Origin of the sequence: Glycocaulis sp. (assembly GCF_050485565.1) — a bacterium.
Classification (GTDB): domain Bacteria; phylum Pseudomonadota; class Alphaproteobacteria; order Caulobacterales; family Maricaulaceae; genus Glycocaulis.
The window spans coordinates 168,314-225,984 of sequence record NZ_JBJHBQ010000003.1 but is presented as its reverse complement, the minus strand read 5'-3'; the positions used below and the strand labels follow the sequence as shown (position 1 = coordinate 225,984).

The following is a 57,671-nucleotide window of genomic DNA, read 5'->3' as shown; positions in this document are numbered from 1 at the left end:
CCGACAGTGAGGTGGGCTTCTTCTACCGTCAGTCCATCGCCGCCGGTGGCCTCGGCCAGCACGCCTCCTACGCACCGTCCGCCTTCCAGGGCACGGCGGCGCACCCGGAACAGTTTGACCTGGCGGCCATCTATCCGGGCGGCTATGTCCCGATCTTCGGCGGTGAGCAGACCGACTTCTCGACCGTAATCGGCATTCGCCGCGCCGAATCGGAAAGCTTTGGCTGGGATCTGTCCGGACGCTGGGGCCGCAACGAGATCGACTACCGCATCTCTGACACGATCAACGCCTCGATGGGCGTGAATTCGCCGACCAGCTTCCGTCCGGGCAGCCTGGCTCAGCGCGAATACCAGCTCAATGCCGACTTCTACAAGTCGTTCAACGTTGAGGGGCTTGCCAGCGAGCTCTTCTTCTTCGGTGGTCTGAGCTATCGCAACGAGGCGTACACGATCGGTGTGGGCGATCCCGCCTCCTACCGTGCCGGCCCGCTGCAGGATCTCCCCGTTGGTGCCAACGGCTTCCAGGGCTTCAGCCCGGATGCTGCCGGTGAGTTCGAGACCGACTCCTTTGCGGCCTATCTCGAGCTGGAAGCCGACATCACCGACCGCTGGACCTTCTCTGCTGCCTTGCGCTTTGAAGACTATGAGGCGTTCGGCGACAATCTCAGCTACAAGCTGGCGACCCGCTTTGACCTGACCGACAATTTCGCCATTCGCGGCGCGGTCAGCACGGGCTTCCGGGCTCCGGCTGCCGGTCAGCTGTTCGGCCAGAGCCAGACCTCCCAGCTCGACCAGGGCAATTTCGTGCTCGACGCCGTGCTGGTGCCGGGCTCGCCTGAAGCGGCGATCTTCGGCTCCACTCCGCTGGTACCGGAAACCTCCACCAGCATTTCGGGCGGCTTTGTCGTGACGGCCGGCGCGCTGTCAGCCACGCTCGACTTCTACCAGATCGACGTGGATGACCGCCTTCTGCTGAACGACGCCATTGCCACCACGCCGGCCCAGCGCGCGCAGCTTGCCGCGCTTGGCTACCCCAACGGGGCGGGCGTACAGACGGTGCGCTACTTCCAGAACCGTCTGGATACCCGGGTACGCGGCTTTGACCTCGTGACCTCCTATCTGTTCGACTGGAATAACGGCCAGACGACCAATCTGAGCCTGGCTGCCAACTATAACGAGCAGATCCTGCGTTCTGACCCGGCGGGTATCTTCAGCCCGGCCAAGGTGCAGGAGTTTGAACGTGGCACGCCGCGCTGGCGCTCCAATGTCACGCTCACGCACTCCGTGGCTGACTTCGAGCTGATGGGCCGTGCGGTCTATTACGGCACGTGGCGCCGCCTGGATGGCGCGACGAACTTCCTGCCGCGTGACGCTGAAGTGCTCTACGACGCGGAAGTGCGCTATCGCGGCTTTGAAAACGTCACGGTCACGCTGGGCGGACGTAATCTGGGCAACACCTACCCGCCGGGCCGTGGTCCGGGCCTGGATGCCTTCGGCATGATCTATGACAACCACTCCGTATTCGGAACCAGTGGCGGCTACTACTATCTCGGCCTCAGCTACGACTTCTAGAATACGTGCCTGATCAGGGGGGCAGGGCAGGCCGCAAAGCCAGCCCTGCCTTCTGGCAACAGGCCGTTTGTGGCCGGCGTCCATCCCGACGGACCCAAAGCGCCGGTTCACAAACTGCCTGTTCCTGAACTGACCTGTTCCCCTTCGGGTCAAGGCAGAACGGAAAAAGGCCTGCACGGCAACGCGCAGGCCTTTTTCTGTGGCCGGGGAGGGCGCTACACGGCGAAGCGCAAGATCGCGGCCATGTCGCCGCCGCCCGGCAGATCGCTCCTGCGAACCCCCAGAACCCGTGCGCCGCTGGCCAGCGCCCGGCCGGCAATCTCGTCGACAACGCCGTAGGTCTGCGTGCTTGCCTCTTTGGCAAAGCTCACCGCGCCGGTCTCGTCATCAACGGTCCCGGCGACAACGGAATCGATATCGACCAGCAGCGTATCGACAGCGCCGAACGTGGCCGCGCGGGCCGCGTCCGACACATCTGCCGTCGCCCGGCCTTCTCCGGCACGCTTGTCGTAGAGCGCCTTGATGTCCTTGATGTTGCGTGCGTATTCGGCGTCCAGAACGCTGCGCGCCGACTGGGCAAGCTCGCCGTCATTGATGCGGTCAGGGCTGTCCTCGATGCCGTCCGGCAGCAGGTGGGGATAGCTGCAGACAGACCGGAATACCGACGCCAGCCGCCCGGTCGCGGCCAGGATCAGCGGCGTTTCCCGCCCCGAGAGGAAGGGGCGCAGCGCCGCATCGACCTTGCGGGCATATTGCTGGAAGCGGACATTCTGGCCTTCAGAGCCATGAATGCGTCCGCTGGCCGAGCGGTCATTGAGCGTGGACTTGCCAGCAGAGCTCGCCGCGTCCTTGGGCAGATTGTCAATTTTGATCGTTGCGGGCGGCAGGTCAGCATGCACCTCCACCAGCCGCACGGCATTCTCCGACAGGGCGAGAATATAGGCCGAATGCGGGAAGGAGACCGCGCGCAGCAGCGGTTTGAGATGAAACCGGTCAGACACCTCCACCATGGAGGTCAGCTGGTTGGCCAGGCGGAAGGTCTGCAGCTGATCGGGCGTGGCCAGAATGGCAAGGCTGTTGGCCTGCAGGCGCCAGAACTCCTCATCGGCCGCCACCGCTTCGATCTGCTCCATCAAAGCCGCCAGACGCCGCTTGTCGAACCCGGCTGCCTCCAGCTGCTCGCGCGCCTTCTTCGCCAGATTGCCAAGCGTGATGAGCGACGCGCCGCTGTCCTGCGTCAGCGGTGTGGTCTCAAGATAGATCGACACGCAGGCATCACTGCGAACGGCGTTGAGCCTGGCGATGTCGGCGCGGGTGGGGATATCGACGTGGAGCATTCAGCATTTTCCTTGCATTGGTTCGCGGGGGAATGGTCTTCACCCATGTGTATAGCGCGTCACCGCGCCGCAAGGCGGGGCAAAGAGACTTATGCGCTGACAAAACGCCGCGGGGCGGGGGTGGAGGGGGAACTTCCGGAAAATGGCGGGGAGTGGCGGAGGGCTGAACACTGATCCCGTGGTTATTCCATTCCTCTCCACGGGAGCCTAGCCAATCGCGTTTGTGTCCCTCCAAGGGCGATTGGTTGCCCCGGCCCTCGTGGCCGGGGCTTCATTTTTAAGCTTCAAGGCATCCTTCTAATTGAACCAACCTTCAAGGTCACCACTAATCAAACCATATATAATTGTAGCAATTAAAGTTCCAATCGCTGCTGACAATATTGACAGCAAGCTGGCCCCCCCACTTATCTAACCCTTCTGCATTCTTTTTATTGGGGTCAAATTCAAAATTATATATGAATTTATTATGTATTTGGGCAAATAAGAACAAAATCATTACAACAACAGCTGAGAACCCTACTCTCTGGAAATATGTAGACAGTCCCGGCAGGGCAGAAATTGCACCAACTAATATAAATAGATTCAAGGCTATTCCATATTTGCGGTAATGAGTTAAAGTGAATTGTTCGAATTGCTTCAGATAATTATGTAAATTTGTTGCCTTTCCGGACGCCCATGATTCTTGAACGCTTTGAGTCCGAATTGTATTGATTCCATTCGAAGAAAGTTCAATTGTAACGTTCTTATTTATCCCATAGGCTTCGTGTTCTTGTATGGATATTTTTAGATATTTTAATTTTTGTAAATTATGTATATTGTAAAAATCTTCTGAGTAAACACTCCTTTCGTTTCCATTTTCGTGATAAGTAATGACCGCTTTTTTATGTGTAAAATCCTTGATAATTTGATTTATGAGATTTCTGATGTCATCAGCATACAATCGAATTGCGCCAACTGTTCGGGTTGATGCGTATAATTGCTCAGGGATGTTTTCGGAATTATTCGGGCTTCGTTGTTGGTTGTGGGGGTAAAGCTCAAATGTTCCGCCCGAACCAATCGTGGACGTCCATTCACCGACAATAGAGCCTAGAGGGGTAAGTTCGCCGGTAATCGTGAGCACGCCGAATTCGACGTTATTCTGAGGCTGTCCATAAACCGTGCCTTCGAGTGAAAGCTTGCTTCCGGTGAACGTTCCGGCCAACCGATAGACAACAAGCCCTAGTACCGTGTCGTTGAACCGGGCTACGCCTGTTAAAGCCTCGTTCGAGCCTTCAAGCGAAACTGCCAAGTTCCCGGTATTGGTGCCGTAAAGGCGACCGTTCCAATTTCTGTTGATATTGGCCATATATGCCCCCAATCCGGGACTACCAAACCCCGGACCTGCGCAAAGGTCAACGTCAAGCAGACCCCGGCCCAATGATGGCCGTTATGTTGGTCGGGACGCCAATCATTGCCCTAATTAATTGAAATATATAGATAAATGGCGGAGGGGGTGGGATTCGAACCCACGGTACGGTTTCCCGCACGCCGGTTTTCAAGACCGGTGCCTTAAACCACTCGGCCACCCCTCCGGCGGCGCGCATCGTTTAGCCGCTTAACGCGCCGTCCCGCAAGCGCAATTGCCCGCTGCGCTCCTGCCGCCGCATCTGCCCCGCCGGCGGGCGGCAGGGCAGGGGCGGGCGCGCTAGTCCTCCCAGCCCCAGGGGGCAGGGGGCGCATCCACAGCCTCTGACAGGTCGAACTCCACCCGGAAGGCGCGCTCGGTGCCGAGGCGCTGGACGAAATAGACAAAGCGCTCGCCGGGATGGACCTCCATCATCCACACATTCGGCCAGGAGCCGGGAATGACGGTGTTGCTCTGGTCATCGGCCGGGAAGATGCGCCCGTGCGGCCCGCCTTCGCTGGGCGAGAACCCGCCATACATGGTCACATCATCATCGCTGCCATCATCATGGCGGTGGTCGTGGCGCAGCTCGATACGGCCATCATCGTGGCGCGTCAGCACCCAGGTGCGCGACAGATCATCACCGACCACGAAGGGGATGCGGATGCGGTTTTCCTCGCAGGCGCGCACATGCATGAACAGGGCTTGCCCCTCAAAGCTGGTATCGCCCTCCGGCGCGCGCAGCAGCTCGCCCTCGAACGCCTGTCCGCACAGCGCGTTCAGCCGGTCCCAGAACCCGTCCTCAGCCGCCGCCGGAGCAGCCAGCCCCAGGGTCAGTACCGCCGCCGCCGCGGGCGCGAAAAATCGTGTCATGTCCGGTCCTTTCCATGTCGGAATGCCATCATGGAGGCATTCATGCCGTTCACGCAAACAGCTGGGGTGAAGTGCAACCTTTTGTTTAGCAACCAAGGACTAAGCTCTTGCCGAAGTGTTTTGGAGTGTGGGGCTTTGCCGGAAAACACTGCCGGAGAGAGAAGGCGGCTGGAAGTGCTGCGCGTCCTCGTTGTGGACGACAACACCCATATGGCGTCCATTCTGCGCACCGTCCTCAACAGCTTTGGCATCCGCCATGTGGACGAGGTGCGCGGCGCGGTCGAGGCGCTGGAACTGATCCGTACGCGCTCCTACGATTTCGTCCTGCTCGATTACAACATGCCGATCCTGGACGGGATCGAGCTTACGCGTCTGGTCAGGACCGGGCGTGATCATAGCCAGCAAATGGTCCCGATCATCATGATCACCGGATTTACCGAGCGTTCGCGCGTAATAGCCGCGCGCGATGCGGGCGTCACCGAAGTGTGCGTGAAGCCGGTTACCGCGCGCGATCTGTGGAACCGGATTGCCGAGGTCATCAATGCGCCGCGTCCCTTTGTGCGCTCGAAAAGTTTTACCGGACCAGACCGCCGCCGCCATAAGGATGTCGAATTTACCGGCGACGAAAGACGTCACGCGAAAGAGCAGGCGGCCTGACCGCCACAGCTTCCATTGCCTCTCACCGATTGCCGCTGCGCCCAGCGCCTGCTACTGACAAAGCCTCCGGGCGGGCAGGGCGCAAGGATGGCCGATGAGTTCAAGCCGCATTCCATGGCTATGCGTATGTGCCGCAATGGCTGGCCTTATGGTGGCGGCCTGTTCGCAGACCGGTGAACCGGCCCGCCCCGCCATCGCCGCATCGCTCGCCGCCGGCAGCTCTGCCCATGTCGTCGCGATTGCCGGCAGCACCGCGCCCGATCCGCTGACGCAAACGCCGCGCCGCAGCCAGACGGGTCTTGCCTCCTGGTATGGCGAGCGCTTCCACGGCCGCCTGACCGCCAGCGGCGAGGTGTATGATATGCACGAGTTGACGGCCGCGCATCCGGACCTGCCCATGCGCAGCCTGGCGCGTGTCACCCGGCTGGATACGGGCGCGAGCGTGGTGGTGCGTATCAACGACCGGGGACCGTTTGTGGAAGGGCGGATAGTGGATCTCAGCCGCGCTGCCGCCCAGGTTCTGAACCTTATCGAGGATGGTCTAGCGGAGGTGAGGGTGGAGGCGTTCGGACCCGCCGATCCGCATGACCGCGCCGCCGTATCCGGCTTCCTGCCCCGGCGTCGTACCGCCAGCGCGCGCGGCGCAGCGAACTAGCCTGCCTGCAACCTGTGCGCCCGTCTGGACGAGAGGCGCGGCGCACGGTTTTATGGATTGCCCCTGTTTATCCGCTGATGCTGGAGAGCCAATATGGCCCGTCTTGTTGCCGCACTTGCCGGTCTGTTTCTTGTTTTTGGCGGGCTTGCCGCCGCGCAGGAGCCTGTCTTCCAGACTTCGGCCAGCCACGCCCTGATCATGGACTATGAGACCGGAGAAATCCTGTTCTCCAAGAATGGCGAAGAACCGATGCCGCCATCGTCCATGAGCAAGCTGATGACGGCCCTTATGGTGTTCGAGGCGCTGGAAGCTGGCACTCTGTCGATGGACGATGAGCTGCCTGTCAGCGTGCGTGCCTGGCGCGAGGGCGGGGCGGCGTCGGGTGGCTCCACCATGTTCCTTGAGGTGAATAGCCGCGCGCGGGTGGACGATCTCCTACGTGGTATCATCGTCCAGTCGGGCAACGATGCGTGCATCGTGGTCGCCGAGGCGATTGGCGGCAGCGAGGAAGCCTTTTCCGACATGATGACGCGCCGCGCCCGCGAAATCGGACTGGAAACAGCGAATTTCCGCAATTCCACCGGTCTTCCGGCAGAAGGCCATGTGATCTCGGCGGCCGATCTGGCGCGTCTGGCCGCGCACATCATCCGCAACCACCCTGAATTCTATCAGCTCTATAGCGAGACCACTTTCACCTATAACGGCATCCGCCAGGCCAACCGCAATCCGCTTCTGGGCGTGTTTGACGGGGCTGACGGCCTCAAGACCGGCCACACCAGCGAGGCGGGTTATGGCCTGACTTCCTCGGCCGTGCGTGGCGGGGAGCGGCGCATCGTGGTGTTCAACGGCACGGCGTCCATGCGCGAGCGCGCCAACGAGGCCGAACGCCTGATGCGCGCCGCCTTCTCCGATTTCGTGATGGTGGATCTGGCTGCGGCGGGGGCGGAGATCGGCAGCGCGGACGTCTATATGGGCGCGAGCCGCAGCGTCGCCCTGCGCACCGCCGCGCCGCTGCGCGCCGCCATGCACCGGCGTGAGCGCGACCGGATGCGCGCCGAGATCGTCTATGAAGGGCCGCTGGTTGCGCCGGTTGCCGCAGGGGATGAAGTGGCCCGCCTCGTCATCACCATGCCCGATGGCCGGACGCGCGAATACCCGCTGGAGGCGGCTGAAGATGTGGCGCGCCAGGGCATGGTTTCGCGTGCGATGAGCGCGCTGGTCAATCTGGTCGCTGGCTGACGCCGTCCATGGCTCGCGGACGCTTCATCACGCTGGAAGGCGGGGAAGGGACAGGCAAGTCCACACTCGCCGCCGGACTGGAAGAAGCGCTGGGCCAGCGCAGTATCAGCGTGGAGCGCACGCGCGAACCGGGTGGAACGCCGGGCGCAGAGGAAATCCGCAAGCTGCTGGTCGAAGGCGCCGGAGACCGCTGGACAGCCACCAGTGAGGCCCTCCTGTTTTTTGCCGCCCGCCACGACCATGTGGAGCGCCGCATCAAGCCCGCGCTCGATGCCGGGCGCTGGGTGATCTGCGACCGGTTTTTTGACTCCACAACAGCCTATCAGGGCGCCGCTGGCGGTCTGGACGGCGAGACCCTCGACCAGCTGCGCCGCCTGACGCTGGGTGATTTCACGCCCGATCTCACGCTGATACTCGATCTTGACCCCGAAGCCGGTCTCGTTCGTGCCGGCTCCAGAGGGGGCGGCGAACAGCGCTTTGAAGGCAAGGGGCTGAGCTTCCACCAGCGCCTTCGGCAGGGCTTTCTGGATATTGCTCGCGCAGAGCCGGAACGCTGCGCCGTCATCGATGCAGGCCAGCCGGCCGAACAGGTGCTGGCCTCTGCGCTGGCTGTCATCGAGCAGCGTCTGGGGTGGCCGCAATGAGCGATGACGCCCTGCCAGAAGCCGATGCAGAACCCGGCCTGCCACATCCGCGCCATGTCCACACACTGGTCGGCCACACCGAGGCCGAGGAGGCGGCGGCATCCGCCATCCAGTCTGGCCGTATGCACCACGCCTGGATGATTACCGGCCCCAAGGGCGTCGGCAAGGCGACGCTGGCCTGGCGTATGGCAAGGCGGCTTCTGGGCGTGAAGACCGACCCTTCAGCCCCGCTGGCGCATGCCGGCGCAGACCCGGTAAACCAGCGCATGGAGGCGCTGTCCCACCCCGATCTGTTGCTGGTGCGCCGCCCCTATGACGAACAGCGCAAACGGCTCAAAGGCGAGATCACGATCGAGGAGGCGCGGCGCATCCCGTCCTTCTTCTCGCGCCGTGCGGCAGAGGGCGGCTGGCGGGTCGCCATCATCGATAGTGCTGACGAGATGAACCGCAATGCCGCCAATGGCTTGCTGAAAAGTCTTGAGGAGCCGCCAGAACGTGGAATCCTGATACTGGTCGTCACATCGCCCGGCCGTCTGCCTACGACCGTGCGCTCACGCTGCCGCCGCCTGCATCTGCGCGCACCTGATGAGGCCGCCTGCGCGGAATGGCTGGTAGACACCCACAAGATAGCGCGCGATGAGGCCGCGCTGCTGGCAAAGCTCGCCAAGGGCGCACCGGGCAGGGCGCTCGCCTTTCATACAAGCGGGCTGGCCGATATGCAGCGCGATCTGGCTGCTGCTTTCGGCGCATCAGGCCGGCTGGACCAGAGCGGTATCGAGAAGCTTGTTGGCAAGGCAACCGGCACAGACAGCCATCAGGCGCGCGCCGTCCTGTTCGACATGATGGCTGGAGAGGGCGCACGGCGCGCCAGGGCAGCCGCAAGCGCGGGCGACGCCGCGCAGGCCGGACGCTGGGCGGAGGCATCGCGGCGCATTACCAGCCTCGCGCGTGAAGCCGAAACGCTCTATCTCGACCCCAGGCAGAGCCTTCTGGCCGCGTTTTCCCTGCTGGATGACGCCGCCCGGCAGTCTGCCGCCTGACGCTGAACAGGACTTTCGCCCATGCTCATCGATTCACACGCCAATCTGCATGGCGAAACCTATGACGGCGAGCTGGATGCGGTGCTGGAGCGCGCGCGCGCCGCTGGCGTATCGCCCATCATCGCGATCTGCTGCCGTCTGGGCGAATTTGATGCGGTAAAGGCGATTGCCGAAGCGCAACCCGATGTGTGGTGTACGCTGGGCGCGCACCCGCATCACGCCAAGGACCGGCCGGATATCACCGCTGATGCCTTGCTGACCATGGCGGACAACCACCCCAAACTTGTGGCGATTGGCGAGACGGGCCTTGACCTGCACTATAATTACAGCCCGCTCGACCAGCAGATGGCGAGCCTGCGCGCCCATATCGAGGCGGCACGGCGCACCGGGCTTCCCATCATCCTGCATTGCCGCGAAGCCGACACGCAGATGGCAGACCTGCTGGAAGAAGAAATGGGGAAGGGGGCTTTCAAGGCGCTCCTGCATTGCTACACGGGCGGCGAAGAGCTGGCGCGGCGGGCGAGCGCGCTGGGCCTGTGGTTCTCCGCATCCGGCATCATCACCTTCAAGAAGGCCGACGATGTGCGCGCTGTCTTCCGCGATATCGTGCCGGCCGACCGCGTGATCATCGAAACTGATTGCCCATATCTTGCGCCTGTGCCGCATCGCGGGCAGAGAAACGAGCCGAGCTTTCTGCCGCATGTTGCTGAAAAACTAGCTGAATTGCGCGGCTGGAGCGCGGAGGAAACCGCGCAGCGCACGACCGCGAACTGCTTGGCCCTGTTTGACCGCATCACGGTCACGCCATGAGCGGGCTTTTGCGCCTGACCCTGCTGGGATGCGGTTCGTCGGGCGGTGTGCCACGCATTGACGGTGACTGGGGCGATTGCGACCCTGAAGAGCCGAAGAATTACCGCACCCGCTGCTCGCTGCTGGTCGAGCGGGCGACAAGCCTCTCCGCGTTCGCTGATAACACGCAAATTACACGGCTTGTCATTGATACATCACCGGATTTCCGGTTTCAGATGCTGCGTGAAAGTGTCCGCGATCTCGATGGCGTTGCCTTCACCCACGACCATGCCGACCAGTCCCACGGCATTGATGATCTGCGCGCCATCGTCTATCGCCGCCACGCCAGGATTTTGGCCTATATGGCTGATTTTACATATGAAGCACTGTTTGCGCGTTTTGGCTATGTCTTCGAGACGCCGGCCGGTTCCGGCTATCCGCCGATACTGGAGCCTGTGGTTCTGCCGCAGGATGCGGGCTTTTCGGTTGAGGGGGCAGGCGGGCGTATCGAGGGGCGCTTCTTTACCGTCGATCACGGGTCTGTGCCGTGCAGCGGTGTACGCATCGGTCCGGTGGCATACACGCCGGACGTCAAGGAGATGCCCGATAGCGCCTTTGATGCGATTTCCGGCATAAGCTTATGGATTGCTGATGCTTTGCGTGACAAGCCGCATCCATCCCATTCGCATCTGGACCAGACGCTCGGCTGGGCCAGGCGCGCCGGCGTGGCGCACACCGTGCTCACCAACATGCATATCGATCTTGATTACCGGGCGCTTCTGACGCGCTGTCCGGACGGCGTGCGGCCGGGCTATGACGGGCTGACGCTCGTTATCGCCGAGACTACAGGCGAGATTCTCACCGCAGATCCGGTGTAGAAGCGTCCATAAGGCAGATCACGCCGCTCGTTATTTCTCATAATATTTATTATGCGACAAAGCGGTACTTTCAAAAATGGTGCGTGAGTTTGCGGTTGGCGGCTCCCCTCAAGTGAATCCAATCAGATATATCAACAGCGTAATGCACCTTCGCGGCTTGTGATGCGTGATCCTGGTGCGTAGAGCCTCCCCGCGAAGACAAGATCGCCGGCGGCTATCTCTGCTTTGCCTATCCCGCTTCAATCCGCGTCTGGTTCCGCATTACACCAATAGCTTCCAAGCAAGCGGTCCGGGAAGTTCTCAGACCGAGCAGGATTATTCTCACGCCGCTCAGGCCATACGGAAAGCCCTGCCCTAGCAGCTGATGTCGAACCGCAGGGCCGCACCGCTCGGATGCTGTATCTCACCCACGCCGGGACTATGGTGAGGCGTGAGCCGGACCTCGCCGCTGGCGCGGTTCTCGGTCGATACATCAAGGGTCAGTTGCTCAGCGGAATACCGCTCCAGCACCCGCCAGTTATCGTCCATCAGCTCAAGCGTCACGCCGGCGCTGCTGGTGTCGTACGAACCGTCATCATCGCTCCAGTAGCGCACCTGCACGGTATTGCGGTCCGATGAGGCGGTGATCGTCCACTCATCGCCACCGGGAATGGCGCGGCAGTGCGTGCTCTCAAACGACAGATCACCCTCTGCCCAGCTCGCGGTAGCTGAACCACTGGACGGCGCATCGCCAGGCGCCTCCCCGCCTCCACATGCAACAAGGACAAAACCAAGAATGGCTACGGCGGGGACGGCGTGACGCGGATCGATCATGGGGACCACCTTAAACTGCTGTGATGAGGCCGGATTTTCACCGAAGAGCGGGCCAGCGCGACACCCGTTCGGGTCTGATACTGGTCGCAGCCCGCCGGTCAGGCCGTCTGGCGCGTGGGCGAAGAAGGGTCATGATGGGCAGCAAAGGGTGACATGCCCTGCATGACCAGCGCGACGAGTTCGCTCTGGCGGCGCGCGCCGGTCTTTTCGAATATCCTTTTGAGATAGCCCTTGCCGGTGTTTTGCGAAATGCCCCGCTCGCGGCAGGCTGCGGCCAGCCCCACCCCACGCACAAGGCTCTCAGCCAGCCCGGCCTCGGCCGGCGTCAGGCTGTAGAGGCTTGCCAGGCTGTCAGCATCCGGCCAGACCGTTTCCGGCTGACGGATGATCACGGCCGCGCGCGGAGGCACGCCGTTTTGCAGATCCATGCTGGCGGCCAGTATTTCAAGGGCACCGCCACCGGCCACATCCTCGATCCGTAGCAGGCTGCGTTCGCCAGCTAGCGCGCTTTCGAGGCTCTCATTGAGCGCCTGCATGTCGCCAGAGCGGCGCGCGCCGAGCGCGCCAGCCTTGCAGATCAGCCCACGGCCCGCACCAGACAGCATCGTCGTCCAGGTCTGATTGGACATCAGAACCTTGCGCCCACGCCCCAGGACCGCAAATCCCAGTCCCAACACATCCATCGCCGAGCAGGCCATGCCGTCAGGCAGAAGCATTGGCGAAAAGCCAGGCGTGATCATGTTCATGGTGCGGTTCCCCTTCTTATTGCACGGCATTTCTGGTGCGGTTCGAACCGCTTTCAATAAGTAGAACGCCAATGCGCGGCCAAAACGGACATGAGGGCCGCTTTTTTCTTGAGTTTTTTGTTCGGACCCGAATACCATTACGGGACTCTTGAGGCGGGGGCGCATCAAGAACAAGGTTTTGAAATATGCTGGATTTTGGTTTCGAACGGCCGCGCGAGGTGAAGGCGGCGGCAGATAGACTTGTCCCTGTGCTATGGGATGACCTGCGTTCGGTAGCCAAACGTGAGCGCCGCCGGGTAAGGGCCGACCACACCCTCCAGACGACGGCCCTGGTAAGCGAGGCTTGGCTCAAACTGCGCAGGCGCGAGAGCTTCCTCGACGACGACCATTTTCTGCGTGCCTCGGCCATCGCCATGCGCTGCGTGCTCATCGATCACGCGCGCAAGCGGCTGACGGCCAAGCGCGGTCAGGGACGCCTTGAACCCCTCACCGACGATATCGCACCCTATTGGGAAAGCGATGAACGTCTTATCGATCTGGACGAGGCGCTGACCCGCCTGGGCAGGTTGAACCCGCGCCTCGCCGAGGTCGTCGAACTGCGCTTTTACGGCGGTTATACCGAAGCGCAGACCGCCAGACTGCTGGCGGTTGCCGAACGCACGGTGCGGCGCGACTGGGTCAAGGCCAAGGCCTGGCTTCATCGCGAAATGTCGTCGCCGCAGCAGAAGCAGGCCTAGGGCCTGTACTCATAAAAGGTTCGGGCCCCGGAGCGAACTTTGGTTCGCTCCGACTCTTTGCTAAGTGAGGCAAGCGGCTTGCAGCCGCTTGCCGGGGCGTAGCGGATTTGGCTCCTGACAAGAAGAGACGGCCGCCGTGGAGCACTCCTCCACAAGGACGGCTCGACGCGGTCAGGGATGAAATCCGCCGCGCCTCGAAGAGGTATGGCGAAAATCGCCCATATCACACTCCAAACCCTTTATGAGGACAGGCCCTAGAGGCCATGGCGCTCGCGTATGCCTTCGATGGCCTGTAATTGCAGGTTTGCCGCAGGGCCAAGAGCGTTCAGGGCCGATTCGGCCTCCTCCAGTAGCGATGCCGCCTGACCGGTATCACCTTCATCGGCCAGGGTGCGCGCCAGCGCAATGGCGACAATCGCGCTTGCCGGGCCGGGTCCGCCGGCGGCCTGCGTGATTTCCTCATAGGCCTGTTCAGCGATGCGCAGCGCCTCTGCGGAGTCCCCGACAAGGGCCTTGGCCTCGCTATGACCTGCAATGGCGGCTGCGTAGGCAAAGCTGGTCAGTCCTGCATGCTCGCGGGCCATGATGGCAGCCTCGCGAAGGTGCGGCAGCGCCTCCTCAGGCCGTCCCAGATTGATCAGCGTCTTGCCATAATTATTGAGCACCGCCGACGTCGTCGCAGACGGGCCGTAAGCAGCACGGCGAATATCCACGATCTCCCGGAACAGGGGTTCAGCAGAGGCATGATCGCCGGACAACACCTGCACGGCAGCCAGGTTGTTCAGCGTGTTGAGCGCGTCGGGGCCGTCATCAAGGCCAATGGCCCGCCAGACCGCGAGCGCCTCGCGCAGTGAAACGGCCGCATCATCCATGCGGCCCGAAGCAAACAACATCACGCCCAGATCATTGTGGAACACGCCGGTCATCCTGTCGGTCTCGCCGCTAAGCGCGATCCGGTCCGGCAAGGTGCGCTCCAGAAGCGTTACCGCCTCAGGCAGCTGTCCCCGGTCGCGCAGAATGCGGGCCTCGACCAGCCGGCTGTCCACAAGCCGCCGGCGCCACTGGCGCGGATCACCAGCCCAGAAAGCCTGCGCCTGGGCGAGAAGCGGCTCGGCCTCGTCCGCGCCGCTGGTGCGCAGCAGGACCTGGGCCAGATCGTAACGCGCTGAAGCCAGCAGCGCCGGGTCGAGATGATCCGCCGCCACCAGCTGACGCAGGAGCGGCCCGGCCGCCTCATAGTCGTTTAGGTAGAAGTAGAGTTCTGCCAGTGCGTGCATCACCTGCCCGCCCCGATCCGGATCAGCAGCAAACATTTCACCGACCTGCGCCGCGGCCGCTTCGAGGATATCGCGTGCACTGGCACCGGTACCGCCCGACACGTCCGCGCCATCGCGCAGCATGAAGAACAGATAGTGCTGCACGGCCTCCAGACGGGCCTGTTCGCTTTGCGCCCAGTCGCGCTCTATCCGCGCCTCGCGCGCCTGCCAGAGAGAGGTGCTGAACCCGCCTGCCAGCGACAGGACAAGGGCAGCAACGGCAGCAGCCTGCCAGCGGTGACGCCGCACATACCTGGCAAACACGTAACCGCGTTCACCGGAGCGTGCCGCCACCGGGCGGCCCTTCAGGGCATTGCGGAGATCTTCGCAGAAGCTGTTTACGGTGGGGTAGCGATCACCGGGATTCTTGGCCATAGCCCGCGCGAGCACATGGTCCAGATCCAGTAGAAGCCGTCTGTCCTGCCGCCGGAATGACGTCAATGGCAGGCGCTCGGGCGGCTCCTCGACAGCGCGGCGCAATGCTACCGGCAGCGGATCATCGGTCAGGCGCAGCGGCGGATAGCCAGCCAGAAGCGCAAACAGGGTAGCCGCCAGCCCATACACATCGCTGGCCGTTGTGGCGGCATGGCCTTCGAGCAGTTCGGGCGCGGCAAAGTCCAGCGACAGAGGCGCAGCCTTGCTTTTGTCCGCGATGGACAGACGGGCCACGCCAAAATCGATCACACGGGCGCGTCCTGACCCATCAACCAGAATATTCGACGGCTTGATATCGCGATGGACGATCAGCTTGTCATGGGCGTAAGCAAGCGCCTCGCCTGCCTGGAGTATTATCTCGACAATCTGGCGCGGAAGCGGTCTGACGGAGACTGCCCAGGCATCCGCCGCGGCACCATCGGCCAACTCCATCACCATCCACGGGCGCCCCTCACCCGTCACTCCGCCATCAAGCAATCGGGCAATATTGGGATGCTCCAGCCGGGCAAGATAGCGCCGCTCACTGTCAAACAAGGCGGTGTCATCAGCCGATCCGGGACGCATGACCTTCAGCGCGGCGGTCTGCTCGTACAGCCCGTCCGCCCGGTCCACCCGGAAGACATCACCCATGCCGCCCCGCCCTACAAGGCTGACAATGCGCCAGGCACCCAGCTCTTCACCGGGAGTCAGAACCGGTGCATCCGGCTCGTCAGCTTCCTCCAGGAAATTTTCCGCGTGCTCTACCGATCCCAGAAGCGCCAGCACTTCTTCTGCGAGTGCAGCATCGGTGGCCTGCGCCCGGACAAAACCGGTGCGCTCGCTCTCGGGCAACTCCAGCGCAGCATCAAGCAGGGCCTCAACCTTCGGCCAGTCAACTCGTTGATCCATATGGAGCTCTCGTGATCCCGATCCAGCGTGAGCAAACGATGCTAAGCCTATGGACCACGATGCGCCAAGCCATAACTTCGCCCTGAGGGTGAAATCCGCACCTCTGGGCCCGTTCAGGTCTATGCTGCGGACGCTAAGCCTGCCTTGAGTTGATTTTTCCTGACTTGAGTTGATTGTTTCTGGACACTGGCAATATCGGAGAACGCCATGATGCATTCCACCTTGATCGCGTCCGTCATCGCTGCGGGCGCGTGTTCTGCGGCCTGGAGCTCCGAGCCGCGCATGCCCCAGTCCGACTTCCGTATGGTCACTCAGATGCATGACCAGAGCAGCGGCACGACCATTGACGCGGAGCTGCGTCATTCTGATGGCCGTTTCCGGATGGAGACCGAGTTTCAGGGGCAGGCTGCGGCGGTGCTGATCGACTCGGCCACCGAGACGGTGACGATCCTCGTGGACATGGGCGGCATGCGTATCGCCATGGATATGACGTCCGAGGAGAGCAGTTTCGATGTCCCGACGGCTGATGACCGTCTGGGCGACCCCATCGGCACTGATGTCGTGGCCGGGGAGCCGTGCACGATCTACCGGTTTGAAGCTGAGGATGCGCCCGGCGGAGAGGCCGAGGGCTGCCTTACGCATGACTATATCGTCCTGCGCGTGAATGTGCCCGATGAGGGTGCCGTGTTTGAAGCGCGTGAGTTCGAGCGCGCGGCACAGGAAGACCGGTGGTTCGTGGTGCCTGACGGCTATCGCCGCATGTCCATGGGCGCGATGGGCGGCGCCTTCCCCCGGTAAGGAACACGCAAAAAAAACGCCGGCGCGGGGCTTTCCCGCGCCGGCGCTGTGTCAGCTTTGCGAAAACTTAGCGAAAGCGGCCGGGAATCATTACCGCGCCCGGGCTCGTCGGCGGATCAAACCGGTCACCAGACGGCACAAAGACGATCACGACAGCGTAGCCGCCGCGTTCAACTTGGCGTCCGGCCGCGCCGACCGCGCGCTGCACGTCCTCGGCACTGGACACCGAAACCTGCCGTCCGAGGAAATGGTCACCGGGAAAGAAGTGATCACCGGGGAAAAAGTGATCACCCGGAAAGAAGCGGTCCCCTGGAAAGAAGTGGTCGCCCGGGAAGCCCTGCGCATACCCGCCATCCCGGCCAATGCGGACATCCTGCGCCGTACGGCCGACAACGCGCCCGGAACTGTCCACCACGAAGGCGAGCACCGTGCCGGCATCGGCGCCGCCAAAGCGGGCATGGCCTGCAAGCCATTCACCCAGCTGGGCAGCCGTGACGCCCCGCTCGCCGGAACTGCGCGCGAAGTGCTGGAAATCGCGTTCGCCAATCTCGATGGAAAGGCCGGTCCCGCGCTGCGCTTCGGCATGGGGCGCCGCCACCAGTCCCGAAAGTCCGAGGGCAATCAGGGCGATCAGGGCGTATACCGGCACAATGGCCCGGCGGCGGGCACTACGTTTCAGTCCAGGCATGGCTGTAGCTCCTTCTTGGTTGCGATCATGCACGTGAAAACAAAGGGGAACGAGGCAGCCGGAACCTTCCGGCGCCTACCTACGAGCAAAACGTGTTGTCGATAACGGCGGTGGTAACCTCAAGGGTGCCGGCGGTGATGCCGTGTAGAATAGCCAGTCCGAGAAGCGCCTGCCCTGCGGACACACCCACATCAGCGGCATAGGCTCCTGCGCCTCTAAGCCCCCTGCCTATTCCTTTACCGACCAAAGCACTTGTGCCCGTTACGACCATACAGCAGGCCCCGGCCGCCTGGTTTTCGCCAAACCTCTCGAGACATTGATAAAGGGCGTGAAGAGTCATCATATCCGAGATCAAGCCGGCAACTATCTTCATCTCCTTTATTGCCCGCTCGAGCGCCACCTGACCTCCCAGCGCGCTGCGGCCGAGCACTTCGCCACCTTCCGCATCCACCCGCCACCAGCGCGGGAAGTCCCTGTCAATCGCCGCCGGTGCAGCGACAACAAAACCTTGCTCAAGATCATGGGCGGCGGCCAGACGCGCGGCCTGCGGCCAGCCTGCCAGACCGGCGGCATCGCGGATGAAGCGGGTCTCCGAATCCAGCAGCAGGCCCAGATAGTCGCCAGCCTCGTCCTCGATCCCGAAGGCAACTTCCACACCGGTATCGAACACGCCCCGCAGAACGGAGCCGCCCGGCCAGGACTCCAGCCCGTCCGTTGCGGCTTTGATCCCCGTCCACGGGTTCATGAGGATATCGATATAGTCAGTTGCCTCACCATCGCTTCCCGCTGTGGCGTGCTGGGAGATGATAAGCGGGCCGTGACGGAACACGGCATGTCCCTGCGGCAGATCCAGCGGCTGGTCGAGCGCTGTCGCCAGCGAAAGCAATAGCGGCGTGTGCGTCCGCGGGAGGCTGCCTGTTTCCGGATCAATCTCGCCCGTAGCGGGATCAAAAGAACGCAAAATGGCGGCGACCTGCTCGAACTGATTGCTCGTAGCGTCCAGCGAACGCCGCATGAGATAGGCGTCCCCCGGACCGGCCGGCGCGATGAAGAACTGGCGGACGAACTGCAGCTGATCCATGGCGTCAGACGGCGTGATGGACAGGTCAAGCCGGGGCGGCCCTGCCGTGTCGCCGCGATTGACAAGCCGGTCCAGAAGCCAGCGCTCCTCAACCCGCTCAGTACCGTCAGGCCGCATCCAGACTACTTTGAGTATCATGCCGGTAAGGGCGCGCACCGGCTGGTCCGCCGGCCCGCCGCTGGCCACCTGCGCCCCTTCCTGGAGCTGGTCGCCCAACGCGGAAAACACGCCCGCCATGCCGTAGCGGTCCATTTCCATCACCCCGGTATCGAGAATCGTACCTGTCAGCGTGACGAGGGAAGCGCCCGGCGCGATCTGCCCATTGAGCACAGGCACAACGGATGCACCGGCTTCATTGCCCGTTCCCGGACGCGATACGCTAAGCCCCAGCGTTACAGGCACATCAAGCAGGGCTGCTACGGGCTGGCGCCACGCGTCCATCACCGGAACGGTCCTCAAGGTGCCGCTCTCAAGCAGCTCCGCATGAAGCTCGATACGGACATAGTGCAGTAGCTCTTCAGGCACGGTGCCAGTGATTGCGCCGTCCGGCGAAAGGCCTTCAGGGGCTGCGTCACCGAGGGCCGGATGTGCCTCAGTCCACGACATGCCGGCGCCCAGCCGGTAGCGCACCCAGTGGTAGGCGCCCGGATTGAAGGGCGCGCCGCCCTCCTCCATGTCCGTCAGGCGCTCGGCGACGGCCCGCACCCGCGCACTTACTGGCTCCGCCGCATCGGACGACAGCGCGTCAATCATCACCGCAAGGTCGGGAAGCTCATGCTGCATGCCGCTTCTAGCGGCAAACTGCTCCACAGCGCTGGCAAAGCGCGACGGATCGGAAAAGGCCGGCGTGCGGCGAGTACCGTGCAGAGCCGCGCTGGCGAGCCGGGCCGTGAGTTCGGCATCTGGCTCGGCGATGTAGAGGATCTGCGCATCGTAGCCGGCATGTTCGAGCATGGCCGTCAGCAGCAGGCTCTGATCGAGCGCGTTGCCGGAACCGCTTGCCAGAACGCCGCCCGCCCCTCTGATCGCGCCCTGATAGGGCGCAAATCCGATCTGCGAGGACACATACTCCGCCAGAGCTTCGCCCATGAAATCATTGGTCTCGACCGCCATCTCGACATCGAGCGGCGTTCCGTCGACCAGGCTGCTCATGGTCTGCAGATGACCGGCGATCGCGACCAGCTCACCTGTATAGCCGTCCAGCATCTCGCAGATCGCCGTCTCTTCGGCCAATGCCGGCGCGGTGATGCCCAGCAGGGCGGCCTGAACAGCAATTGCGAAATTTCGAAAGCGCATCGGGCGGTCCTTTCCGGTCGTGCAGATGGGCCATGATCGGGCGCTGCGCAGGGCGCGTGCAGACCCGTTCGGGGCTAACCTTCCCGGTGGGGCTCTCGATAGTGGTTCGCGCGATTGTGCTGGTGCCATGCGAGGCTTTTCGAGATGTTCATGACCCGTCTGTTCCTGCGTTCCGCAGCCATTCTGTCGGCCGCCGCACTGAGCGTCTCGGCAGCGGGATTCGCGGACGAGGATTACGACGCTTCGGGTTCGGCCCCTCCTCGCCTGTTCGAGCAGGAGCCAAACAACACCCCCGATCAGGCTCGCCACTTTGCCGGTCACGCCGTTCTCATCGGAGAGGTCTCCGGGCGCGATCAGGATGCCTGGATGTGGACGGTGGAGGACGAGGATGCCGACCATCTCTGGTCCATCGAGCTGGCAGCTGCCACAAGCGGCCTGGTCCGCCTCGACATTATCGAACTGTCCTATCACGACCCTGAAGCAGTCGCCTCGGCCGTAGAAGGCGGGCTGGTTGGCGCACTGCCTTCAGGGGACTCAGGCTCTGACCGTCTGATTTCGGGCTCCCAGACCCATCTGAGCCTGCAGACAGCGCGCGGCCGGGCCGTCGTGGGCGAGGACGAACTTCTGCTGCCCCCCGGCGATTATCTGATCGGGATGTCAGCAGCGGGCGCTGGCGGCGATTACGAGGTTCAGCTCCGGCGCGGACGGCGCGCAGCGCTGACCCCGGCAAGCCAGATCGAGCGCAACGCGGACGAGGCCATCATCGTGCCGCCCGGCGACGAGCGCGTGGTGCTGATCGAGGACGGCACCGGCACGTTTGCGCTGGAGGCGCCTGCCGATCAGGAAGACGGTCAGCTATGGCAGGTATCCGTGATTGGCGGGCTGGGCACGCGCATGACCGGTACGCTGAGCGATGCAGATGGTGCCCGGCTGGGCGCACCGGTAACGGCTGGCCCGCTGCGCCAGCACTGGCGCAATGTGGCGCTGGAGCCGGGCGCGCGGCTGGAACTGGAAGCCCAAGGCAGGGACGCGCAGCTGGGTATTGTCGCGGTATCGCTGACCCCGCTGGGTGTGGCTGCTCCGGGCGAAGAACGCGAGCCCAATGACACGCTTGAACAGGCCAACTGGACCAATCTGGCCGAGGACGGTTTCGCCGGTGCTCTCGACGGTTCGCGCGATGATGACTACTTCGCCTTCGCGCTGGATGACACGCACGCTGAAGGCAGCCAGACACTGGTGATCGAGAACCCGGCGGGTGAGGAAATTCTTGCCTGCCTGCAGGACTTCGACCGCCAGCCCATCTGCCGCCGCAGCAGTTCGGAGCGCTTCGCGTTCGGCCCGCTGCAGCTGGGTCCGGGCGATTACGCCATGCGCCTGCGCGCGCCGCGGGCCAGGTCAAGCACTGTCCAGTACGCCGTATCGCTTGAGACCGGCCCTGCGCCGGGCGCCACCTTCGCGCGCCAGCCCAATGATCATGACGACTGGGCAGCGCCCATGGAGCCCCGACGCCCGGTCCGGGCGCAGACCGATATCCGCCGGTCGTTCTGGTTCGAACTTCCTGTCAGCGGACTGCCGCAGCTCTGGCGCATGCAGGTCAATGGCGACGCGGTGCGCGCCATCCATGTGCGGGAGGCCGAGTTTGGCCGCGTTATCGCCTCCAACAGCTCCGGGCGTCCCTCGCCCGGCGGCATGCGCCTTGACCGGCTTACCCTCCTGCCCGGCCGCTATCTGGTCGAGGTGGAGTCCGACGCCGACATCATGTTGCGCGCCATTCCGATGGGCCAGCCCGAACCCGGCTGGGAAGTGGAACCCAATGACGACGCCCTGAGGGCCAATGTGCTGACGCTTGGCGAGCGCATGCAGGGCAATTTCCATAGCGGTGATGTCGACATGTTCACCTTCTCCACGCACGGGTGGAGCCAGGTCAGCGTCCATGTCGACCCGCCCGCCGACGCCGCCGCGCAGGTGCGCCTCATCCATCAGGGGCGGCAGATCGGCGAGAGCGAGTTCATTTCTGGTGAGTCCATCACAATGAGCAGCCTGTTGCCGGCCGGCGATTACCATGTCGCGCTGCGCGGGCGTACGCCGAGCGAGCTGGAATATGCGCTGACGGTGGATATCGGCGCGCCCTGGTCGGCACCGGACGGGGCCATCCTTGCCGACCGCGCACCACTCGCCCAGCCCCTGCCCCATGACGGGCGGGTGGCGCTGCACGCCGAGACGCTGGTCCGGCGCGGCGCATCGCACTGGACCGCCCTTCCGGTCGCGAATGAGGACCGGGAAGTCTCCGCCAGCGTTGATGGCGGGACATTGGTGAATTTCGCGATGCTCGACGCGGATCTCGCCGTGCAATCAGAAGGCGGCGGCAGGGACCCGGCCCCCTTAAGCGCAACCGTTCCCGCCGGCGAAGCCTGGCTGATCCATGCCGCCGGCATTGGAAGCGCGCCCGTCATCATTGTGGACGACCCGGCCTTGAGTGAGCCGGATGACAGCTGGCGGGTATCGCTTTCCGGAGCCAGCACGCTCGCCGCGTGGCGGCCCGAGCGCCAGCGCATGGAAGCGGAGCTGGAAATCGCCAATACCGGTGATGAACCGGCCATGCCCGATATCGAGATCGCCGCCAGCCGGGCCGATGCGCGCCTTGCCTACGACCTGCCTGAAGCCCCGTTGGAGGCTGGCGAGAGCGTCGTGATCGCTGTGGATGTGGACATGCCCGCCTGGCTTCCTGCGGGAGAACCCATCGCGCTGTGGGCGCGCGCGGGCACCGCAAGCGCCGAACTCCGCCTGGCGGCCGATCCGGGTGCCGATCCGGCCGGCCCGCATCATGCCCGCATCGACGAAAACCTTGTCGGACTGGTTAATCTGGCCTGGGATGCGCTCGGCGCGAGATTCACCACAGATACGGCGCCGAGAGAACGAGCTTTCCACCTGATCAACAACACGGTGGGGGGCGATACCGGCATTCGCTGGTATGAACCGCTGGGCGAGACCTTGCCCGTGATCGAGCTGGCAGGCGGCGGCGGAGACATTCACACGCTCGTGTTCGACCAGACCTCATCTCTGTCTGGAGAGCAGCGCTGGCGGCGGGTCCGCGTGGAGACTTCCGCCGATGGCCGGGATTTTCAGCCTCTGATGACTGCAGAGCTGGATGTCGGCGACGGCCAGCAGGTTTTCAGGCTGGATGCGCCCGTCACCGCCACCCACCTGCGCGTGACGCCGCTGAGTGACTGGGGACAGACACAGAGAGCCGGTGAACGCGCCAACAGACCTTCAGGGACAGGCGTCATCATGGCGCTGGGCACGCCGCGAGAGGATCACAAACCCAATCTGCTGGAGCCTGAACTTGGCGGGCACGTGGTCTGGGCCGACGGCGCCCAGCGGCCCGGACGCTCCTTGCTGCACGGTGCCCTTCAGCGCGCGCACGGCTCACCTGCATATCATCAGAGGGAAGCGCAACGACAAATCCGGGCGCGCGATGTCGTGGTGGGCTTCCATCAACAACGGCTGGCGCGGCTGGAAACCCTGGAGTGGCGCACCGGACAGGCGCAAGCGGCCAATGGCCCGCAAAGCGTGTCGGTCAGCGTCTCAGAAACCAGCCCGCTGGGCCCGTGGACCCGGAAAGGTGCGATTGAGCTATCCGGCGGCGAAGGCCGTTTGGCATTCGATGAGCCAGTGCTGGCGCGCTATATCCGCCTCGAGTTTGAGGCCGCAGACCGGCGCTTCACCGTGCCCGAGCACATCGCCGCCTATGAGGCGGATGGTCTTCAGTCGAGCCGGTCCATTCTCGGCCATTGGGGCTGGTACACCCATGACGGCCCGGAAGAACCCGAACCGCAACCCTTCGAAGGCGAGGTGGATACCGCCTCGTCCGCGTCATCGCCCCTGCCGCTGGGCGATGGCCGCCGGGGGCGGCTGGAGGCTGTGGGCGATGTGCGCGCTTACACTGTCACGGTACCCGATGGCGAAAACACGCTTGAGATCGCGCTGAACGAGAATGTGAGTGATCGCGCCGCGGTCCGCCTGATCGGGCCGGAGGGTGAGGCGGAAATCGTGTGGGAACGCGAAGCGGACCACCGCCGCGGCACGGCCATCGGTCTGACGCCCGGTGAATACCGGATCGAGCTGGAAGAGCCGGTGCGGTCCATCTTCATCGTATGGGATGGCTCGGGCAGTCTGATTAACCACCGGCCAGCCATTTTCCGGGCCTTCTCCGAGTTCGCCGACGGCCTGATCCCGGAGCAGGAGGTCGCCAATATCGTCCCGATCGGCTTTCCGCCCCTGATCGATGGCTGGGCCGAGCACGGCGTGCAGCTCAGCCAGGCGCTTGCCGGTGTGGACATTGAATCACGGCGCTTCATGCTCGACGCCGCCACATCCGACGCAGAGACCGGGCTGCTCGTCGCTGCGCGCCGCCTCGATGGACGCGAGGGAGAACGCGCCATCATCCTGATCGCGGATGCCGAGCTGTTCACCCCGCACAGAACCGAGCTTTGGCCCATGCTGGAGCGCGTCCGTCCCCGGATATTCTCCCTCGGCTTGAACCCGGGCGATGCCGCATCGGACACGGCCAAGCTTCTTCATGAGCGCGACCTGATCATGAACTGGGCGATGGCGACGGGCGGCCGCTACAGCTACAGCGCCAGTACCGCCTCGCTGCTGCGCAATCTTGAAGCAGCCATGCACGAGATCCGCCAGCCGACCGAGTTCCTGATCTCGGCCGAAACCGGCTGGACCGACCCGCCCGAGCCGGGCTCGTTGTCAGTCGTCAGCGGCGATGAGCCGGTAGTCGCGGGATCTGTTGTGCACATGATCTTCGACGCGTCAGGCTCCATGCTGCGGCGGATGACCGGCGGGCGGCGCATTGATGTGGCGCGCACGATTGCCCATGAGGTGATTGCGGAACGCATTCCCTCCAGCGTGCCGGTGGCCCTCAGAGCCTTCGGCCACACCGAGCCGGGCAGCTGCGAGACCGAGCTGCTGGTAGCGCCCTCTGCAGGCAATCACGCCAACGTGCTGGCCGCCGTCCAGCGCATCGAGGCCATCAATCTGGCGCGCACACCGCTGGCAGCGTCACTGGCCGCCGTGCCGGACGATCTGGAAGCGTTTGCAGGCCAGCGCCAGCTGGTCGTGATGCTCACCGATGGCGAGGAGACGTGTGATGGCAATGTGGAGGCCGAGCTGGAACGCCTGATGGATTCCGGTGTCGAGATACGGCTCAACATTGTCGGCTTCCATATCGATCAGGCTGGCTTGCGCGACGAGTTCGAGCGGCTCGCCGAGATGGGCGGCGGTGTGTATTTCGACACCCGCGACGGAGATGGCCTGTCGCAGGCCCTGGCCCGTTCGGTAGCCGCCGAATTCACCGTGCGGGACACATCAGGCGCCATGGTCGCGCGCGGACGCGTCGACGAAGACCCGGTGGAGCTGGAGGCTGGCCGCTACACCCTGCAGATCGATGGCCAGGAAGACCGCGAGCTCGTCATCGAGCCCGATTCCGAAACCGTCATAACGCTCTGAGCCGGACACCGCTCACACGGGCCACCGTGCCCCAGATCGCCCAGAACAACCCAATCAGGAGATTTCAGTAGTGGCAAAAAACGTCCTTCAAACCCCGGCTATCAGTGCTGCTGCGCTGGCGCTTTGCATGTTCGCCGGCGCCGCCAGCGCCCAGTCCCAGGGCGTGACCAGAACCGGCTCGGTTACCGGCACGATCGGGGACACGGCCTATGAGGGCAGCATCCCGATGCCCAATCCGCCCAATGCCGACCTGTTCGATGGCGCGCATTACACGGTCGCAATGCAAGGATCGAATCTCGCCTTGCAGATCAAGATTCTGTCCATTGGTCGGAATGAGAGCATCCGCAACAGCCCGACGGGCTATTATGGCGACAACGCCGTCCAGCTGGACCTCGTATTCGAGTTCACCCAGGACGGCCGGGATGCCATATCTGCGGACAATATCGTGCGGTCTTCCGTTACCTTTATTGAAACTTGGCCGAGCCGCGTGCCGTCTCCGGCGCTGCAATACCAGACCATGTCCTCCCAGCCGGCGGTGTCCATCGACACATTCAACTGGAGCGAGGAAGGCATCGAGATTTCAGGCAGCGTGTCCGGTGAGGCGTGCCTCCATGTCTATGACATCGACGAGCGCGGCGATCGCGTGAACTCCCAGGCGCGGGTGATGGGCGAAACCTTCTGCCCGCAGATCAATCTCGATTTCTCGGCCCTCGCGACTGAAGAGCATATGTAGCCGCCAGCCCAATTGCACACCCCAGTCCCGGCCCTTCCAGGGCGGGCTCTTTGCTGAATTCTTCCCGGACAGGAGACCTTGATGAACCACCTGCGCATACAGACGAGCCTGCAAATAAGCGTGATCGCAGCCTGCCTTGTCGCGGGAACAGCGCAGGCCCGCTCGCCCGGCGCAAGCCTTACGCCACAAGCCTTCATCGAGATTAGCTGGGAGAATGTGAACGCCTCCCGCTATGAGGTGCGGGCCGGTTCATCGCGGCTGATGTCGGCCTCCCGGCTGAGCTATCTGCATCTCAGCGACGTCCCGCCGGAAAATTTGACCGTTTATGCCATCCGGTTTGAAGGCGACGGCGATGCCGAGCCGTTCCGCGAAGTACGCGAGCCGATAGACTTCACGGCTGAAACCACCGAGCGCTATGTGATTGACTGGGATCCGGAGGTCTATTCACGGGCCTATATTGGCGTCAGGGCAGGCTATGAGGGGCCGGTTGAAGAGCGCGGCGCACGCGTTCATTTTGCTCAGGAACGTCCGTTCACACTGCCCCAGCCTACCGGCCAGATTTACCAAATCATATTTGGCCAGGGCGTGTCCGGCGAAGACGGGGCGGGCTCGGCGCCGTTTCGGGCAACGAGAGACGGCTTTGAGGCGCACGCGCCTTATATCGACCTGACGCCGGCGGACGCCCCGTCCGGACCCTAGGGCCATACCCAATCAGGATTTGGAGCGTGATATGCGCGAAAATCGTTCAGTATCAGGAGCAGGCCCGATGGAAGGACCGAACCCTTTATGAGGACAGGCCCTAGCCGGGGCAGCGCCCTTCAAAGCGAACTTCCATGGTCTCTTCGCGGATCGGCGGGAACATCGCAACGGTGCCCGAGGCATTGAGTACGCCGTCTTCCACCCAGCGCCGCAATCGGGGCGCATCCTCGCTGTCTTCGGGCCCACGATGCACCCACTGGCCATTGTCGTACACTACGGACAGGGCGTGCATGCCGGGCCAGCGTTGCAGCATCACAGAGACACCCGAACCCTCCTCGCGCCTGACGGTGGCGTTGGCAGTCTCCGAATCCTGACCGCAGCTGGTCACCTCCATCGCATAGGCTTCGCCGTCCAGCCAGAGCGTCCCCGTTCCGGGTTCGGCAGCAGCAGGCGTGGCCATCATCAGCAGGGCAAGGGCGGTAAGAGGCATGAGAGTATCCTTCAGTTGCTCGGTGCCGCCATGCGGCGGACAGGATAAAGAACTACCAGCAATCGCGGCGTTCGAACAAATTCATGAGATGATCGCGCCGGTCATAGGCGGTGCTGACGCGCCAGTTCTCATCGGCCTGCGGGTGACGCTGGGCAGACTCCCCTGCCCCCAATACACGCCGGGCATCGCCCAGTATGCCGCTGGTCTCGTAATTGCGGGTGTGACGGGCCGCCGACTGACCGGCATCAAGAAGCTGGTCTGCATCGACATCCACGCCAGAGGGGCTGATGCCGGTTTCCTGGGCGATGAACGCGTCGATATCGCCGATCTCGGTTTCCAGCGCGTCGCAGCTTAGCGCCGGGTCACGCGGCAGGCTGGCCGCAAGCCACGGGCCTGATCCCGCCACGTCGATATCGCCCAGCGCTTGCGCGCAGCTATTGCGCTCGTAGAGCCCCATCAGGTGATCACGCCGGTCGGAGGCAATACGGTCCGGGTCGGGGCCCTGATTGCGGGCTTGACGATTGCGCTGCTGGTTGCCGCCGAACAGACGCTGGGCGTCGCGCATCATGCCGCTGGCCTGCCGGTTGCCGGAGCGGCGCGCGGCCACTTCGGCCGCTGCTGCGCCCTGCCGGGCGTCAACCCCCGATCCCTGCGCGCCGCCGCGATGGTCCGCCCGCCAGCGATCGATCTCGCTGATCTCACCTTCCAGCGCCTCACAGCTCAAACTGCGGTCGCGGGGCTCTCTGGCATGCTGCCAGGGCCCTGATTGCGCTGCCGCGATGGCAGGGACGAGGACGAGGGCCGCCAGTGTGAGTGCAGGCGCGGCGATCAGGTTGAGCCGGATCATGGCAAATTTCTCCATAGCGAGGATGGGGAGACTGCTTGCCAGCAAAGCGCGGTCCGCCGCGTGCGCGCCAGACCCGGACGGGTCTAGCTGGCGTCCTTCCGCTCAATGATCGTCGCAACATCAGGAATCGGGAGATTCCGCTGCACGACCGTACCGAGGAGAGATCAATGTCCAAACAGGTTTCATTGCCGTCGGCCAGAACCGGATTTGTAGCTCTCTTGGGCAGCCTGGTGCTGACAACCGGCACCGCCTTTGCCGACGAGGTCAGCGGCTCGCTCGATGGCGAGGCCAGGCAGTGGCATGTCCTGCAGGGCGAGGATGGCAAGACCGTCAATTTCAGTGAGCTCTCGCCCGGCTTCCATACCGTCACCGTTCAGGCGCACCGCAATACCCGGTACGAGGTTGAGGGCAGTGTCTCGATCACCTTCACACTGATGGATGGCGAGATCATCGATGCCGAGGCCATGTACTTCCCCGAAGCCCGGATGACGCCGCACTTCACCGATGAAAATGCGCAAGACGGCCTTGTTCTGGAGACGGTCAACCTTGATGGCGGTACGGCCCGGCTGGTCGGGCGTTATGAAGGCGAGCTTGCCTATCGGGCATCCATGTTCCGCGAACCCGACGAGAGCAACACCGTCTCGCTCGTCGTGGAGTTCGACGTGACCCCCTCCCGGGAAGACTAGGCCGTGTTGGCGAAGCGGATTTCCACAATGCCGGAAACGCGATTCAAGACTGCCTTTTGGGAGGCGGCCTTGGTTGGCGGGTTGATGACTGACGAGGAACAGGCATCCTTTTGAGTCCTTCGTCTACTCCAGAGTGAGATATCTGACAGGCGAACAACGCGGGCCAGAAAGCTGACCGCGCCCGCCCTGTTCTCTCATGACTACTGGTTTCAGCAATGCCTGCGTGTTTCCTGTATGCATTACCTCCATAACGGGTACGTTTTTGGGTTGCCCCCCCTGCCCCCCCGGTTACCATTAGGCGTAATTGCGAGCCTTGTCCGGACGGACGCCAGACGGGCTTTTTTGGGGGGTGCGGCCCGTCGGCCGTCAGGTTTCGGGACAAAGTATCAATGACTTATGTTAAAGCCGGTGCTTGCGGCGCGAACCGCAATGGTGATCTTTTTGCGTCTGATATCCAGACTTGCGGACGCATACACCAGCGCGCCATCGGTAATGGCCTGCGCGCAACCCTGATGAGTGCGACCATGCTGGCCGGTGCGGCGGCGCTGGCTGCCGCGATGCCGCAGCAGGCATTCGCTCAACACATCATCGAGGACGAAGATGTCGTTGTTCCCGGCGACCGGCCCGATCCGTGGAATATCGGCAATTCTTTGACCGTGGGCAATTTCGGTGACAGCACGCTGACCATCTCCGACGGGGCGGTAGTCAACAGCACGTCCGGCTTTGTGGCATTCAGGGCGGGCAGCACAGGCGCGGTGACCGTGACCGGTGCAGGCAGCAGATGGAACAATCCCGGAGAGATACGGATCGGCGGTCTTGGCGCCGGGGCGCTGACCATTCTGGATGGCGGTTCGGTGCACTCGGGTATCGGCTATATCGCCTACGAAGCCGGTTCAAGCGCCGTCGTAACGGTGAACGGTGCGGGCAGCGAGTGGATCAGCACCAGCACTCTGATGGTTGGCGGTTCAGGTTCTGCCAATATGACCATTTCCGATGGCGGCCTGGTTCAAAACGTGCGCGGCGAGATTGGTGTGGATACACCGGCGGTCAGCAGCAGCGTGCTCGTCACAGGCGCCGGCAGCCAATGGATCAATACCGACGCGCTCCGCATTGGCCTGTTTGGCACTGGTGCCCTGACCATTGCCGATGGCGGTGAGGTTAGCGCCACAGGTGTAAATATCGGCATGTTTGCCGCTGGCACTGGTACACTCAATTTCGGCGCAGCGGCGGGTGATGCTGCGGTGGCGGCGGGCACGCTGGACACCCCCACCATCGCATTCGGCCCAGGCACCGGCACTATCGTCTTCAACCATACCAGCAATGATCTGGAGCTGGATGCTGACATTTCCGGCAATGGCACGGTGCGTATCCTGTCGGGGCGCACGATCCTGGCGGGCAACAACACCTATACCGGCGACACCTTCTTTGACGGTGGCACGATTGCGCTGGGATCAGACAGTGCGCTTGGCACGAGCACGCTGACCGTTACAGGCGCAACTCAACTGGGCCGGCCGACGCTTACGGCCACCGGCGGGCCGCGCACGCTTGATAATGACATTGTGCTGGCCCGTCCGGGCGGGGAACCCTTTGCTGCTTTTCTGACGATAGACGCCACCACTCACGCGCTGACGCTGAACGGCGATATGAGCGGCTTGGGTTTTGTGCGCGTAAATGGAGGGGCGGGCGTTACCATAACGGGCGCGATCAGCGCGGACCTCGATCTGGACCTCAGCGATAACAGCCGTCTGAGGGCCGAGGGGGCATTGTTCAGCAGCATTTTTGCCAACTCGGGCAGTATAATCGAGCTTGGTGACGGCGTTTCCGCGTTCTCGACAATAAATGCTGACGGCGATTTCACCCTGCAGACCGCCGCCAGTGAAAGCGCCTCGCTAGCTGGCTTCATCAACTTGATGGCCCCCCGCGTGTTAACACTCACGGGCGGTGAGTTGGTTGTTAACGCTGAAATTTTCAGCTCTAACGCTGCCAGCATCAATATCACCGGCGGCAACATCACGCTGGGCGGCAACAACACGTTCAGCGGCGGGCTGAGTGTGTCAGGCGGCAGCCTCACCCTGGCCCATGCCAATGCCCTGCCCTCCGGCAATGCCCTCACCCTGACCAATGACGGCGCTGTGACGGCCAATCATGCCCTCACCCTTGGCGGGTTGAACATGAGTGAGAATTCAACTCTGGTCCTGAACCAGAGCACCACGATCGACTCGGCCGGCACGCACATCATGGCCGGCGTCTTGTCCGGAGCTGGCGGACTGACCTTTAATGGTGGCGGTCATTTCACCCTTTCAGGCAACAACACCTATACAGGCAGCACGCTGCTGGAAGGCGGCACACTCACGCTCGGGCACAGTAATGCGCTGGGCGGGTCGACGCTGACCACTACAGGATCAGTGGTCGATTATGCCGACGGCGTGGATATCGCCAACTCCATCGTCATTGATTCTGACACCACACAATTCCAGGTGCTCACCGGATCGGCCACCCAGTCCGGCGTGATCTCCCAAGACAATGGCCCGCGCCCGTTCGAGAAGATTGGCGATGGCGAGCTGATCCTCACCGCAGCCAATACATGGACCGGCGAGACGACGGTCTCGGCCGGCACGCTGACCTTTGATGGCGGCTCGGTGGCGCTGGCGGCTGACCAGGATTTCCATGTAGGCCGCCTGAATGGGGATAACGGCGCACTGAACATCATCAATGGTGGATCGGTGGCAAACCGGATCGGCCGGATTGGCGATTCCAGTGGCGCCACCGGGACCGTCACCGTCGCCGGTGCAGGCAGCAGCTGGACGAACACTGGCGCCCTGACTGTTGGGGCCAGCGGCACCGGCACACTGTCCATCGAAGCTGGCGGTATGGTCAGCAATACCTCCGCCGCTATCGCCGGTGCCGCAACCAGCAATGGCTCAGCCATTGTCACCGGCGCAGGCAGCATATGGACCAATTCATCCGAGCTGCGCATCGGCAGCAGCGGCACCGGCACGCTCACCATTGCGAACGGCGGTGTGGTCAACAGCAATGGCGGCCTTGTGGGCGCGGAGGCCGGGTCCAGCGGGACGGTGACGATCTCCGGAACGGGCTCCAGCTGGAACAATACCGGGGCACTTCGCATTGGCCGGTTTGGCGCAGGCACGCTGACCGTTTCCAATGGCGGCAGTCTGACGAGCGTGAACGCCATCGTGGCAGCGCAGGCAGGGTCGAGCGGTAGCGCGACCGTGACCGGAACAGGTTCAAGCTGGACCACAACCAACTATCTGGATGTGGGTGACTTCGATACCGGATATCTGACCATTGCCGATGGCGGGACAGTGAACAGCGGGACGGGCCGGCTTGGCTATTATCCGGACGGCGACGGGCATGTGACCGTCACCGGCGCAGACAGTAGTTGGACAATGTCGGGCCTGTTCAGCGTCGGGCGGCTTGGCGCAGGCACGCTGACGATTGCGGGCGGCGGCGAGGTGCGCAACACGACCGGCTATATCGGCGAACAGGCAGGTTCCACGGGAGCTGCGGCCGTCACCGGTTCAGGGTCCGGCTGGATCAATAGCAATCTGTATGTCGGGAACTCCGGGGAAGGCACGCTGACCCTTTCCGAGGGCGGTGAAGTAAGCGCCGATGAGGTGATAATCGCGAACAACGCAAGTTCGACCGGCATGTTGTATATAGGCTCCGATGGCGTTGCGCCGTCTGGCGCGGGCATTCTCAACACCCCGTCGGTGACCTTCGGTGCCGGCACCGGGGCGCTGGTGTTCAATCACACCAATTGCTGCGGGCTGTTTTTTGACGCCGATATCTCCAGCGATCCGCTCGGTCAGGCCTTTATCCTCCACGCGGAGGGGCTGACGCACCTGACCGGGAACAGCGCCGGATTCGCCGGCGGCGTCCTGGTAGGCGGCGGCGCGCTGTCTGTCGACGGCACGCTGGGTTCGGGCGGGGTGGAGCTGGGCGTGGATGGGTCGGGCTTCCTCACAGGCAGCGGCACGGTCGGCGGGGATGTTCTGGTCGCTGGCGGCGGCACGCTTGTTGGTGTGTCGGGTTCCACCCTCACCATTACGGGCGATCTGGGATTGACCGCAGGCGCACAGGTGATCGCGGCCCTTGGTGCGCCGGGCGATGGCGAGCTGTTCGCCGTCGGCGGCGATCTGACGCTGGATGGCACGCTGGACGTGATCGATATGGGAGGGTTCGGCCCCGGCCTTTATGGACTCTTCACCTATGGCGGATCGCTGACCGATAACGGCTTTGCGATTGGTGCGGCACCGGGCGTCTTGCCGGGCGAGTTGCAGCTCCAGACGAGCGTGGCGGGCGAGGTGAACCTCGTCTCCAATATCGGCGTCGATCTCCTGTTCTGGGACGGGGATGATCCTGCCAATGCGCTTAATGGCGTGATTGATGGCGGGGACGGTGTGTGGAGCGCGAACTCCTTCACCTTCACCGATGCCGATGGTCTGGTCTCCGGCCCCTCCCGGCCGACGCCCGGCTTCATCGTGTTCTCCGGCGCGGCCGGCCATGTCACGGCCGATGACAGCGAGGGCGCAATCGAGATTGCCGGGGCGCAGTTCGCGGTCGATGGCTATCTCATTGACGGCGATGGCATAACGCTTGCCGGCAATGGCGATGGCGATGCCATCTTTCGGGTCGGGAACGGCACTGGCGCGGGCGCAGCCTTCACCGCCACCATCGGCTCGGACCTCTCCGGCGATGCGGCTCTGGTCAAGACCGATCTCGGCACGCTGATCCTGACCGGTACCAACAGCTATACCGGCGGGACCGAGGTGCGCAGCGGCACGCTCATCGGCTCCACCCGCTCGATCATTGGCGATATCGCCAATGATGGCGTGGTGGTGTTCGATCAGGCGGACGATGCGACACTGGATCAGGCACTGTCCGGCAATGGCCTCTTCCGCTTTACCGGCGGAGCCGAGTTCACGCTTGGCGCTGGCAACAGCTATGCCAGTGGCACCCAGGTCTTCGGCTCGCAGCTCGTGCTGATTGCCGATGACAGCGCTGGCACGGGCGCGATTACGCTCAACAACTCCAACATCGCTTATGGTGACGGCATCACCGTATCCAACACCCTGACCTTCTCCGGCACGAACGAGCTGCAGGTGCGGTCAGGCACGGCCACCCATGCAGGCCTTGTGACCGGCGGGGGTGATCTGGGTCTCACCGGGGCGGGCACGCTTATCTTCGCCGGCAATGGCTCGGCCTTTACAGGCAACACCATCATTACCGGTAATGTGCTGATGAACGGCGTGTTGGGCGGCACGATCGAGGTGGCTGATGGCGGTGTATTGCGCGGCTTTGGCACGCTGGGCTCCACCCGGCTGCTCTCCGGCTCTACCATCGCGCCGGGCAATTCGGTCGGCACGCTCAATATCGATGGCGATCTCATCTTCGAGAGCGGTTCGGTCTATGAGGCAACGGCCCTGCCGAACGGGCAGTCTGATCTCATCGCCGTCTCCGGCGCGGTGACGATCAATGGCGGCTCGGTTCTCGTGGTGGGCACCGATAGCGGGTTTGCCGCCAGTATCAGCTACACGATCCTTTCTGCGGACGGCGGCATTACCGGCGAGTTCGACGCAATCGCCAGTAATTTTGCCTTCCTGACCCCGAACCTGTCGCTGACGGGGGGAACCCTGACCTTGCAGCTGGAACGCAACATTCTGGACTTCGCCCAGTTCGCGCAGACCAATAATCAGCGCTCGGTCGCCAATGCCGCTGACAGTCTGGGTATCGGCAATCCGGTCTGGGAAGCCCTTGTACTGCTGGAGGAAGCCGCCGCTCCGCTCGCCTTCGAGGCGCTCAATGGCGAGCTTCACGCCACCCACCGCCAGCTGGTGATGGATGACACCATCCATTCCCGCCGGGCCGTTACCTCGCGCCTCGCCGCTGCCCGTAGCGAAGAGACCGGATCTGCCTGGATCAGCGGACATTTCGGCGGCGCGCAAATGGATGCCCGCACCGGCGTGTCACGCGCTTCGGCTGACACGTCCGGCGTGATGCTGGGGCTGGATACGCCTGTGCACGATACCGCGCGTATCGGTGTCATCGCCGCATTCGGTGAGAGCAGCTTCAGCCTGGGCGGAGGCCATGCCAGCGGGACCAGCGAAAGCCGTTCGCTCGGCGTCTATGGCGGCGGCCAGTTCGGCGGCTTTGGGGTCAGCGCCGGCGCGATTTATGGCTGGCATGATCTGTCCACCAACCGGCTGGTCAGCTTCCCCGGCATCAACGAGCATGTCAGCGCCAGCCACAGCGCTGACACGATGCAGGTCTTTGGCGAGGTCAGCCTTGCCGGGCCGGCCGGTTTTGAACCCTTCCTGACGCTCGCTCATGTGCGTCTTGATACGGGAAGCTTTGCCGAGGCGGGCGGTGTTTCCGCGCTCGCCCTTGACGGCGAAACCCGCCAGATGACGCAAGGCACACTTGGCAGCCGTTTCAGTCAGGATTGGCAGGCAGGCGATACGGCCATCCACCTTGAAGGCTCGCTCGGCTGGCGTCGCGTATTCAGCGGACATCGCCAGTTCGTCTCCGGCAATCTGTCCGGTGCACCGGTCTTCTTTGAGGGCAATGGCATCGACCGGGACGCAGCCGCCATCGAGGCGGGCATTATGATCGAACCGGCAAGCCGTATCAGCCTTGAGCTGGGCTATGCGGGCGAGATCGGCTCGAACGCCCGCAATCACGGAGCCGAGTTCCGCGCCAGATGGGCGTTCTAGCGGCTTACAACAGTCAGAAGGCGCTGTGTCCGGTGATCGCACGGCCCAGTATGAGGGCATGCACATCGTGCGCGCCTTCATAGGTATTGACGGTTTCGAGATTCATCACATGGCGCATGACGTGCATTTCGCCGGTAATCCCGGCGCCGCCATGCATGTCGCGCGCCTCGCGGGCGATGGCGAGCGCCTTGCCGCAATTATTGCGCTTCATCATGGAAATGGTTTCGGGCACCCAGGCGCCTCCATCGAGCTGCCGACCCAGCGCTAGCGCGCCTTCAAGGCCCAGATAGATCTCGGTCTGCATGTCAGCGAGCTTTTTTTGGACGAGCTGACGCGAGGAGAGAGCGCGGCCAAAGAGCATGCGCTCGCCGGTATAGTCACGTGCCGCCTGGAAGCAGAATTCTGCCGCGCCCATCGCGCCCCATGCAATGCCGTAGCGCGCCTTGTTGAGGCAGGAGAACGGCCCACGCAGCCCCTTCACACCGGGAAGGATATTGGCCTCCGGCACGAAGACATCATCCAGCCCGATATCGCCGGTGATGGATGCGCGCAAGGACAGCTTGTCGGTGATCTTGTTGGCGGTGAAGCCGGCAAAGTCGCGCTCCACGATGAAGCCGCGGATCGTGTCGTCCAGCTTCGCCCAGACGATGGCGAGATCGGATACAGGGCTGTTGGTGATCCAGTATTTCGAGCCGTTCAGCCGGTAGCCGCCTTCCACCGCCACGGCTTTCGTCTTCATAGAGGCAGGATCAGACCCGCCATCGGCTTCGGTCAGGCCAAAGCAGCCCACCAGCTCCCCGGTGGCCATTTTCGGCAGGAATTTCATCTTCTGCTCATCGGAGCCGAACGCATAAATCGGGTACATGGCGAGCGATGACTGCACGCTCATGGCCGAGCGATAGCCTGAATCCACCGCCTCGATCTCACGCGCGATCAGTCCATAGGCGACATGGCTGGCTTCAGCGCCGCCATAGGCTTCGGGCAGCATCGCGCCGAGAAAGCCCATCTCACCCATTTCATGCATGATGGCGCGGTCGAAACTGCCCGTCTCGAAGGCCTCGACCACACGCGGCAGCAAAGCCTCGTGGGCATAACCGCGCGCGGCATCGCGCACCATGCGCTCCTCGTCGGTCAGGCGCTCGTCCATGCCGAGCGGATCGTCCCAACGGAATGTGCGCGGTGAGGAATTGGTGCCATCAGCCATATCAGAAGACCTTTTAAAGCAGGGTGGGGGCTTGCGCCGTGGCGGGCGCTGCGATTTAAATGATATAAGACTATATCTTTTGAGCGGGCAAGCATCATGCTGCACGCTGGCAGATCCACGAGGCGCTCCATGGCGCAGGGCATGACCCTGGTTGAAAAGATCATTGCGCGCGCAGCGGGCCGCAGCTCGGTGCGCGCGGGCGAAATCGTGACCGTGGATATCGACCTGGCTTTTGCCCATGACAGCTCCGGCCCGCGCCGCTGGGCGCCGATGCTCGAAGAGCTCGGTGTGGGCCTGTGGAACCCTGACCGGGTCGCCATCGTGTCAGATCACTATGTCCCGGCCGTCGATGCGGAAAGTGCGTCGATCCTGAAATTCACCCGCGATTTTGCCGCCGCGCACGGCGTGAAGAACTTTTTCGACATGGTGGGCATCTGCCATGTGGTGCTGCCCGAGCACGGCCTGATACGCCCCGGCGCGGTCATTGCGGGCGGAGACAGCCATACCCCCATGGCCGGTGCCTTTGGCACGTATGCAGCAGGCTACGGCGCCACCGACATGGCCGCCATCGTCGCCACCGGGCGCACCTGGCTCTCGGTGCCCAAAACAATACGGGTCGAGTGGCGCGGCGCGTTCACCGATGGCGTCGCTGCCAAGGACGTCATGCTCTTCCTGTGCAAGCAGCTGGGGCTCGATAATGCGTTCAAGGCGGTGGAATACGCCGGGCCAACGGTCGAGGCGATGGGCATGGCCGAGCGCATGGTCCTTTGCAACATGGCCGCCGAGCTGGGCTGCGAAACCGGCGTCGTCGCGCCCGATGGCGTGACCTTCGACTACCTGCGCGAAATTGGCGCTCCGGTCGAGGATGAGGTCGAGGCGCGCGCCCTCGCCTCCGACGCTGATGCCCGCTATGCGGCGCGCCACACATTCGATGCAAACGCGCTGGAGCCGCAGATCGCCGCGCCGCACAGCCCGGACCGGACCCTGCCGGTCTCCGGCCATCAGGGCGTAAAGATCGATCAAGCCTATATCGGCGCATGCGTGGGCGCGAAGATCGAGGATCTGCGCATGGCCGCGCGCGTCCTCAAAGGACGTAAAGTGGCCCCCGGCACGCGCCTGCTGATCGCGCCCGCCTCTGCACGCACCACCAACGAAGCCAGCGCTGACGGCACGCTGCACACGCTGACGCAAGCCGGGGCCATCCTGCTGCCGTCGGGGTGCGGCGCGTGTGCGGGCATGGGCGCGGGCCTGCTGGCGGAGGGTGAGACCTGCATCTCGTCCACGAACCGCAACTTCAAGGGCCGCATGGGCGCGAAATCCGCCAATGTCTATCTGGGATCGCCCTACTCGGTTGCCGCAGCGGCGGTCGCCGGTCACATCACCGATCCGCGCCCCATGCTGGAAGGGGTGGCACCATGAGCGGCAGAGCCTTCGTATTCGGCGACAATATCGACACCGACGTCATGGCGCCGGGCTATCTGATGAAGCTGCCGCCAGAGGAGCTGGCCAGCCATTGCCTCAGCGCCATTGATCCGGATTTCGCCCGCACAGTCCAGCCGGGAGATTTCGTTGTCGGCGGGCAAAGCTTCGGCATTGGCTCATCGCGTGAGCAGGCCGCGGTATCGCTGAAACTGCTAGGCGTGAAAGCGGTGATCGCCCGCTCATTCGCGCGGATATTCTGGCGTAATGCCATCAATCTGGGCCTTGTCTGCATCACGCTGGACGAGGCGCGCCATATCGCGGCGGGCGACCGTCTGTCGCTCGATCTGCAGGTCGGCACCCTGTTCAACCACACGCAGGACACGCGCTACAGCTTTGCGCCCTTGCCCGGTCACCTGACCGGCATGATCGCCGATGGCGGGCTGATACCTCATCTCAAAAAACGCCTCGCGGCGAAGGGAGAGCATGCATGAGCCTTACCCTGAAACACAGGCTGGCGAGCGGCCCTGCCCTTCTGGCACCCGGCGTCTATGACGCGCTGTCGGCCTTGCTGGCAGAACAGGCCGGGTTCGAGGCTGTCTATCTGTCCGGTGCGTCGGTCGCCTATACCCAGCTTGGACGGCCCGATATCGGCCTTGTCAGCCTGGATCATCTGGCCGATGTGACCCGGCGCATCACCGAGCGCGTGAACCTGCCCCTGATCGTCGATGCCGATACGGGCTTTGGCAATGCGCTCAACGTCCAGCGCACGGTAAGAATGCTGGAGCGCGCAGGCGCTACGGCGATCCAGCTGGAAGACCAGACTTTCCCCAAGCGCTGCGGTCATCTGCGCGGCAAGGGCGTTATTCCGGCCACCGAGATGGCGGGCAAAATCCGCGCAGCCATTGATGCGCGCCGCTCCCCGCAGACCCTCATCATCGCGCGAACCGATGCCATAGCCGTTGAAGGCTTTGACGCTGCGATGGAGCGCGCCGAAGCCTTCCTCGAAGCGGGGGCGGACGTGCTCTTCATCGAAGCCCCGCGCGATCTGGACCAGATGCGTCAGGCCGCGAAGCGCTTTGCCGGGCGCGCACCGCTGCTGGCCAATATGGTGGAAGGCGGGGATACGCCGCTCAGCAGCGTCGAGGCACTGTCAGAGCTCGGCTACCGTCTGGTGATATCGCCCGGCGCACTGGTACGCGCGCTGATCCCGGCAGCGGAAGCTTTCTTCGCCACGCTAAAAGCGGATGGTTCGACAGGCGCAGTGCGCGGTCAGATGACGGACCTTGCCGGGGTAAATGCCCGTATCGGGCTGGACGACATGCTGGCCACGGGCCAGCGTTACGAAGCTTAACCGGAAGGCCATCAGACATGACGACCGCCGATCCCAATCTTTACGACTACTGGCCCTACCGGGACCGCCCGAAAATCGAATGGCCAGGCGGCAAGAAGCTCGCCTTCTGGATCGCGCCCAATATCGAGTTCTACGAGTTCAACCCGCCGGCGAACCCCAAGCGTCCCGGCTGGCCGCGCCCGGCGCCGGACGTGGTGGGCTATTCCCAGCGCGACTGGGGCAACAGGGTCGGTCACTGGCGGCTGATGGAGCTGATGGACAAGTACGCCCTTCGCGGCTCTGTCTCGCTGAACGTAGCCCTGTGTCAGCACCACCCGGAGATCATTGAAGCCTGCGCCGCGCGAGACTGGGAGTTTTTCAGCCACGGCATCTACAACACGCGCTATTCCTACGAGATGGACGAGGCGCAGGAGCGCGCCGTCATCGAGGATTCCATCCGCACCGTGCAGGAGGCTACCGGCCAGCGTATTCGAGGCTATCTCGCCCCTGCCCTGACTCATACGCCGCGCACGATGGACCTGATCGCGGAGTATGATTTCTGGTACACGTGCGACCTCTTCCAGGACGATCAGCCCCAGCCGCTGAAGACACGCTCGGGCAAGCTTGTCTCCATGCCCTACTCGCTGGAGGTCAATGACGTCATCACCTATGGCGCGCTGGCGATGACGCCCACACGCTACGCCGATGTGCTCAAACGCCATTTCGACCAGCTTCTGGCCGAAGGCACGCAGAGCGGCACGGTGATGTGCATTCCGCTGCACGCCTATCTGGTCGCCCAGGCCCATCGTATCGGCCCGTTCGAGGACGCGCTTGCCCACATAACCGCGCACAAGGACGAGGTATGGTTTGCCACCGCCGCCGAGATCGCCGGGCATTTCCGGGAAAACTACTGGGAGCAGAGCCTCGCCGACATTGAGGCGAAGGGCTGCAAACGCGCCGGAACGGGGTTTGATGATGCCGCTGCCTGAGGACTATCTCAAATACGAGCACCGCCGCCACGGCATGGACCAGAGCTATTATGACTGGCGTCCGTCTGGCGAGCGTACACCCGTCACCTGGCCGGGCGGCAAGGCGCTGGCTGCCTTGATCGTGGTGCCGGTCGAGTGGCACCGGCTCAACCCGCAAGGCAAGCCATTCCGCCATCCCGGCGCGATGATGACGCCCTGGCCGGACCTGCGCCACTACACGACCCGCGACTATGGCAACCGGGTGGGGATTTTCCGCCTTCTGGACGCGCTGGCCGCAACGGGCCTGCACGCCACTGTCCCGGTCAATGCCGCGCTGCTGGAGCGCGCCAAACCGCTCATCAAGGCCATCAAGGACGGCGGGCACGAAATCGCCGCTTACGGTCTGGAAGCCGACCGCATCCACTGGAGCGGGCTGGAGCCGGGAGAGGAAGAGCGCTGGATCGGCGAGACACGCGAGGCGTTCGCCCGTTCCGCCCTCTCGCCGCGCGTCTGGATGAGCCCGGCCCGGCAGCAATCCTTCGCCACGCTGAAACTGATCGCGGAGCACGGCTTCGATGTCTGCCTCGACTGGGAGCAGGACAGCGTGCCGGTGGCGATGCGCACGCCCTCTGGCGAGGTCAGCGCCGTGCCGCTCTACAACGAGCTCGATGACCGCACCCTGCTCATCGACCGCCGCCAGAGTGAGGATGAGTGGGCCGACCAGATACTTGAAGCCGCCCGCCTGATGATTTCAGAAGCGCCCCGCGCCGGAGGTCAGGTCCTCTCCTTCTCGCTCACTCCCTATGTCAGCGGGCAGCCCTTCCGCATGCATGCGGTGCGGCGTGTACTGGAAGCGCTGGCAGGCAATGATGATGTGTGGAGCGCTACAGCCAGCCAGATCGCCGGCGCGGCGCGCTAGCGCGCTGCCAGCCAGTCCATAACCTCCTGCGCCGATACGACATCGGCATATTTGAGCTGGAGGTCGGTGAGGTTGGCGTAGTGGTAGCTCTCATGCTTGTCGGCCACACACTCCTCCGCAACGATGGTGCGGTAGCCATGGCTGAGGCTGTCCACAGCTGTCGCCCGCACGCAGCCTGATGTGGAGCCGCCCGTTACCAGCACCGTATCAACCTTGTGCCAGACCAGATAGCTCGCCAGCGGCGTCTCGAAGAAGGCCGACGGCATGCGCTTGGTGAAGATGAGATCGCGTGCCTCGTCGATCTCGCAGCGCGGATCGAATTTATGGCGCTCGCTGTCATAGCGGATGTTCTGCAGGCTGTCGGGTGTATCGGTGCGCGTACCCCAGACGCCGGCATCGCCCGCATCCGGCTTGTAGGCCACGTGGCTCCAGATCACCGGCATATCCTTCTGCCTCGCCAGGACACTGATCCGGTTCGTAAAACCGATCTGGTCAGGATGGGTGACATAGGCCGTCTTTGGAAACAGGTCGGGCCGGGTATAAGCCTGCTGGAAATCGACATTCACCACGGCCAACTTCTCACCAAAGCCGAAGCGCGCCCGCGCAGGATTGGCCTTCACCGCCTCGAAAAGCTCGCGCGCCGTCTTGTCCTCGCGGACCATTGTCGGCTGGAATACGAGATCGGCCATCTGTCACATCCTCTCAAATCGGGCTGGCTCAAATGTTATAAATCTAGACCATTTAAGCAAGCTGCCAGCGCTGTAGCCCTGCTCGCCCGCTGCCAGCTTGCACGAACGGCTTGCTGATGGAGGGCAACGCGGGACAGTATCAAAGAAAAAAGGGTGACGCGCCTTGTGGCTGCCTGCCCTGATGCCGGAGGATGACGACTTGCCAAAATCCCAAAAGGCCGAAGCCGCGTCAGAGGTTGGCCGCCGCCGTCTTGGTTCGTCGCAGACAACCAGCCTGCCGGTCTATCACCAGCTCTACACGATACTGCGCCAGCAGATTCAGGACGGCCTGTTCGGCCACGACCAGCCCTTGCCACCGGAGATGTCGCTGAGCAAGACCTATGACGTCTCGCGGGTGACGGTGCGGCGCGCGCTGGAAATGCTGGAGCGCGAAGCCCTGATCGTGCGCCGCCATGGTGTCGGCACTTTCGCGTGCCCGCCCGGCGGTGAGAGCGGCAGCGAGCGTCTGGCCGGTCTTGTCGAAAACCTCATTACGCTGGGCCTCGACACTACCGCAAAACTGATCGCATTTGACGCCGCAGCGCCGGTTCCAGCCGTCGCCGCCGCTGCGCTGAATCTGAAGCCCGGCTCCCCTGCGCTGCGCATCGAACGTCTGCGCTATTACAAGTCCAAGCCGTTGTCGCTGACGACCCTTTTTCTTCCGGCCGCCTTCGCGTCTCGCATTTCCGAGAAAGAAATGGATGACCGGCCGGTCATGCGCATTCTGGAAGCAACCGGCATCAAGGCCATGCGCGCCGAGCAGACGATCAGCGCCGTGGCCGCCGATGACCGTGCGGCAAACCGTCTCTCGGTCGGGGTCGGCGCCCCTCTGATCCGCCTGCGCCGGACCGTGTTTGACGAGGCCGGGCAACCCTTCGAGCACCAGCAGGGCCTCTATAATCCTGACCAGTACGAGTATCACATGCTGCTGACGCGCGATAACAGCTCCAGCCGGCCGCAATGGCGCCATATCGGATAGGCCGATGCCACGTGTACTGATCACTGGTGCCAGCCGGGGTGTCGGCCTTGCGTTGGCTGGCGTCTTCGCTGAACAGGGCTGGGATGTTGTAGCAACCTGCCGTGAAGGGCCGGACAATGCTGCCTTGGCCGCGCTCTCGGACACCTTCGCAGACCGTGTTCGTATCGAGACGCTGGATGTCAGCGACGCGGCTTCACTGGACGCGCTTACGGCATCACTCGACGGCCTGCCCATCGATATTCTGGTGAATAATGCAGGCATCACCCATCGAGACACGCAGCTGGGTTCGCTCGACTATGACGCCTGGCGCGCCGTGCTGAACGTGAACCTGCTGGCACCGGTACGCGTCACGGAAGCATTGCTGGAGAACGTTCTGGCGAGCGATCAGAAAAAGATCGTCGCCATTTCCAGCAGCCTCGGATCGATATCGCGGACCAGCAGCGGCAATTATTTCTACCGCACCAGCAAGGCCGCGTTGAACATGGCCATGCGTTCACTGGCGCATGATCTCAAAGATCGGGGCGTGACAATCGCCCTGCTCAGCCCCGGCTATGTCGACACGGATTTCACACGCGGCGTGGGTGGCCAGAAGGTCTCGGTCCGCGAAAGCGCACATGGCCTGTTCGCCGCGATGACAGCCATGACCATCGCCGATTCAGGCCGCTTCTTCCGCTATACGGGCGAGGATCTGGACTGGTAGCTCAGCCCAGTCCCAGCTTGCGCAGCGGCACATCACCAACAGGGATCGTCACCGTTTTCTCGTCGGTGAAGAAATCGCGCGAGGCCGCCGCGCCATCCCGGCCAATGCCGGAATCCTTGATACCGCCGAACGGCGCACGCAGCTCGCGCATCAGCGGCGTGTTTACCCACATCAGGCCGGTGCGCACATTGCGGCTGATCCACAGCGCCGTATCGAGGTTCTGCGTCCAGGCATAACCCACCAGACCGAACTGGGATTCATTTGCCATCGCGGCCGCCTGCTCGCGCCCGGAAAACTTGAGGAAGGCCGCGAACGGGCCGAAGATTTCCTCCTGACAGACACGGCTGGCATTGTCGGCGGCCAGCACGGCTGTCGGTTCCATGAAATAGCCATCGCCCTCAATGGTCTTGCCGCCGGTGAGCAGCTGTGCCCCCTGTTTCTGGGCGATATCGACATAGGACAGTATGTGGCCGCGATGGCGCGCCGAGGCGATCGGGCCAAGCTCGGTATCATCGGCCATCGGATCGCCGATTTTCAGCTTGCGCGCACGCGCTACAAACGCCTCGACGAAATCATCGAAAATCGGCTCTTCCACCAGTATGCGGGAGCCTGCGAGGCATTGCTGGCCATTATTGGAGAAAATACCCAGCAGCGCGCCATCGAGTGCCCGCTCCAGATCGGCATCGGCGAAGATGATATTGGCCGACTTGCCGCCCAGCTCCACCGAGGCGGGCTTCAGCCGCTTGCCAGCCGCCTGCATGATGGTGCGCCCCGTGGCCGTGCCGCCAGTGAACGCAACCCGGTCGATACCGGGATGATCCACCAGCGCCACGCCCGTCACGCCCCCGCGTCCATTGACCAGATTGACCACACCGGCGGGCACTCCGGCCTGATGAATGATCTCTACAAGCCGGGCCAGCGATAGCGGCGTCTGTTCTGACGGTTTGAGCACACACGTATTGCCGAAAGCGATAGCGGCCGCGATCTTCATCGAGGCCAGTGCCAGCGGTGCGTTCCACGGCGCGATCAGCGCCGCGACACCGGCCGGTTCACGCGTGACGAAGGTCAGATAATCCCGGTTCTGGGTCCAGACCTCTCCCGGCTGCTGGCTGATGACTTCGGAGAAGAATTTGAAATTGTACGCTGCGCGGCGGATATGGCGCTGGCGCACCTCGCGCATGACGATGCCGGTATTCAGGCACTCCAGATATGCAAGCTCCTCGTCATGGGCCAGAATCGCATCGTGGATGGCCTGCAGGACGGCCTGACGCTCCTCGATGGCCAGGCGCGGCCAGGGACCGGTGTCAAACGCTGCGCGGGCAGAGCGGACAGCCAAGTCCACTTCGCGCTCGTCGCTCTCGTGCAGCTGGGAGACAATCTGTCCGGTGCCGGGATAGTAGACCGGAATAACATGGGCTTTGCCGCCGGGCACAAAGCCGCCATCAATAAAACCTGTCACCAGTGTCGGGGTAGCAGCAGGCTTGTGTTTGGCACCGGAGGCGGAATGAGTCATGGACAATATCCTCAGAAGCTGGGTCACGAGCCGGTCACCATGGGACTGGCTGATGTCTGGCTAAAAATACGACATGAGGCGATCTGACAAGTCAACGAACCTGCTGCATCACCTTTCATCCTATGGCTTTATCTATCATTCGGAACTTAGGGCAGTCTGTAGGGGTTGCCGAACCGCTCGCGCAAACGTATCAAGAAGCATACAAGTTGGGTAGAGGACTTCATGCAAAAGCTTGATACGCAGGTCATTATCGTCGGTGCAGGTCCGGTCGGTCTGGCTGCGGCGCTGCGCCTGAACGCGTTTGGTATATCGTGTGTGGTGCTGGAAGCCGAACCCTCATTGCCGGAAGATTTGCGGGCATCGACATTCCACCCGCCAACGCTGGACATGCTCGATGAGTATGGAATCGCCAAGCCCCTGATCGACCAGGGGCTGATTTGTCCCTCCTGGCAGATCCGCCAGCACGAAACACATGACCGCGCCGTGTTCGACCTTTCGCTCCTCGAAGGTGAAACGCGCCACCCCTTCCGTCTACAATGCGAACAGTTCCGCCTGTGCCATATCCTGGCAGATGCGCTCACCGGCGCGCCCTTTGCCGAGATCATCATGGGCGCGCGCGTGGAGACGGTCACACAGACCGATGACGCGGTGCAGGTGCACGCCATCAAGGACGGTGAACAGCTCGCCATCACGGGGCGCTTCCTCATCGGTGCCGACGGCGCACGCAGCACGGTGCGCGAACAGGTCGGCCTGACGCTGGAAGGGCTGACCTACCCGGAAACCACCATTCTGGCGATCACCGACTTTGCGTTCGAGGAGCACCTGCCGGGCCTCTCCAACGTGAACTATGTCTGGCGCAATGGCGGCACTTTCTCGCTTCTGCAGCTAAAGGAATTCTGGCGCTGCTCGCTTTACCCGTCCGAAGGCGAATCCATTGAAGATGCGCTCAAGCCCGAAAGCATCCAGCGCAAGCTGAACGCCATCGTGCCGCGAAACGAGCCCTACAATGTCTTCGAGATACGCCCCTACCGCGTGCATATGCGCATTGTCTCAGACTATCGCAGGGGCCGCGTGGTGCTGGCAGGCGATGCGGCGCACGTAAACAGCCCAAGCGGCGGTATGGGCATGAATGGCGGCATTCATGATGTCTTCAACCTGACCGGCAAGCTCAAGGAGGTTCTGGCAGGCGCACCGGTCGAGCTGCTAGATCTCTACACCCGTCAGCGCCGCCCGGTGGCCGAGGAGGAAATCCTCCAGCAGGCTGACCGCAACCGGCGCCGCATGCAGGAGCGCGACCCTGAAAAGCGCCGCGTGATCCTCGACGGGCTGAAAGCCGTCACCGCCGACCCGGTAAAGGCCAAGGCCTATATCATGCGCTCATCGATGATAGAGGGGCTGCGCCGGGCCGGGACGATCACCTGACCTGCTGCTATTCCGGCGGCAGCGCGTCCAGCTCTTCCTGAAGCACGTAGAATACCCGTGCATTGAACGCTTCATGGCGCTCACGCCGGGCTGCCAGCTGCTCAGCGGTGGGCTGATAGGCGTCTATCGCGCCGGGTTCGAGTATCGACTTGCCCGCCAGCGTGGCCTCAAGGCTGTGAACACGGTCAGACAGCACCGCGACCTCTGCCGCCAGCGCCGTGATGATCGCCGTCAGGCGGTCATTGGCCGCATCTTCAAAGAATACCGGGCGGGGAGCTTTGGGGGTCGAGGACATGGGATATTCCTGTTTGCGTGAAAGACGGATGAGCTAGAGGTCGGCCATGAGGGCCGGAAAGCGGTCATGCAGGCGCTGGCGCCAGGATGCGCTGGCTGCCAGCCAGTCCAGCGGTGAGGAAGACTGTCCCAGCGCGGCATTGGCTGCCCAAGCCGAGCACAGATTCGACGACAGCATGGGAATATCTGCCTCCAGTGAAGCAATAGCGAGCGCTGGCAGGCTCGGCGCGCCTGTCCCCAGCGCCAGCACGACATCGCCCTCCATCCGCGCGGCCATTCGCAGCGTACCAAGGATTGCGTGCGTATTGCGCGAATAGATGGGATGGCCAGATGCCGCAGGCGGCACAGCGAGCACTTTGCGTACGTCCAGACCCTGTGCAGTCCACCATTTTACCGCAGCGGCGGTAAGGCTGTCCGGATAGGGGCTGACCAGAACCAGCCTGCGCGCACCCAGCGCTGTCACCGCGTCATGGACGGCATTGGCAGCAGCGATGAGCGGGACAGCCTTGCCTGCATGATCCAGGAAGCGCCCGGGTGCCTCGCCCGGCCGGGCCAGATAGCTGGAGCCGGTACAGGCAAAAATCACCGCATCAAGCGGGGCCTTGCCAAAGGGCGTCATCCACTGGGTCAAGTTGTCGCCATAGCCTTCCAGACGCGTATGCATATCGCCGTCCGCGATGTGCATACGCGTTGAAAGCAGATTGGTGTCCGGCCCCAGCAGAACCGATAGTTCAGGCTCTGCCGTAGGGTTCTCTGCCGGCGTCATCAGTGCAATCACGCCGGACCGCCCCAGATCGGGGCGCGGCTGCGAGAGGGCTGGAGATGCGTGTCTGTCTGTCACAATCTCGATCCGTCAGCTGAAAACATCTGGCACCTTGATCTCATAGGATGTATTCATTTAAATACATGTTGTCCATATCGCGTGCCAGCTAGCAAAGCGAGACCGCCCGATGATTATCGACCGCACTGCCACCCATGACCTTCTCGCCCGTCCCAACCATGACGAGGCGGCCCGCACCCAGTACGTCGTGCAGCTCAAACGCCGCCTGACACAGCTTCAGCCGGGCAATGAGAAAGTGTTCAGGGCGCGGGCGGCCAAGCGGCACAAGGCTGCCACCGGCCAGGAGCCGCAGAGTCAGGCTGAGATCGGCGAGGCGATGGCGGTCGATCCCTATTACCAGCTCTGGAGCGCGCTCAGCTGCAGCGCTCAGGAGCTGATGTGGAACAGTGTCGAGGAAACCATCACGCGCGACCTGCCGCGCATGCAGGAAGCCGCCTCGCGCTTCAGCAATGCTCCGGCTGGCGGCACGCTGTCGCTGGCCCGTGATTTTGACGCGCCCGATGATGCCTTTGCGGCCCATATTCACGGCCAGCCGGGCGGCTATATGCGCGACGCGGGCGGCAACGACATCATCGCTGGCGCGCTGTATGAAAGCGGCGGCAACGCGTTTTCTGCCGGCACCGGGATCGGCACGAAAGACAGCAAGTCAGCGGCCATCATAGACTTCCTTGAAGAGCGCTATGGCACGATGCGGCCCTTGCGCATTCTCGACCTTGCCTGCTCGGCGGGCGGGGCGTCTGTGGGTTATGCGGCGCGCTTCCCGGACGCGGAGGTTCACGCGGTGGACGTCGCTCCGGCCATGCTGCGCTACGCCCATTTGCGCGCCGAGGCCATGGGCCTGACAGTGCATTTCCACCAGATGGATGCTGCGCGGATGGACTTCGAGGACGAGAGCTTCGATCTCGTCATCTCCCACAACATGATGCACGAGGTTTCGCGCCCCATGCTCGGCAAGATTTTCGCCGAGGCCCGCCGCGTTCTCAAGCCGGGCGGGGTGGTCGTTCACCAGGACGTGCCGGTGAAGGGCGCCGACTTCTCCGAGTTCGAGAAATTCATGTTCGCCTGGCAGACCAAAAACAATAACGAGCCGTTCTGGGATGACTTCCTGAACGCCGACGTACCCGGCGTCATGCGCGAAATCGGGTTTGCCGACGACGAAGTGGTGGAGACCACGGTGAAAATGCGCGACGGACCGCGCTCCTGGTATCTCGTTCTGGGCGAAAAGCCGGATGCCAGCGGGCAACGCGGCACCGCCCTTACGTCCTGACACCGCCGCCATCCCCTGCCCCCGGCGCGGGCGGGGAACCGGCTGACGGACTGCCCGCACCACGCCGGCAGCTGTCTGCGCTGGCCATCGCGGTTGCGATAGCCATGTGCGTGCTGGACGCCAGCATCGCCAATATCGCACTGCCCGCCCTCGTCAGCGCATTTGACGCGCCGCCATCACGCATGATCTGGGCGGTCAACGCCTATCAGCTGACCATATTGGCGCTCCTGCTTCCCATGGCCGCGCTCGGTGAAAGCATCGGGTTCCGGCGCGTATACGGGGCAGGACTGGCCATCTTCGTTGCGGGCACCGGGGCATGCGCACTGGCACCCGATGCCAGCTTCCTGATCGCCGCGCGGGTTTTTCAGGGCATCGGCGCAGCCGCCATCATGAGCATTAATGGCGCTCTGGTGCGCCACACCTATCCGGTCGCCATGCTGGGGCGCGGGGTCGGGCTAAACGCGCTGGTAGTCGCGGCATCAGCCGCTGCCGGGCCAGCGGTCGCTGCAGGCATATTGTCGGTGGCGGACTGGCGCTGGCTGTTTGCCTTCAACGTGCCGATCGGCCTAGGCGCGCTGGCCCTCGCTGTCTGGGCCCTGCCCGGCGCAACGGCCAGCAGGGCGCGTTTCGACTGGGCGGGCGCAGCGCTCAATGCGGCAGCCTTCGTGTTGCTGTTTCTGGGTGTCGACAAGGGGCTGCACGGCCACCCCGCAGGCTGGATCATCGCCGTTTCAGGGCTGGCCCTGCTGGCCGCGCTGGTCTGGCGCGCGCGCGGCCAGCCTGCCCCGCTCGTGCCGATGGATCTGTTGCGCATCCGGTCTATGGCCCTTGCTGCCAGCGCGGCGGTAACGGCCTTCATGGCCCAGGCATTGGCGATGATCGCCCTGCCCTTCCTCATGCACGTAGTGTTCGGCCGCTCGCTGGTGGAAACCGGGCTGATGATGGTGGCCTGGCCGGTAGCAACCGGCATGGCCGCCAGCTTTAGCGGATCGCTTACCGGGCGCGTGCCGGCCGGACTGTTCGGCGGCGTGGGCATGACCGTGTTTGCGGCGGCCCTTGCAGCATGGGCTTTCATGCCCGCCTCGGCTCCGCCTGCCCTGCTGGTCGCTGCTTTGGCAGGCTGCGGTATCGGGTTTGGCCTGTTCCAGAGCCCCAATGCCCGCGACATACTGATGGCTGCGCCGCGCGGGCGCAGCGGCGGTGCCAGCGGCCTGCTGGCCTCCGGGCGTCTCGCCGGTCAGACGGCCGGCGCTGTAGTGATGGGCGGCATGTTCCACCTTGCAGGCGGCGACGCGCCCCGGCTGGCACTGGGCCTTGCGGCAGTCTTCGCCCTGCTGGCCGCCGCAATCAGCCTGGCAAAGCTTGGCGGCGCGCCTCAGCGGCGCTGAAGCGTGATCTCTTCGTATACCGGCACACGGTGACGTATCTGCACGCCCTCCACATGCGGGCCGTAGGCGAACAGGTCGCGGTGCTCCACCAGGAAGACGGACGGCGCAGCCTCCCGGTAGGCGCGCGCCAGTGCGTGATACGCCTCAAGCCGGGCATCTTCGTCGTGAAGCACGCGCGCGGCCTGAAACTCTGCCGTGATTGCCTCGTCGCAGAAATACGGCACGAAACGCCCGCAGGAAAAATCATTCATCGCGCGGGTGATGTCATTGTACTGAAAGCTGTTCCAGGACAGAGCAAAAGCATCGCCGCGCCAGTTATTGGTCAGCAGCCGGTTGAGATATTCCGGCAGGGTAACAATGCGCAGCCGGGTGTTCACACCCACCTGACGCCAGTACTCCGCCACCGCCTGTGTCATCAGATCATCGCCCGGCGCCGCATCGGTCAGCACTTCCATCGTCAGCTCAAACCCGTCCGGCCACCCCGCCTCTGCCAGCAGGGCGCGTGCGCGCTGCGGATCATAAGGGTATGGCTCAATCGAAGGGTCGTGGCCGAACACGCCGCTTGGCGCTGGCTGGCCGGAGGGGACCGCACCGCCCGGCAGAAGCGCAGAGATTGCATCCTTGTCGACGGCGTAGTTGAGCGCCTGACGCACCCGCACATCGCGAATGGGCGAGTTTTCGCCGCTGCCCTCGACGCGGAAGGTATAGGCCTTCACCTGCATGGACGGCGTGGAGAGGATGGGAAATCCGCCACGCTCCAGCCTGTCCATTTCCTCCAGATCGATCAGGGCCAGATCAACATCGCCGGAGAGAAGCGCCTGGGTGCGGCCAGCCGAGCTCGGCAGTTCCAGAAAGACGAGCCGGTCCAGAGAGGATGCGCGCCAGCTATCGGAATTGCGCTCCAGCGTCAGATGGCGGCGGCGCTGATCCCAGCGGGTCATGATGAACGCGCCCGTGCCCACCGGCGCGCGGCTGTAGGCGTCCAGCCCCATCTCCTGCAGGGCGCGTGGCTCCACCATGTTCACCGTCACCAGACGGCGCGGCAGGACGGGATCGGGGCGCGCGGTCTCGAACTCCACGGTCAGCGCATCAATCGCGCGCACCGCCACGATATCGCGCATTTCGATGCCGATCAGATTGCGCCGCCCCTCCGGTGTCGCCAGCCACTCGAACACTTCCACAACGGCTTCGGCGTCGAACGCCCGCCCGTTGGAGTAACGCACACCGTCGCGCAGGGTGAAGCGCCACACGCTGGGTGACACCAGTTCCCAATCTACCGCCAGGGCGGGTTCGGGATCACCATCAAAATCAAGCCGGGTCAGCCCGTCAAAAATCGCATGCCAGAGCAGCGAGCCGGGACGGCCATTGCCGCGATAGGGATTGCCAAGACTGGCCGGGAGAGACGCCACCCCGACGCGCAATACCTGTTCGTCACCGGCGCTGCTGCCTGTATCCGAGCAGGCGGCCAGCGCCAGGCAGGTGACGGCACAGAGAGTCAGCAGCCATCTCATCGCGCATCTCCCATCAGTGCGCCGCCCCGGATGATGTCCATCACGCCTTTCAGCGCCTCCTCCGATACCGCTTCCCCGTTCTCCAGCGCCTCGGCAAGGCGCGGATCGGACAGCGCGGCGCGCGGATTGAGGGCCGCCGCGAGCAAAAGCCGCGTATAGGCCGATTTCGGATTGTAGAGGACCTCACTGACCGGCCCCTGCTCGACCACATGGCCCTTCTCGATGACGCATACATCGTCGGCCATGCGCCGCACGCTGCGCATGTCGTGTGAGACAAACAGCATGGCAAGGTTCAGGTCACGGCGCAGGTCCGACAACAGGCGCGAGACATGGTCCTGCGTCGTGAAATCCAGCGCCGAGAGCGCTTCATCCGCAATCAGCAGGCGCGGCTCCATTGCCAGCGCGCGGGCAATCGCCACACGCTGCTTCTGCCCGCCCGACAATTCGCGCGGCCGGCGGCGGGCAAGGTCAGTGGAAAGCTGGGTCATCTCCATCAGCTCGGCCACACGGACAGCACGGCGCGCCGCATCGCCATAGCCAGTGACCAGCAGGGGCTCCTCGATAATGGCATGGACGCGGTGCAGCGGGTTGAGGCTGGCGCCGGGGTCCTGAAAAACCATCTGGATGACGCGCCGCATCTCTGGCGGGCGTTTGCGCAAGGGTGGCAGGGCCTGTCCATCCAGCAGCATCTCGCCCGAAGCAGGCGCCACCAGCCCGGCCACCGCGCGGACAAGCGAGGATTTGCCTGAGCCGGACTCACCCACCACCGCCATGACCTGTCCCGGTTCAAGGTCGAACGAGCAGCCATGCAGGGCCCGGAAACGGCTCGCACCCTTTCCGTAATCGATCACCAGATCACGTATCTGAAGCAAGGGGCTGCTCATCGGAAACGCGCGCCTCCCGGTGCATGCGAGAGCAGCTCGCGCGTGAACGGATGAGTGGGCGAGGAGAGCAGCTGATCTGTCGGTCCCTCCTCCACGATCACGCCTGCATTCATCACAGCCAGCCGGTCACAGATGGCCGATGCCGCGCCAATATCGTGGGTGATGAACAGGCAGGCCGCGCTTGAAGCCTGATGGCGCAGCAGGGCCAGTATCTGCAGCTGGATCGTGGGATCGAGCGCGGTCGTCGGCTCATCGGCGATAATCAGCGCCGGCTGGTTGACCAGCGCCAGCCCGATCATGGCGCGCTGACGCTGGCCGCCCGACAGCATATGGGGATAGGCGTCCACTGACGCATTGCGGCCCGGAAGCCGCATCGTGGCCAGCGTCTCGATGGCCAGTTCGCGCGCCTGACTGGCGGGCAGTCCCTGATGCCGGCAGATGGACTCCACCAGTATCGAACCCACGGTACGCAGCGGGTTGAACGAGGATAGCGGGTCCTGAAACACCATGCCGATGCGCCCGCCGCGGACCTTGCGCATCTGCGCTTCGGACAGAAGGTCGATCCGCTCGCCTTCAAGGCTGATCTCGCCGGACTGAGTGAGCGTTTCGGGCAGCAGCCGGGCAAGTGAGAAGGCCGAAATCGTCTTGCCGGAGCCGGACGCGCCGACCATGCCCAATATCTCGCCCCGGCCGATGGTCAGGGACAGACCGGGCACGAGCACATTGTCACCTGCACTGATGCGCAGGCCGTTGACGCCGAGCGAGGGCGGCGCAGATGCGGTAAGCTGGCTCATCGGTTCGCATTCCTGAGATGCTGGCCCAGAGCATGCGCACAGACGATAATCGCCACCATCGCCAGAGCCGGAGAGAGCGTCAGCCAGGGCGCTGACAGCATGTAGCCCCGGCTTTCAGACAGCATTGCGCCCCATGTCGCCGCCCCCAGCGGCGCGCCAATCCCCAGGAAGGACAGCGCGCTCTCGGCCACGATCATGTCGGCGAAGTGAAACACGACCAGCACCGACAGGCTGGGTATCAGGCCGGGCAGGACATGGCGCACGAAGAGGCGGATGGCAGGCATCCCCGTCATTTCCGCCGCCAGAACATGCTCGCGCTCGAACAGGCTGCGCGCCTCGGCATACACCACGCGGGAAAATACCGGCCATGTCACCAGCCCCAGCGTCAGCACTATAGAGAAGAAGCCGGCATCGCCCATGACCGCGATCACGGTGACTGCCAGCACGAAGGGCGGAAAGGCTTGTGTAAACGTCGTCAGCAGGCGCATCACGCCACCCAGCGCCGACTGCCCGCGGGCGGCCACCAGCCCGAACGTCGTACCGATGACAAAGGCGATGAAGGTGGCGCTGAGCGCGGTAGCGACCGACCAGCGCAAGCCGGTAAGCAGCCGGGCGAGTACATCGCGCCCCAGCTCGTCCGTCCCCAGCAAATGCCCGCCCGTCAGCGGCGGAGCCAGACGCAAATCCAGATTCATCGCCCGGTGGTCATGGCCGGACAGCGCATCGCCAAATACCATGATGACGAGGCAGACCAGCCCCGCAAACGCCATAAGAATGCCCAATACGGGAACACGCTTCAGAGCGCTCATCACCCCGCCCCCCTGGCATTACCAATGCGCGGATCCAGCGTGGCCTGTAGCTGTTCTGCCAGCGCGTTGGTGGCGAACACGCCAAGCACCATCAGGAACACGACGGCCTGAACCACCGGAAAGTCGAGGCTGAGCGTGGACTGGACCAGCAGCCACCCAATGCCCGGCCATGCGAAGATGGTCTCAATCACCACCAGCCCGGTCAGCATGAAGGCAAACTCCGCCCCCACCAGCGCAATGGCGCCCAGAAGCGCGTTCGGCGCGACATGCCGCCACAGAATCACATTGTCTGGCGCGCCGCTCGCCTTGGCTGTGCGCACATAGTTGGAGGTCAGCGCGGCATAGGTATTGGCCTCGACCACCCGGATCAGCTTGGGTGCCAGGAAGGACACGACCGACAGGGTGGGCAGTATCCAGGTTGCCGGCCCGCCAAAGCCGACCGTCGGCAGCCATTCCAGCGCGACGGCGAAAATATTGATCATCAACAAGGCGATCACGAAGCCGGGAAAGCCCTGTATCACGGTGATGAGCCCCCTCACGCCACGCCGCGCTACGCCCTTGCGGGCCTGCCCAAGCCAGAGCCCGGTCGGCAGGGAGATCATCAGATTCACGGAGAGCGCCATGAAGGCGAGAAACAGGGTGGCAGGAAAAGAGATCAGCGCCTTTTCCAGCGCCGGTGTGCCATCAGCCAGCGACACCCCGAAATCCAGCGTCAGCAGCTTGCCGGCGTAGATGAAATACTGGATCAGGATCGGCTCATCGAAGCCATATTCGGCGCGGATGGCCTCCACCTGCGCAGGCGATGCCCCCTCGCCCGCCAGCACGATGGCCGGATCGCCCGTCAGACGCAGCAGGAAGAACAGCACGGTCATCGTCGCGAACAGGACGAAGGCCAGATCACGCAGTCCTTTAAGGGCAGACACGGGGTTGAACTCTTCCTTACGGGGCTACGCAACAACAGACGGGTGCCGGGAGCATTCGGGCGCTCCCGGCTGCCGGCCGGAAGCGCCCTCAATGCGAACGCGAGACGTATCTCGATGCTAACCTATCAGAACGACATCTCGTAAGTGATGCCGAACTGACGTCCACGCGGCAGCGTGCCGAGGAAGCCCCGGCGGTTTGAATCGCCGAAGTCGACATAGCGGGTCACACCCAGCGGATCGATATTGTCGAACAGATTGCGTCCGAACAGGATCACGCGGTGCTGGTTAAGCTCCCAGCCCAGCTGGGCGTTGGCAACGTCACGCGGATCGACCCATGCCAGATTGCTGACCTGAGCGAACTTGCGGCCACGATAGGCGTAGGTCGCATCGAAGAAGCCGCGCGAGTCGTTGAACATCGGCCACCAGACATGCGTGCCGACCGAGAACTGGGTACGCGGTGCGTTCGGCGCCGTGTTGCCGGTAATGTCACCATTGCCCGTCAGCGTGTTGTGGTCAGGATCGAACGCATCCGTGTACTCCGATTCCGCGTAGGAATACGTGCCACGCAGGCGCCAGTTATCCGTCACCTGGAACTCGCCTTCCAGCTCGAAGCCGCGCACTTCCAGCTCACCGACATTGCGGATGAACGGAGCTGTACCGCCAACCGCCACAACCGTGCTCTGGGTCAGCTGCTGGTTGGTCCAGTCAATGTAAAACGCTGCCGCATTGAGGCGGACACGCTGGTCAAACAGATCGCTCTTGATACCGATCTCATAGTTCCAGGCGCTTTCCTCACCATAGGACAGTTGATCGGGTGCCAGGCGCACATCGGCGTTAAAGCCACCAGGCTTGTTGCCGCGAGCCGCCGATGCGTAGAGCATCGTGAAATCAGTAGCCTGGTAGGCCAGCGTGAAGCGCGGATTGGTGCTGCGATAGGTAGCGCTGAGGTCAAAGTTCGCGGCGCTGCCCTGAAGCGTCAGCTCTTCCTCGGCGATACGCACTTCCGCCGTACCCGTCAGCCGGTCGGTGAAGTCAAACCGGGCAAGGGCGAAGGCGGCATAGTTGGTCACGCCCACCACGCCATTATCCTGCAGCGCATCCGTCGCGAAACGGTAACGCCCGTTCCAGGTATCGCCATTGTAGTAGTAGAGACCTGCAAGCCAGCTGAAGCGCTGGTCAACGGGCGAGGCGATGCGGATTTCCTGCGAGAAGCTCTCGATATCGATCCGGTCATCGACATGCAGCGAACCGCCCAGCGCGGCAATCGGCAGGAAGTCGAGATCGGCTTTGCGGGACTCGTAGGAATTATTGTACCCGCTGATCGAGGTCAGCGTGAACCCGTTCTCGAAATCATACTCCGAAATCAGGCTGATGCGGGTGGTTTCGCGCGAGACACCGCCGCCACCGACCGCATCAAGATTGAGCGTGATATCTTCCGGGCCGACATTGATTGCGCCGCAATAATAGCGGCTGGCCGTGGTCAGGAAGCAGTTATTGTTGGACGCACGCTGAAGCACCATGACCTCGTGGCCGTCATCATTCTCCGCGTAGGTGGCCCGCAGGGTGAAGCTGAGATTGTCGTTTGGCGTAAAGCGCAGACCACCCGAAATGCCGCGCGTCTCTTCCTGGCCGATCGTACGGCCAAAGCTCGGATCGCCCACGGCGTTGTTCCGATACTCACCGCCATAGGTGTAGTAGTTGAGCGCGAGTTGACCGCTCAGCACACCATCGACAATCGGGCCGCTAATGCTGCCAAGGAAATTGTACTCGTCATGCTCGGCAGCGGTTACGCGCAGCTGGCCTTCAAAGACGTCAGACGGCTCGCGCGTCGTGTAGCTGATGGCACCGGAGAAGGTCTGACGGCCATAGAGCGCCGATTGCGGCCCCTTGATCACTTCAATCTGGTCGACAAAGGCAAGCTCGGTGGCAAACAGGCTGTCGGGGATGTACACGCCGTCAACGAACGACGCGGCATTGGGAACGCCAAGAACGTTTGACTGGCCGCGGATCACCGGACGGTCAAAGCGCCGCCCCTGATCCTGCTCCACATTAAGGCCCGGCGTGATCGAACTGAGATCCTGCGCGTTGCGGATGCCCCGGCGCTGAATCTCTGCCGCCGTATACGCCGAAACCGCGATCGGAACCTCCTGCAGGTTCTCCTCGGTCTTGCGGGCGGTAATGGTGATTACTTCCAGCTGCGGGCC

General features: G+C 63.3%; 46 protein-coding genes and 1 tRNA gene (2 of these 47 running past the window's edge). 25 read left to right on the top strand and 22 right to left on the bottom strand.

All coding sequences use genetic code 11. The annotated features are described in order from the left end of the window. Positions 1-1,571, top strand: partial view of a TonB-dependent receptor plug domain-containing protein gene (locus tag ACQ5ID_RS04895; protein WP_429911345.1) — the 3' portion only. It extends 883 nt beyond the left edge of the window; the window shows 1,571 of its 2,454 coding nt (coding positions 884-2,454); its start codon lies off the left edge, out of view; the stop codon is at positions 1,569-1,571. A 215-nt stretch (positions 1,572-1,786) separates the two neighbouring features. On the opposite strand, the gene ACQ5ID_RS04890 is transcribed toward ACQ5ID_RS04895, so the two are convergent. From ACQ5ID_RS04890 to ACQ5ID_RS04875, 4 genes are all read right to left on the bottom strand, one after another. Further along, positions 1,787-2,908: a hypothetical protein gene (locus ACQ5ID_RS04890; RefSeq protein ID WP_429911344.1), complete on the bottom strand. Its 1,122-nt coding sequence runs from the start codon at positions 2,906-2,908 to the stop codon at positions 1,787-1,789. Positions 2,909-3,233: 325 nt separating this feature from the next. Continuing rightward, complete coding sequence (locus ACQ5ID_RS04885) at positions 3,234-4,253, bottom strand: hypothetical protein (protein WP_429911343.1); 1,020 nt, start codon at positions 4,251-4,253, stop codon at positions 3,234-3,236. A 136-nt stretch (positions 4,254-4,389) separates the two neighbouring features. Further along, positions 4,390-4,479: transfer RNA gene (locus ACQ5ID_RS04880), tRNA-Ser, on the bottom strand. Positions 4,480-4,592: 113 nt separating this feature from the next. Further along, complete coding sequence (locus tag ACQ5ID_RS04875) at positions 4,593-5,165, bottom strand: hypothetical protein (RefSeq protein ID WP_429911342.1); 573 nt, start codon at positions 5,163-5,165, stop codon at positions 4,593-4,595. Positions 5,166-5,300: 135 nt separating this feature from the next. Here ACQ5ID_RS04875 and ACQ5ID_RS04870 point away from each other — a divergent pair, with 135 nt between their 5' ends. The 7 genes from ACQ5ID_RS04870 to ACQ5ID_RS04840 all read left to right on the top strand — a co-directional run bounded on the left by ACQ5ID_RS04870 (position 5,301) and on the right by ACQ5ID_RS04840 (position 11,067). After that, positions 5,301-5,822, top strand: coding sequence for a response regulator (locus tag ACQ5ID_RS04870; protein ID WP_429911341.1), 522 nt, complete (start codon positions 5,301-5,303; stop codon positions 5,820-5,822). 136 nt (positions 5,823-5,958) lie between these two features. Beyond that, positions 5,959-6,477, top strand: a complete 519-nt coding sequence (locus ACQ5ID_RS04865; RefSeq protein ID WP_429911340.1) for a septal ring lytic transglycosylase RlpA family protein — start codon at positions 5,959-5,961, stop codon at positions 6,475-6,477. 93 nt (positions 6,478-6,570) lie between these two features. Then, on the top strand, positions 6,571-7,716 hold the full coding sequence (locus ACQ5ID_RS04860) for a D-alanyl-D-alanine carboxypeptidase family protein (RefSeq protein ID WP_429911339.1): 1,146 nt from the start codon (positions 6,571-6,573) through the stop codon (positions 7,714-7,716). An 8-nt stretch (positions 7,717-7,724) separates the two neighbouring features. After that, the gene (gene tmk / locus ACQ5ID_RS04855) at positions 7,725-8,360 is read left to right on the top strand and encodes a dTMP kinase (RefSeq protein WP_429911338.1); all 636 of its coding nucleotides are present in this window, start codon (positions 7,725-7,727) and stop codon (positions 8,358-8,360) included. Continuing rightward, positions 8,357-9,400: a DNA polymerase III subunit delta' gene (locus ACQ5ID_RS04850; protein WP_429911337.1), complete on the top strand. Its 1,044-nt coding sequence runs from the start codon at positions 8,357-8,359 to the stop codon at positions 9,398-9,400. Before tmk ends, ACQ5ID_RS04850 begins: the two co-directional genes overlap by 4 nt. Positions 9,401-9,421: 21 nt before the next feature. After that, positions 9,422-10,210 (top strand): TatD family hydrolase, encoded by a 789-nt coding sequence (locus tag ACQ5ID_RS04845; RefSeq protein WP_429911336.1) that lies wholly within the window; start codon positions 9,422-9,424, stop codon positions 10,208-10,210. Then, positions 10,207-11,067, top strand: coding sequence for an MBL fold metallo-hydrolase (locus tag ACQ5ID_RS04840; protein WP_429911335.1), 861 nt, complete (start codon positions 10,207-10,209; stop codon positions 11,065-11,067). Before ACQ5ID_RS04845 ends, ACQ5ID_RS04840 begins: the two co-directional genes overlap by 4 nt. Before the next feature lie 354 nt (positions 11,068-11,421). On the opposite strand, the gene ACQ5ID_RS04835 is transcribed toward ACQ5ID_RS04840, so the two are convergent. Together ACQ5ID_RS04835 and ACQ5ID_RS04830 are read right to left on the bottom strand one after the other, a co-directional pair. Beyond that, complete coding sequence (locus tag ACQ5ID_RS04835) at positions 11,422-11,880, bottom strand: hypothetical protein (RefSeq protein ID WP_429911334.1); 459 nt, start codon at positions 11,878-11,880, stop codon at positions 11,422-11,424. A gap of 98 nt (positions 11,881-11,978) precedes the next feature. Continuing rightward, a complete protein-coding gene (locus tag ACQ5ID_RS04830) occupies positions 11,979-12,626 on the bottom strand; it encodes a helix-turn-helix transcriptional regulator (protein WP_429911333.1) in 648 nt (215 codons plus the stop codon). Positions 12,627-12,811: 185 nt separating this feature from the next. On the opposite strand from ACQ5ID_RS04830, the gene ACQ5ID_RS04825 reads away from it, so the two are divergent. Further along, the gene (locus tag ACQ5ID_RS04825; RefSeq protein ID WP_429911332.1) at positions 12,812-13,363 is read left to right on the top strand and encodes an ECF-type sigma factor; all 552 of its coding nucleotides are present in this window, start codon (positions 12,812-12,814) and stop codon (positions 13,361-13,363) included. Positions 13,364-13,617: 254 nt separating this feature from the next. On the opposite strand, the gene ACQ5ID_RS04820 is transcribed toward ACQ5ID_RS04825, so the two are convergent. After that, a complete protein-coding gene (locus ACQ5ID_RS04820) occupies positions 13,618-16,002 on the bottom strand; it encodes a tetratricopeptide repeat protein (RefSeq protein WP_429911331.1) in 2,385 nt (794 codons plus the stop codon). A 207-nt stretch (positions 16,003-16,209) separates the two neighbouring features. Between ACQ5ID_RS04820 and ACQ5ID_RS04815 the strand changes: the two genes are divergently transcribed. After that, complete coding sequence (locus tag ACQ5ID_RS04815; RefSeq protein WP_429911330.1) at positions 16,210-16,800, top strand: hypothetical protein; 591 nt, start codon at positions 16,210-16,212, stop codon at positions 16,798-16,800. 67 nt (positions 16,801-16,867) lie between these two features. Here ACQ5ID_RS04815 and ACQ5ID_RS04810 read toward each other — a convergent pair whose 3' ends face one another. Both ACQ5ID_RS04810 and ACQ5ID_RS04805 read right to left on the bottom strand, forming a co-directional pair. Next, positions 16,868-17,488 carry a hypothetical protein gene (locus ACQ5ID_RS04810; protein ID WP_429911329.1) on the bottom strand — a complete coding sequence of 207 codons (621 nt, stop codon included), beginning with the start codon at positions 17,486-17,488 and terminating at the stop codon, positions 16,868-16,870. Between the two features lie 79 nt (positions 17,489-17,567). After that, complete coding sequence (locus ACQ5ID_RS04805; protein ID WP_429911328.1) at positions 17,568-19,865, bottom strand: hypothetical protein; 2,298 nt, start codon at positions 19,863-19,865, stop codon at positions 17,568-17,570. A gap of 150 nt (positions 19,866-20,015) precedes the next feature. On the opposite strand from ACQ5ID_RS04805, the gene ACQ5ID_RS04800 reads away from it, so the two are divergent. The 3 genes from ACQ5ID_RS04800 (at position 20,016) to ACQ5ID_RS04790 (ending at position 26,814) form a co-directional block, all read left to right on the top strand. Next, positions 20,016-25,382, top strand: coding sequence for a hypothetical protein (locus tag ACQ5ID_RS04800; RefSeq protein ID WP_429911327.1), 5,367 nt, complete (start codon positions 20,016-20,018; stop codon positions 25,380-25,382). A 70-nt stretch (positions 25,383-25,452) separates the two neighbouring features. After that, positions 25,453-26,115, top strand: coding sequence for a hypothetical protein (locus ACQ5ID_RS04795; RefSeq protein WP_429911326.1), 663 nt, complete (start codon positions 25,453-25,455; stop codon positions 26,113-26,115). Between the two features lie 81 nt (positions 26,116-26,196). Next, positions 26,197-26,814, top strand: a complete 618-nt coding sequence (locus ACQ5ID_RS04790) for a hypothetical protein (protein WP_429911325.1) — start codon at positions 26,197-26,199, stop codon at positions 26,812-26,814. A gap of 100 nt (positions 26,815-26,914) precedes the next feature. On the opposite strand, the gene ACQ5ID_RS04785 is transcribed toward ACQ5ID_RS04790, so the two are convergent. Together ACQ5ID_RS04785 and ACQ5ID_RS04780 are read right to left on the bottom strand one after the other, a co-directional pair. Next, positions 26,915-27,304, bottom strand: coding sequence for a hypothetical protein (locus tag ACQ5ID_RS04785; RefSeq protein ID WP_429911324.1), 390 nt, complete (start codon positions 27,302-27,304; stop codon positions 26,915-26,917). Positions 27,305-27,356: 52 nt separating this feature from the next. Beyond that, on the bottom strand, positions 27,357-28,151 hold the full coding sequence (locus tag ACQ5ID_RS04780) for a hypothetical protein (protein ID WP_429911323.1): 795 nt from the start codon (positions 28,149-28,151) through the stop codon (positions 27,357-27,359). Between the two features lie 167 nt (positions 28,152-28,318). Here ACQ5ID_RS04780 and ACQ5ID_RS04775 point away from each other — a divergent pair, with 167 nt between their 5' ends. Then, positions 28,319-28,837: a hypothetical protein gene (locus ACQ5ID_RS04775; RefSeq protein WP_429911322.1), complete on the top strand. Its 519-nt coding sequence runs from the start codon at positions 28,319-28,321 to the stop codon at positions 28,835-28,837. Between the two features lie 389 nt (positions 28,838-29,226). Beyond that, positions 29,227-35,571 carry an autotransporter domain-containing protein gene (locus ACQ5ID_RS04770; RefSeq protein WP_429911321.1) on the top strand — a complete coding sequence of 2,115 codons (6,345 nt, stop codon included), beginning with the start codon at positions 29,227-29,229 and terminating at the stop codon, positions 35,569-35,571. 13 nt (positions 35,572-35,584) lie between these two features. Here the strand turns inward: ACQ5ID_RS04770 and ACQ5ID_RS04765 are convergent, their stop codons facing one another. Next, the gene (locus ACQ5ID_RS04765) at positions 35,585-36,775 is read right to left on the bottom strand and encodes an acyl-CoA dehydrogenase (protein WP_429911320.1); all 1,191 of its coding nucleotides are present in this window, start codon (positions 36,773-36,775) and stop codon (positions 35,585-35,587) included. A 141-nt stretch (positions 36,776-36,916) separates the two neighbouring features. Here ACQ5ID_RS04765 and ACQ5ID_RS04760 point away from each other — a divergent pair, with 141 nt between their 5' ends. From ACQ5ID_RS04760 to ACQ5ID_RS04740, 5 genes are read left to right on the top strand one after another with little or no spacing between them, the layout of a single operon-like run. Next, on the top strand, positions 36,917-38,194 hold the full coding sequence (locus ACQ5ID_RS04760) for a 3-isopropylmalate dehydratase large subunit (RefSeq protein WP_429911319.1): 1,278 nt from the start codon (positions 36,917-36,919) through the stop codon (positions 38,192-38,194). Continuing rightward, positions 38,191-38,688: a 3-isopropylmalate dehydratase gene (locus ACQ5ID_RS04755; RefSeq protein WP_429911318.1), complete on the top strand. Its 498-nt coding sequence runs from the start codon at positions 38,191-38,193 to the stop codon at positions 38,686-38,688. The genes ACQ5ID_RS04760 and ACQ5ID_RS04755 overlap by 4 nt, the downstream gene beginning before the upstream one ends. Then, complete coding sequence (locus ACQ5ID_RS04750) at positions 38,685-39,548, top strand: isocitrate lyase/PEP mutase family protein (protein ID WP_429911317.1); 864 nt, start codon at positions 38,685-38,687, stop codon at positions 39,546-39,548. The genes ACQ5ID_RS04755 and ACQ5ID_RS04750 overlap by 4 nt, the downstream gene beginning before the upstream one ends. Before the next feature lie 17 nt (positions 39,549-39,565). Next, positions 39,566-40,516: a polysaccharide deacetylase family protein gene (locus ACQ5ID_RS04745; protein ID WP_429911316.1), complete on the top strand. Its 951-nt coding sequence runs from the start codon at positions 39,566-39,568 to the stop codon at positions 40,514-40,516. Beyond that, a complete protein-coding gene (locus ACQ5ID_RS04740) occupies positions 40,500-41,414 on the top strand; it encodes a polysaccharide deacetylase family protein (protein WP_429911315.1) in 915 nt (304 codons plus the stop codon). Before ACQ5ID_RS04745 ends, ACQ5ID_RS04740 begins: the two co-directional genes overlap by 17 nt. Here the strand turns inward: ACQ5ID_RS04740 and ACQ5ID_RS04735 are convergent. Then, positions 41,411-42,076 (bottom strand): isochorismatase family protein, encoded by a 666-nt coding sequence (locus ACQ5ID_RS04735; protein ID WP_429911420.1) that lies wholly within the window; start codon positions 42,074-42,076, stop codon positions 41,411-41,413. The genes ACQ5ID_RS04740 and ACQ5ID_RS04735 overlap by 4 nt on opposite strands. A gap of 226 nt (positions 42,077-42,302) precedes the next feature. On the opposite strand from ACQ5ID_RS04735, the gene ACQ5ID_RS04730 reads away from it, so the two are divergent. Both ACQ5ID_RS04730 and ACQ5ID_RS04725 read left to right on the top strand, forming a co-directional pair. Then, a complete protein-coding gene (locus ACQ5ID_RS04730; RefSeq protein WP_429911314.1) occupies positions 42,303-43,121 on the top strand; it encodes a GntR family transcriptional regulator in 819 nt (272 codons plus the stop codon). 4 nt (positions 43,122-43,125) lie between these two features. Further along, the gene (locus ACQ5ID_RS04725) at positions 43,126-43,821 is read left to right on the top strand and encodes an SDR family oxidoreductase (RefSeq protein WP_429911313.1); all 696 of its coding nucleotides are present in this window, start codon (positions 43,126-43,128) and stop codon (positions 43,819-43,821) included. 1 nt (position 43,822) lies between these two features. Here ACQ5ID_RS04725 and ACQ5ID_RS04720 read toward each other — a convergent pair whose 3' ends face one another. Further along, on the bottom strand, positions 43,823-45,334 hold the full coding sequence (locus ACQ5ID_RS04720; protein WP_429911312.1) for an aldehyde dehydrogenase: 1,512 nt from the start codon (positions 45,332-45,334) through the stop codon (positions 43,823-43,825). Positions 45,335-45,556: 222 nt separating this feature from the next. Between ACQ5ID_RS04720 and ACQ5ID_RS04715 the strand changes: the two genes are divergently transcribed. Then, positions 45,557-46,756, top strand: a complete 1,200-nt coding sequence (locus tag ACQ5ID_RS04715) for an FAD-dependent oxidoreductase (protein ID WP_429911311.1) — start codon at positions 45,557-45,559, stop codon at positions 46,754-46,756. 7 nt (positions 46,757-46,763) lie between these two features. On the opposite strand, the gene ACQ5ID_RS04710 is transcribed toward ACQ5ID_RS04715, so the two are convergent. Together ACQ5ID_RS04710 and ACQ5ID_RS04705 are read right to left on the bottom strand one after the other, a co-directional pair. Then, positions 46,764-47,051: a hypothetical protein gene (locus ACQ5ID_RS04710; RefSeq protein ID WP_429911310.1), complete on the bottom strand. Its 288-nt coding sequence runs from the start codon at positions 47,049-47,051 to the stop codon at positions 46,764-46,766. Positions 47,052-47,084: 33 nt separating this feature from the next. Beyond that, complete coding sequence (locus ACQ5ID_RS04705) at positions 47,085-47,891, bottom strand: hypothetical protein (protein WP_429911309.1); 807 nt, start codon at positions 47,889-47,891, stop codon at positions 47,085-47,087. 109 nt (positions 47,892-48,000) lie between these two features. On the opposite strand from ACQ5ID_RS04705, the gene ACQ5ID_RS04700 reads away from it, so the two are divergent. Both ACQ5ID_RS04700 and ACQ5ID_RS04695 read left to right on the top strand, forming a co-directional pair. Continuing rightward, on the top strand, positions 48,001-49,158 hold the full coding sequence (locus ACQ5ID_RS04700; protein WP_429911308.1) for a class I SAM-dependent methyltransferase: 1,158 nt from the start codon (positions 48,001-48,003) through the stop codon (positions 49,156-49,158). Then, positions 49,092-50,546, top strand: a complete 1,455-nt coding sequence (locus ACQ5ID_RS04695) for an MFS transporter (protein ID WP_429911419.1) — start codon at positions 49,092-49,094, stop codon at positions 50,544-50,546. The genes ACQ5ID_RS04700 and ACQ5ID_RS04695 overlap by 67 nt, the downstream gene beginning before the upstream one ends. On the opposite strand, the gene ACQ5ID_RS04690 is transcribed toward ACQ5ID_RS04695, so the two are convergent. The 6 genes from ACQ5ID_RS04690 to ACQ5ID_RS04665 all read right to left on the bottom strand — a co-directional run. Further along, positions 50,534-52,057 carry an ABC transporter substrate-binding protein gene (locus ACQ5ID_RS04690; RefSeq protein ID WP_429911307.1) on the bottom strand — a complete coding sequence of 508 codons (1,524 nt, stop codon included), beginning with the start codon at positions 52,055-52,057 and terminating at the stop codon, positions 50,534-50,536. The two genes, ACQ5ID_RS04695 and ACQ5ID_RS04690, sit on opposite strands and share 13 nt — an antisense overlap. Beyond that, entirely contained in the window at positions 52,054-52,941 is an 888-nt protein-coding gene (locus ACQ5ID_RS04685; RefSeq protein WP_429911306.1) for an ABC transporter ATP-binding protein, read from the bottom strand. The genes ACQ5ID_RS04690 and ACQ5ID_RS04685 overlap by 4 nt, the downstream gene beginning before the upstream one ends. Next, positions 52,938-53,735 carry an ABC transporter ATP-binding protein gene (locus tag ACQ5ID_RS04680; protein WP_429911305.1) on the bottom strand — a complete coding sequence of 266 codons (798 nt, stop codon included), beginning with the start codon at positions 53,733-53,735 and terminating at the stop codon, positions 52,938-52,940. Before ACQ5ID_RS04680 ends, ACQ5ID_RS04685 begins: the two co-directional genes overlap by 4 nt. Continuing rightward, entirely contained in the window at positions 53,732-54,544 is an 813-nt protein-coding gene (locus tag ACQ5ID_RS04675) for an ABC transporter permease (RefSeq protein ID WP_429911304.1), read from the bottom strand. The genes ACQ5ID_RS04680 and ACQ5ID_RS04675 overlap by 4 nt, the downstream gene beginning before the upstream one ends. Continuing rightward, entirely contained in the window at positions 54,544-55,467 is a 924-nt protein-coding gene (locus tag ACQ5ID_RS04670; protein ID WP_429911303.1) for an ABC transporter permease, read from the bottom strand. Before ACQ5ID_RS04670 ends, ACQ5ID_RS04675 begins: the two co-directional genes overlap by 1 nt. Positions 55,468-55,592: 125 nt before the next feature. Then, positions 55,593-57,671: the 3' portion of a TonB-dependent receptor gene (locus ACQ5ID_RS04665; RefSeq protein ID WP_429911302.1), read on the bottom strand. The gene runs 96 nt beyond the window's last position; the window shows 2,079 of its 2,175 coding nt (coding positions 97-2,175); its start codon lies off the right edge, out of view; its stop codon occupies positions 55,593-55,595.

Bases quoted from the DNA above. Each gene is read 5' to 3' on its own strand.
- ACQ5ID_RS04890 (WP_429911344.1), bottom strand. From the start codon at position 2,908: ATGCTCCACGTCGATATCCCCACCCGCGCCGACATCGCCAGGCTCAAC.
- ACQ5ID_RS04885 (WP_429911343.1), bottom strand. From the start codon at position 4,253: ATGGCCAATATCAACAGAAATTGGAACGGTCGCCTTTACGGCACCAAT.
- ACQ5ID_RS04875 (WP_429911342.1), bottom strand. From the start codon at position 5,165: ATGACACGATTTTTCGCGCCCGCGGCGGCGGCGGTACTGACCCTGGGG.
- ACQ5ID_RS04865 (WP_429911340.1), top strand. From the start codon at position 5,959: ATGGCTGGCCTTATGGTGGCGGCCTGTTCGCAGACCGGTGAACCGGCC.
- ACQ5ID_RS04860 (WP_429911339.1), top strand. From the start codon at position 6,571: ATGGCCCGTCTTGTTGCCGCACTTGCCGGTCTGTTTCTTGTTTTTGGC.
- tmk (WP_429911338.1), top strand. From the start codon at position 7,725: ATGGCTCGCGGACGCTTCATCACGCTGGAAGGCGGGGAAGGGACAGGC.
- ACQ5ID_RS04850 (WP_429911337.1), top strand. From the start codon at position 8,357: ATGAGCGATGACGCCCTGCCAGAAGCCGATGCAGAACCCGGCCTGCCA.
- ACQ5ID_RS04845 (WP_429911336.1), top strand. From the start codon at position 9,422: ATGCTCATCGATTCACACGCCAATCTGCATGGCGAAACCTATGACGGC.
- ACQ5ID_RS04840 (WP_429911335.1), top strand. From the start codon at position 10,207: ATGAGCGGGCTTTTGCGCCTGACCCTGCTGGGATGCGGTTCGTCGGGC.
- ACQ5ID_RS04835 (WP_429911334.1), bottom strand. From the start codon at position 11,880: ATGATCGATCCGCGTCACGCCGTCCCCGCCGTAGCCATTCTTGGTTTT.
- ACQ5ID_RS04830 (WP_429911333.1), bottom strand. From the start codon at position 12,626: ATGAACATGATCACGCCTGGCTTTTCGCCAATGCTTCTGCCTGACGGC.
- ACQ5ID_RS04825 (WP_429911332.1), top strand. From the start codon at position 12,812: ATGCTGGATTTTGGTTTCGAACGGCCGCGCGAGGTGAAGGCGGCGGCA.
- ACQ5ID_RS04820 (WP_429911331.1), bottom strand. From the start codon at position 16,002: ATGGATCAACGAGTTGACTGGCCGAAGGTTGAGGCCCTGCTTGATGCT.
- ACQ5ID_RS04815 (WP_429911330.1), top strand. From the start codon at position 16,210: ATGATGCATTCCACCTTGATCGCGTCCGTCATCGCTGCGGGCGCGTGT.
- ACQ5ID_RS04810 (WP_429911329.1), bottom strand. From the start codon at position 17,488: ATGCCTGGACTGAAACGTAGTGCCCGCCGCCGGGCCATTGTGCCGGTA.
- ACQ5ID_RS04805 (WP_429911328.1), bottom strand. From the start codon at position 19,865: ATGCGCTTTCGAAATTTCGCAATTGCTGTTCAGGCCGCCCTGCTGGGC.
- ACQ5ID_RS04800 (WP_429911327.1), top strand. From the start codon at position 20,016: ATGACCCGTCTGTTCCTGCGTTCCGCAGCCATTCTGTCGGCCGCCGCA.
- ACQ5ID_RS04790 (WP_429911325.1), top strand. From the start codon at position 26,197: ATGAACCACCTGCGCATACAGACGAGCCTGCAAATAAGCGTGATCGCA.
- ACQ5ID_RS04785 (WP_429911324.1), bottom strand. From the start codon at position 27,304: ATGCCTCTTACCGCCCTTGCCCTGCTGATGATGGCCACGCCTGCTGCT.
- ACQ5ID_RS04780 (WP_429911323.1), bottom strand. From the start codon at position 28,151: ATGATCCGGCTCAACCTGATCGCCGCGCCTGCACTCACACTGGCGGCC.
- ACQ5ID_RS04775 (WP_429911322.1), top strand. From the start codon at position 28,319: ATGTCCAAACAGGTTTCATTGCCGTCGGCCAGAACCGGATTTGTAGCT.
- ACQ5ID_RS04770 (WP_429911321.1), top strand. From the start codon at position 29,227: ATGACTTATGTTAAAGCCGGTGCTTGCGGCGCGAACCGCAATGGTGAT.
- ACQ5ID_RS04765 (WP_429911320.1), bottom strand. From the start codon at position 36,775: ATGGCTGATGGCACCAATTCCTCACCGCGCACATTCCGTTGGGACGAT.
- ACQ5ID_RS04760 (WP_429911319.1), top strand. From the start codon at position 36,917: ATGACCCTGGTTGAAAAGATCATTGCGCGCGCAGCGGGCCGCAGCTCG.
- ACQ5ID_RS04755 (WP_429911318.1), top strand. From the start codon at position 38,191: ATGAGCGGCAGAGCCTTCGTATTCGGCGACAATATCGACACCGACGTC.
- ACQ5ID_RS04750 (WP_429911317.1), top strand. From the start codon at position 38,685: ATGAGCCTTACCCTGAAACACAGGCTGGCGAGCGGCCCTGCCCTTCTG.
- ACQ5ID_RS04745 (WP_429911316.1), top strand. From the start codon at position 39,566: ATGACGACCGCCGATCCCAATCTTTACGACTACTGGCCCTACCGGGAC.
- ACQ5ID_RS04740 (WP_429911315.1), top strand. From the start codon at position 40,500: ATGATGCCGCTGCCTGAGGACTATCTCAAATACGAGCACCGCCGCCAC.
- ACQ5ID_RS04735 (WP_429911420.1), bottom strand. From the start codon at position 42,076: ATGGTCCGCGAGGACAAGACGGCGCGCGAGCTTTTCGAGGCGGTGAAG.
- ACQ5ID_RS04725 (WP_429911313.1), top strand. From the start codon at position 43,126: ATGCCACGTGTACTGATCACTGGTGCCAGCCGGGGTGTCGGCCTTGCG.
- ACQ5ID_RS04720 (WP_429911312.1), bottom strand. From the start codon at position 45,334: ATGACTCATTCCGCCTCCGGTGCCAAACACAAGCCTGCTGCTACCCCG.
- ACQ5ID_RS04715 (WP_429911311.1), top strand. From the start codon at position 45,557: ATGCAAAAGCTTGATACGCAGGTCATTATCGTCGGTGCAGGTCCGGTC.
- ACQ5ID_RS04710 (WP_429911310.1), bottom strand. From the start codon at position 47,051: ATGTCCTCGACCCCCAAAGCTCCCCGCCCGGTATTCTTTGAAGATGCG.
- ACQ5ID_RS04700 (WP_429911308.1), top strand. From the start codon at position 48,001: ATGATTATCGACCGCACTGCCACCCATGACCTTCTCGCCCGTCCCAAC.
- ACQ5ID_RS04690 (WP_429911307.1), bottom strand. From the start codon at position 52,057: ATGAGATGGCTGCTGACTCTCTGTGCCGTCACCTGCCTGGCGCTGGCC.
- ACQ5ID_RS04685 (WP_429911306.1), bottom strand. From the start codon at position 52,941: ATGAGCAGCCCCTTGCTTCAGATACGTGATCTGGTGATCGATTACGGA.
- ACQ5ID_RS04680 (WP_429911305.1), bottom strand. From the start codon at position 53,735: ATGAGCCAGCTTACCGCATCTGCGCCGCCCTCGCTCGGCGTCAACGGC.
- ACQ5ID_RS04675 (WP_429911304.1), bottom strand. From the start codon at position 54,544: ATGAGCGCTCTGAAGCGTGTTCCCGTATTGGGCATTCTTATGGCGTTT.